The 57671-nt window shown below is 40.0% G+C and carries 59 protein-coding genes and 2 riboswitches (1 of these 61 running past the window's edge); of the genes, 14 read left to right on the top strand and 45 right to left on the bottom strand.

What is annotated here, in order from left to right; all coding sequences use genetic code 11:
* Nucleotides 1-1910, bottom strand: the 5' portion of a protein-coding gene (locus ACTWQL_RS16610) for an FtsX-like permease family protein (RefSeq protein ID WP_443143548.1). Its footprint begins 22 nt before the window's first position; only the first 1910 of its 1932 coding nucleotides appear in the window; the start codon lies at nt 1908-1910; the stop codon falls past the left edge of the window.
* Nucleotides 1897-2664: an ABC transporter ATP-binding protein gene (locus ACTWQL_RS16605; protein ID WP_443143547.1), complete on the bottom strand. Its 768-nt coding sequence runs from the start codon at nt 2662-2664 to the stop codon at nt 1897-1899. The genes ACTWQL_RS16610 and ACTWQL_RS16605 overlap by 14 nt, the downstream gene beginning before the upstream one ends.
* Before the next feature lie 184 nt (nt 2665-2848).
* Here ACTWQL_RS16605 and ACTWQL_RS16600 point away from each other — a divergent pair, with 184 nt between their 5' ends.
* Together ACTWQL_RS16600 and ACTWQL_RS16595 are read left to right on the top strand one after the other, a co-directional pair.
* Entirely contained in the window at nt 2849-3520 is a 672-nt protein-coding gene (locus ACTWQL_RS16600; protein ID WP_443143546.1) for a response regulator transcription factor, read from the top strand.
* Nucleotides 3517-4539, top strand: coding sequence for a sensor histidine kinase (locus ACTWQL_RS16595; protein WP_443143545.1), 1023 nt, complete (start codon nt 3517-3519; stop codon nt 4537-4539). Before ACTWQL_RS16600 ends, ACTWQL_RS16595 begins: the two co-directional genes overlap by 4 nt.
* Before the next feature lie 261 nt (nt 4540-4800).
* On the opposite strand, the gene ACTWQL_RS16590 is transcribed toward ACTWQL_RS16595, so the two are convergent.
* From ACTWQL_RS16590 to blaOXA, 4 genes are all read right to left on the bottom strand, one after another.
* Nucleotides 4801-5535: a DUF899 family protein gene (locus ACTWQL_RS16590; RefSeq protein ID WP_443143544.1), complete on the bottom strand. Its 735-nt coding sequence runs from the start codon at nt 5533-5535 to the stop codon at nt 4801-4803.
* A gap of 78 nt (nt 5536-5613) precedes the next feature.
* Nucleotides 5614-6054 (bottom strand): YybH family protein, encoded by a 441-nt coding sequence (locus ACTWQL_RS16585; protein ID WP_443143543.1) that lies wholly within the window; start codon nt 6052-6054, stop codon nt 5614-5616.
* Nucleotides 6055-6127: 73 nt separating this feature from the next.
* Entirely contained in the window at nt 6128-6628 is a 501-nt protein-coding gene (locus ACTWQL_RS16580; RefSeq protein WP_443143542.1) for a DinB family protein, read from the bottom strand.
* 298 nt (nt 6629-6926) lie between these two features.
* Nucleotides 6927-7730 carry a class D beta-lactamase gene (gene blaOXA, locus ACTWQL_RS16575; RefSeq protein ID WP_443143541.1) on the bottom strand — a complete coding sequence of 268 codons (804 nt, stop codon included), beginning with the start codon at nt 7728-7730 and terminating at the stop codon, nt 6927-6929.
* 139 nt (nt 7731-7869) lie between these two features.
* On the opposite strand from blaOXA, the gene ACTWQL_RS16570 reads away from it, so the two are divergent.
* Nucleotides 7870-9228 carry an aminotransferase-like domain-containing protein gene (locus tag ACTWQL_RS16570; RefSeq protein ID WP_443143540.1) on the top strand — a complete coding sequence of 453 codons (1359 nt, stop codon included), beginning with the start codon at nt 7870-7872 and terminating at the stop codon, nt 9226-9228.
* A gap of 323 nt (nt 9229-9551) precedes the next feature.
* Here ACTWQL_RS16570 and ACTWQL_RS16565 read toward each other — a convergent pair whose 3' ends face one another.
* From ACTWQL_RS16565 to ACTWQL_RS16555, 3 genes are read right to left on the bottom strand one after another with little or no spacing between them, the layout of a single operon-like run.
* Nucleotides 9552-10013 carry a hypothetical protein gene (locus ACTWQL_RS16565; RefSeq protein ID WP_443143539.1) on the bottom strand — a complete coding sequence of 154 codons (462 nt, stop codon included), beginning with the start codon at nt 10011-10013 and terminating at the stop codon, nt 9552-9554.
* 49 nt (nt 10014-10062) lie between these two features.
* On the bottom strand, nt 10063-10599 hold the full coding sequence (locus ACTWQL_RS16560; RefSeq protein WP_443143538.1) for a GNAT family N-acetyltransferase: 537 nt from the start codon (nt 10597-10599) through the stop codon (nt 10063-10065).
* A 34-nt stretch (nt 10600-10633) separates the two neighbouring features.
* Complete coding sequence (locus tag ACTWQL_RS16555) at nt 10634-12097, bottom strand: serine hydrolase (protein WP_443143537.1); 1464 nt, start codon at nt 12095-12097, stop codon at nt 10634-10636.
* 406 nt (nt 12098-12503) lie between these two features.
* Here ACTWQL_RS16555 and ACTWQL_RS16550 point away from each other — a divergent pair, with 406 nt between their 5' ends.
* A complete protein-coding gene (locus tag ACTWQL_RS16550; protein ID WP_443143536.1) occupies nt 12504-13460 on the top strand; it encodes a phospho-N-acetylmuramoyl-pentapeptide-transferase in 957 nt (318 codons plus the stop codon).
* 489 nt (nt 13461-13949) lie between these two features.
* Here the strand turns inward: ACTWQL_RS16550 and ACTWQL_RS16545 are convergent, their stop codons facing one another.
* From ACTWQL_RS16545 to ACTWQL_RS16530, 4 genes are all read right to left on the bottom strand, one after another.
* On the bottom strand, nt 13950-14405 hold the full coding sequence (locus ACTWQL_RS16545) for a GNAT family N-acetyltransferase (RefSeq protein WP_443143535.1): 456 nt from the start codon (nt 14403-14405) through the stop codon (nt 13950-13952).
* A gap of 575 nt (nt 14406-14980) precedes the next feature.
* Nucleotides 14981-15487, bottom strand: coding sequence for a hypothetical protein (locus ACTWQL_RS16540; protein WP_443143534.1), 507 nt, complete (start codon nt 15485-15487; stop codon nt 14981-14983).
* A gap of 347 nt (nt 15488-15834) precedes the next feature.
* Nucleotides 15835-15999, bottom strand: coding sequence for a hypothetical protein (locus ACTWQL_RS16535; protein ID WP_443143533.1), 165 nt, complete (start codon nt 15997-15999; stop codon nt 15835-15837).
* Between the two features lie 293 nt (nt 16000-16292).
* Nucleotides 16293-17099, bottom strand: a complete 807-nt coding sequence (locus ACTWQL_RS16530; RefSeq protein WP_443143532.1) for a pentapeptide repeat-containing protein — start codon at nt 17097-17099, stop codon at nt 16293-16295.
* A gap of 433 nt (nt 17100-17532) precedes the next feature.
* Here ACTWQL_RS16530 and ACTWQL_RS16525 point away from each other — a divergent pair, with 433 nt between their 5' ends.
* Nucleotides 17533-17802 carry a hypothetical protein gene (locus tag ACTWQL_RS16525; RefSeq protein ID WP_443143531.1) on the top strand — a complete coding sequence of 90 codons (270 nt, stop codon included), beginning with the start codon at nt 17533-17535 and terminating at the stop codon, nt 17800-17802.
* 351 nt (nt 17803-18153) lie between these two features.
* On the opposite strand, the gene qoxD is transcribed toward ACTWQL_RS16525, so the two are convergent.
* The 4 genes from qoxD to qoxA are packed head-to-tail and all read right to left on the bottom strand — an operon-like array spanning nt 18154 to nt 21958.
* A complete protein-coding gene (gene qoxD, locus ACTWQL_RS16520; protein WP_443143530.1) occupies nt 18154-18438 on the bottom strand; it encodes a cytochrome aa3 quinol oxidase subunit IV in 285 nt (94 codons plus the stop codon).
* 1 nt (nt 18439) lies between these two features.
* On the bottom strand, nt 18440-19036 hold the full coding sequence (qoxC, locus tag ACTWQL_RS16515; RefSeq protein WP_443143529.1) for a cytochrome aa3 quinol oxidase subunit III: 597 nt from the start codon (nt 19034-19036) through the stop codon (nt 18440-18442).
* A gap of 2 nt (nt 19037-19038) precedes the next feature.
* Nucleotides 19039-20973, bottom strand: a complete 1935-nt coding sequence (gene qoxB / locus ACTWQL_RS16510; protein ID WP_443143528.1) for a cytochrome aa3 quinol oxidase subunit I — start codon at nt 20971-20973, stop codon at nt 19039-19041.
* Nucleotides 20974-21022: 49 nt separating this feature from the next.
* Nucleotides 21023-21958 carry a cytochrome aa3 quinol oxidase subunit II gene (gene qoxA, locus ACTWQL_RS16505; protein ID WP_443143527.1) on the bottom strand — a complete coding sequence of 312 codons (936 nt, stop codon included), beginning with the start codon at nt 21956-21958 and terminating at the stop codon, nt 21023-21025.
* 719 nt (nt 21959-22677) lie between these two features.
* On the opposite strand from qoxA, the gene ACTWQL_RS16500 reads away from it, so the two are divergent.
* Complete coding sequence (locus tag ACTWQL_RS16500; protein WP_443143526.1) at nt 22678-23202, top strand: DUF4309 domain-containing protein; 525 nt, start codon at nt 22678-22680, stop codon at nt 23200-23202.
* 109 nt (nt 23203-23311) lie between these two features.
* On the opposite strand, the gene ACTWQL_RS16495 is transcribed toward ACTWQL_RS16500, so the two are convergent.
* The 8 genes from ACTWQL_RS16495 to ACTWQL_RS16460 all read right to left on the bottom strand — a co-directional run bounded on the left by ACTWQL_RS16495 (nt 23312) and on the right by ACTWQL_RS16460 (nt 31005).
* Nucleotides 23312-24781 carry an MFS transporter gene (locus tag ACTWQL_RS16495; protein ID WP_443143525.1) on the bottom strand — a complete coding sequence of 490 codons (1470 nt, stop codon included), beginning with the start codon at nt 24779-24781 and terminating at the stop codon, nt 23312-23314.
* A gap of 216 nt (nt 24782-24997) precedes the next feature.
* Nucleotides 24998-25858, bottom strand: coding sequence for an intracellular short-chain-length polyhydroxyalkanoate depolymerase (gene phaZ, locus ACTWQL_RS16490; protein WP_443143524.1), 861 nt, complete (start codon nt 25856-25858; stop codon nt 24998-25000).
* Nucleotides 25859-25878: 20 nt separating this feature from the next.
* Complete coding sequence (locus tag ACTWQL_RS16485; RefSeq protein WP_443143523.1) at nt 25879-26337, bottom strand: DUF1295 domain-containing protein; 459 nt, start codon at nt 26335-26337, stop codon at nt 25879-25881.
* Nucleotides 26338-26594: 257 nt separating this feature from the next.
* On the bottom strand, nt 26595-27197 hold the full coding sequence (locus ACTWQL_RS16480; RefSeq protein ID WP_443143522.1) for a response regulator: 603 nt from the start codon (nt 27195-27197) through the stop codon (nt 26595-26597).
* On the bottom strand, nt 27194-28345 hold the full coding sequence (locus ACTWQL_RS16475) for a histidine kinase (RefSeq protein WP_443143521.1): 1152 nt from the start codon (nt 28343-28345) through the stop codon (nt 27194-27196). Before ACTWQL_RS16475 ends, ACTWQL_RS16480 begins: the two co-directional genes overlap by 4 nt.
* Before the next feature lie 111 nt (nt 28346-28456).
* Complete coding sequence (locus tag ACTWQL_RS16470; RefSeq protein WP_443143520.1) at nt 28457-28837, bottom strand: hypothetical protein; 381 nt, start codon at nt 28835-28837, stop codon at nt 28457-28459.
* Between the two features lie 118 nt (nt 28838-28955).
* Nucleotides 28956-30392: a serine hydrolase domain-containing protein gene (locus ACTWQL_RS16465; RefSeq protein WP_443143519.1), complete on the bottom strand. Its 1437-nt coding sequence runs from the start codon at nt 30390-30392 to the stop codon at nt 28956-28958.
* A 64-nt stretch (nt 30393-30456) separates the two neighbouring features.
* Nucleotides 30457-31005 (bottom strand): TetR/AcrR family transcriptional regulator, encoded by a 549-nt coding sequence (locus tag ACTWQL_RS16460; RefSeq protein ID WP_443143518.1) that lies wholly within the window; start codon nt 31003-31005, stop codon nt 30457-30459.
* Between the two features lie 173 nt (nt 31006-31178).
* Nucleotides 31179-31293, top strand: a riboswitch (SAM riboswitch).
* 56 nt (nt 31294-31349) lie between these two features.
* A riboswitch (cobalamin riboswitch) is annotated at nt 31350-31544 on the top strand.
* 226 nt (nt 31545-31770) lie between these two features.
* Here ACTWQL_RS16460 and metE point away from each other — a divergent pair.
* Nucleotides 31771-34080 carry a 5-methyltetrahydropteroyltriglutamate--homocysteine S-methyltransferase gene (metE, locus tag ACTWQL_RS16455; protein ID WP_443143517.1) on the top strand — a complete coding sequence of 770 codons (2310 nt, stop codon included), beginning with the start codon at nt 31771-31773 and terminating at the stop codon, nt 34078-34080.
* A 219-nt stretch (nt 34081-34299) separates the two neighbouring features.
* Here the strand turns inward: metE and ACTWQL_RS16450 are convergent, their stop codons facing one another.
* A complete protein-coding gene (locus ACTWQL_RS16450) occupies nt 34300-35193 on the bottom strand; it encodes a glycerophosphodiester phosphodiesterase (protein ID WP_443143516.1) in 894 nt (297 codons plus the stop codon).
* Nucleotides 35194-35495: 302 nt separating this feature from the next.
* Here ACTWQL_RS16450 and ACTWQL_RS16445 point away from each other — a divergent pair, with 302 nt between their 5' ends.
* Together ACTWQL_RS16445 and ACTWQL_RS16440 are read left to right on the top strand one after the other, a co-directional pair.
* Nucleotides 35496-36395: an endonuclease/exonuclease/phosphatase family protein gene (locus tag ACTWQL_RS16445; RefSeq protein WP_443143639.1), complete on the top strand. Its 900-nt coding sequence runs from the start codon at nt 35496-35498 to the stop codon at nt 36393-36395.
* Nucleotides 36392-38164, top strand: coding sequence for a glycoside hydrolase family 3 protein (locus ACTWQL_RS16440; RefSeq protein WP_443143515.1), 1773 nt, complete (start codon nt 36392-36394; stop codon nt 38162-38164). The genes ACTWQL_RS16445 and ACTWQL_RS16440 overlap by 4 nt, the downstream gene beginning before the upstream one ends.
* Before the next feature lie 47 nt (nt 38165-38211).
* Here the strand turns inward: ACTWQL_RS16440 and ACTWQL_RS16435 are convergent, their stop codons facing one another.
* The 4 genes from ACTWQL_RS16435 to ACTWQL_RS16420 form a co-directional block, all read right to left on the bottom strand.
* On the bottom strand, nt 38212-38361 hold the full coding sequence (locus ACTWQL_RS16435) for a hypothetical protein (protein WP_443143514.1): 150 nt from the start codon (nt 38359-38361) through the stop codon (nt 38212-38214).
* A 257-nt stretch (nt 38362-38618) separates the two neighbouring features.
* On the bottom strand, nt 38619-38828 hold the full coding sequence (locus ACTWQL_RS16430; protein ID WP_443143513.1) for a hypothetical protein: 210 nt from the start codon (nt 38826-38828) through the stop codon (nt 38619-38621).
* A 346-nt stretch (nt 38829-39174) separates the two neighbouring features.
* The gene (locus ACTWQL_RS16425; RefSeq protein WP_443143512.1) at nt 39175-39372 is read right to left on the bottom strand and encodes a hypothetical protein; all 198 of its coding nucleotides are present in this window, start codon (nt 39370-39372) and stop codon (nt 39175-39177) included.
* Between the two features lie 10 nt (nt 39373-39382).
* Nucleotides 39383-40474: a response regulator aspartate phosphatase gene (locus tag ACTWQL_RS16420; protein ID WP_443143511.1), complete on the bottom strand. Its 1092-nt coding sequence runs from the start codon at nt 40472-40474 to the stop codon at nt 39383-39385.
* 659 nt (nt 40475-41133) lie between these two features.
* On the opposite strand from ACTWQL_RS16420, the gene ACTWQL_RS16415 reads away from it, so the two are divergent.
* Nucleotides 41134-42282, top strand: coding sequence for a S8 family peptidase (locus ACTWQL_RS16415; protein ID WP_443143510.1), 1149 nt, complete (start codon nt 41134-41136; stop codon nt 42280-42282).
* Nucleotides 42283-42545: 263 nt separating this feature from the next.
* Here ACTWQL_RS16415 and ACTWQL_RS16410 read toward each other — a convergent pair whose 3' ends face one another.
* The 4 genes from ACTWQL_RS16410 to ACTWQL_RS16395 all read right to left on the bottom strand — a co-directional run bounded on the left by ACTWQL_RS16410 (nt 42546) and on the right by ACTWQL_RS16395 (nt 44749).
* Complete coding sequence (locus ACTWQL_RS16410; RefSeq protein WP_443143509.1) at nt 42546-42722, bottom strand: hypothetical protein; 177 nt, start codon at nt 42720-42722, stop codon at nt 42546-42548.
* Nucleotides 42723-42757: 35 nt separating this feature from the next.
* Entirely contained in the window at nt 42758-43210 is a 453-nt protein-coding gene (locus ACTWQL_RS16405; RefSeq protein ID WP_443143508.1) for a VOC family protein, read from the bottom strand.
* A 375-nt stretch (nt 43211-43585) separates the two neighbouring features.
* A complete protein-coding gene (locus tag ACTWQL_RS16400; protein ID WP_443143507.1) occupies nt 43586-43720 on the bottom strand; it encodes a hypothetical protein in 135 nt (44 codons plus the stop codon).
* 156 nt (nt 43721-43876) lie between these two features.
* The gene (locus tag ACTWQL_RS16395; protein WP_443143506.1) at nt 43877-44749 is read right to left on the bottom strand and encodes a manganese catalase family protein; all 873 of its coding nucleotides are present in this window, start codon (nt 44747-44749) and stop codon (nt 43877-43879) included.
* 146 nt (nt 44750-44895) lie between these two features.
* On the opposite strand from ACTWQL_RS16395, the gene ACTWQL_RS16390 reads away from it, so the two are divergent.
* The 3 genes from ACTWQL_RS16390 to ACTWQL_RS16380 all read left to right on the top strand — a co-directional run bounded on the left by ACTWQL_RS16390 (nt 44896) and on the right by ACTWQL_RS16380 (nt 47436).
* Nucleotides 44896-45414 carry a DUF3231 family protein gene (locus ACTWQL_RS16390; protein ID WP_443143505.1) on the top strand — a complete coding sequence of 173 codons (519 nt, stop codon included), beginning with the start codon at nt 44896-44898 and terminating at the stop codon, nt 45412-45414.
* A 45-nt stretch (nt 45415-45459) separates the two neighbouring features.
* Nucleotides 45460-45783 (top strand): WGxxGxxG family protein, encoded by a 324-nt coding sequence (locus ACTWQL_RS16385; protein WP_443143504.1) that lies wholly within the window; start codon nt 45460-45462, stop codon nt 45781-45783.
* Between the two features lie 735 nt (nt 45784-46518).
* Complete coding sequence (locus ACTWQL_RS16380; RefSeq protein WP_443143503.1) at nt 46519-47436, top strand: class I SAM-dependent methyltransferase; 918 nt, start codon at nt 46519-46521, stop codon at nt 47434-47436.
* A 311-nt stretch (nt 47437-47747) separates the two neighbouring features.
* Here ACTWQL_RS16380 and ACTWQL_RS16375 read toward each other — a convergent pair whose 3' ends face one another.
* From ACTWQL_RS16375 to ACTWQL_RS16340, 8 genes are all read right to left on the bottom strand, one after another.
* On the bottom strand, nt 47748-48995 hold the full coding sequence (locus tag ACTWQL_RS16375) for an MFS transporter (RefSeq protein WP_443143502.1): 1248 nt from the start codon (nt 48993-48995) through the stop codon (nt 47748-47750).
* A gap of 161 nt (nt 48996-49156) precedes the next feature.
* Nucleotides 49157-50386 carry an aKG-HExxH-type peptide beta-hydroxylase gene (locus tag ACTWQL_RS16370; protein WP_443143501.1) on the bottom strand — a complete coding sequence of 410 codons (1230 nt, stop codon included), beginning with the start codon at nt 50384-50386 and terminating at the stop codon, nt 49157-49159.
* Between the two features lie 2 nt (nt 50387-50388).
* Nucleotides 50389-50937, bottom strand: coding sequence for a hypothetical protein (locus ACTWQL_RS16365; RefSeq protein ID WP_443143500.1), 549 nt, complete (start codon nt 50935-50937; stop codon nt 50389-50391).
* A 15-nt stretch (nt 50938-50952) separates the two neighbouring features.
* Nucleotides 50953-52203, bottom strand: a complete 1251-nt coding sequence (locus tag ACTWQL_RS16360; RefSeq protein ID WP_443143499.1) for a M16 family metallopeptidase — start codon at nt 52201-52203, stop codon at nt 50953-50955.
* 80 nt (nt 52204-52283) lie between these two features.
* On the bottom strand, nt 52284-52448 hold the full coding sequence (locus tag ACTWQL_RS16355) for a hypothetical protein (RefSeq protein WP_443143498.1): 165 nt from the start codon (nt 52446-52448) through the stop codon (nt 52284-52286).
* 25 nt (nt 52449-52473) lie between these two features.
* The gene (locus tag ACTWQL_RS16350; RefSeq protein WP_443143497.1) at nt 52474-54390 is read right to left on the bottom strand and encodes a RiPP maturation radical SAM C-methyltransferase; all 1917 of its coding nucleotides are present in this window, start codon (nt 54388-54390) and stop codon (nt 52474-52476) included.
* Between the two features lie 293 nt (nt 54391-54683).
* On the bottom strand, nt 54684-54848 hold the full coding sequence (locus ACTWQL_RS16345) for a hypothetical protein (protein ID WP_443143496.1): 165 nt from the start codon (nt 54846-54848) through the stop codon (nt 54684-54686).
* Nucleotides 54849-54961: 113 nt separating this feature from the next.
* Nucleotides 54962-55111 carry a hypothetical protein gene (locus ACTWQL_RS16340; RefSeq protein WP_443143495.1) on the bottom strand — a complete coding sequence of 50 codons (150 nt, stop codon included), beginning with the start codon at nt 55109-55111 and terminating at the stop codon, nt 54962-54964.
* Between the two features lie 181 nt (nt 55112-55292).
* Here ACTWQL_RS16340 and ACTWQL_RS16335 point away from each other — a divergent pair, with 181 nt between their 5' ends.
* Nucleotides 55293-56195 carry a helix-turn-helix domain-containing protein gene (locus ACTWQL_RS16335; RefSeq protein ID WP_443143494.1) on the top strand — a complete coding sequence of 301 codons (903 nt, stop codon included), beginning with the start codon at nt 55293-55295 and terminating at the stop codon, nt 56193-56195.
* A 20-nt stretch (nt 56196-56215) separates the two neighbouring features.
* Here ACTWQL_RS16335 and ACTWQL_RS16330 read toward each other — a convergent pair whose 3' ends face one another.
* The 3 genes from ACTWQL_RS16330 to ACTWQL_RS16320 all read right to left on the bottom strand — a co-directional run.
* A complete protein-coding gene (locus ACTWQL_RS16330; RefSeq protein ID WP_443143493.1) occupies nt 56216-56635 on the bottom strand; it encodes a hypothetical protein in 420 nt (139 codons plus the stop codon).
* A 60-nt stretch (nt 56636-56695) separates the two neighbouring features.
* A complete protein-coding gene (locus tag ACTWQL_RS16325; protein WP_443143492.1) occupies nt 56696-57286 on the bottom strand; it encodes a hypothetical protein in 591 nt (196 codons plus the stop codon).
* 288 nt (nt 57287-57574) lie between these two features.
* A partial coding sequence (locus ACTWQL_RS16320) for an IS3 family transposase (protein WP_201714309.1) occupies nt 57575-57671 on the bottom strand: 97 nt, incomplete at its 5' end.

The following is a 57671-nucleotide window of genomic DNA, read 5'->3' as shown; positions in this document are numbered from 1 at the left end:
ATGTTGTTGTACGTAGATACGGTTAAGAAATAATATCCGATAAAAATCACAACAAACGCAACCATTGCGGTAATGATTGGTATGATGAGACTAGCTCCAATCAGATTGGACAAGAAATTGCTGATGAAATTCATGATGACACTGCTATGGATGATACCGATTGTAAGCGGCAGTCCAAATACAAATAACATCTGCTTACGAATCGTTTTCAGAATGTCCTTTCGGCTCACCCCGATCTTTCTTAAGATCTCGTAGTTGCCTTTGGTTTCATTCGCATCCGTCAGCTGTCTGAAGTAAATGGTACTCCCTGTCGCTGCCAAAAAGACAAGTCCCAGGAATCCAAAGATGAATAAGTTCAGTGCACTGCCTTCCTTCCCCTCTTTATATTCTGTATAGAAAGAAGCATTTACTTGAAAATCATCCTTAATCATCGTATTCAGTTTATTGGACGTTGCTTTTGCAGTGATTTCATCTTCTACCTCATAAGCTTTATAAAACTTCGGGGATTGTTTTTCAGCGATCCCACTGAATAATTCATCGCTGATAATCACAAAGAAATCCGGATAATCAAATGGCAGGATGCTCCCCTCTACCATATCGACCAGTTCTAATTTGGTTATATCTTGAAGCTGCAAGGATATGTTTTTTCCTTTAAAGTCAGATGAGGTATACTTGGTCAGCCGCGGCTTGATGACCACCGCCTCATTCTTTGTCAATTGTATGTTTTCATCACGATCCAATGCTTGTGCAGCTGTATTGTATGTCGTTTCAGAAATCAGTTTGATCGGATTCAATTCATAATCCATCGAAAACGCCGTCTCTCCGGTGGCTTGTATCACCGGTATATCGATTTGTGCCTGTATCGTGTGCGCTTGATCTGAAGCTATGATCTGTTTGATCTCAGCATCCACTTTCTCTCCTATTGACTCGTGGGTGAAGCTGAATGGGACATCCTCCCTCGTACTTTTTTCATTCCCATAATACCCGCTGTATGTGGCAGCGAAAAAACTGATGGTCGCAGCGCTCAACAAAGCAATGGTCGTAAATGTACGTGCATTCCCTTTGATCCGGAACAGCAGTTGGGAAACATGAATCAGATTCGTCCCTCTGAAATATCTTCTTCGATTTTTTTGAGAGAGCTTCAGCAAGTAGATGGTGACCGAACGGAAAAACAGATGCGTGCCGATCACAAGTGCAATGAAAGCTACCCCGTAATTTTTCAACAGATAACTGCCTGTCAATTCTGAAGGAAATCCCCTCAGGATCAGCCCATAACTTAATACAAGCAGGATCACCCCGATGATGGCTGGAACAAAAGAACTTTCCGGCGCCTGTTCCCCTTTTTTCTCAGCATGGAACAACTCAATCAGTTTGAAGCGATATATTAGGCGATATCCTTGGATGGACGTAAATAAGATGAGGACGATGAACACCATACACGTTTGCAGTATCGCTGGAAGTGAGATGCTGAAGTCGATCTCCACGGTTGATCCCATGAGCCTGATCAAAATCATTGAAAACAATTTGGAAAGAAAGGTGCCTAGGATTATACCAATGACGAGCGCAAGCAGACCCAACATGAGATTTTCATAAAACAACATTCTTCCAATTGTTTGTTTTCTCAATCCGAGCATCGAGTAGAGGCCGACTTCCCTTTTCCTTCTTCTCATAAAGAACGCATTGGAATATAAAACAAAAATGGCAACAAACAAAATCAGGATTGCAGAGGAAACCATGAACATAAAATCCATTGCTTCCGACAGTTCTATACTGCCCTGGATCTTCTCACTGTACTGCAAAGACACGAACGTATAATAGATGATGATACTGAAGATCAAAGAAACAAAGTAAATCAAATAATTGTTCAGATTTCCTTTTATATTTTTCTTAGCGAGACTAAATAATGTCATTCGACCCACCTCCAAGTGCGGATAAGACATCCAGCACTTTGTCAAAGAACTCTTTGCGGGTCGACTGGCCTTTAACAAGCTCTGTAAACAGTTTACCATCCTGGATGAAGAGTACGCGCTGGCTGTAACTTGCGGCATACGCATCATGCGTCACCATCAGAATTGTCGCTTTATCTTGTTCACTTAATGATTTCAGGGTTTCCAGTAAATCGGTCGCTGATTTCGAATCGAGCGCCCCTGTTGGTTCATCGGCAAGGATCAAACTTGGCTTTGTCACAATCGCCCGTGAGGCTGCGGTACGTTGCTTCTGTCCTCCGGAGATTTGATACGGATATTTCTCTAAAATCGGACGAATTCCAAACGTATCCGCTACCTTTTCCACCCTGCTTTCAAGTTCCTTTATATCCATTTTCGCCAGCGCTAACGGAAGAATGATGTTTTCCTTTACAGTCAAAGTATCCAGCAAGTTGTAATCTTGAAAAATAAACCCCAGTTTATCCCTTCTGAAAGCGGCCAACTGCGCCTCTCCCATATTCGTGATTTTCTCTCCATCTATGTTGATCTCCCCAGACGTAGGTTGATCGATGGTCGCAAGAACATTCAGTAAAGTTGACTTCCCCGCGCCTGAAGGTCCCATAATACTGACAAATTCCCCTTGCCGGACCTTTAGATCGATATTGTCCAGCGCAGTGAATACATTGCCTTTCCCGCCATATATTTTTTTGATCTGATTGGCCTCTAAAATTTTTTCCATTTATTTCGCCTCCATTACAGTTGAGCATTCTCTGTTATGGCTACATTGTACAATAAGGTGTGATGATTCAAACTTACAATTAAGACCGTAAACCTTACATTTTTGTCACCATGATGCAGCCCTCTAAATTTTCAGATAAGATATAATCAACAAGTCTCAGTTTTAGACAGTTTGGAGGTACGAGATGAAAATCATGATTGTGGAGGATGAACCGACGATACGATGTCTATTATCCGAATCGATTCGGAAATGGAACTTCGAAGTCGTAATGCTAGATACATTCAATCATGTATTGGAGGATTATCTTAAAGAACGACCCCATATCATCCTATTGGACATTAACCTGCCAACCTTTGATGGTTTTTATTGGTGCAGTAAAATCAGGGAAGTTTCCAAGGTACCGATCATCTTCATTTCATCAAGGCATTCACCGATGGATATGGTGATGTCCATGAATATGGGTGGGGATGATTTCATCCAGAAACCATTTGATTTCGATGTCCTGATGGCGAAAATCAATGCCCTCCTTCGCCGTTCCTATTCCTATCTTGAGACAGAACCGAATGTGATTGAACATGATGGTGTCGTTTTGAACCTGAATGATTGGGATGTCTATTATTCTGAACGAAAAGCAGAATTGACCAAGACAGAATTTACGATCCTGAAGCAATTAATGCAGCATAAAGGGACGGTCGTCAACAGAACGAAGATCATGCGCAATCTATGGAAAGACGAGAGTTTCGTCGACAATAATACCTTGACGGTGAACATCACCCGTCTACGTAAGAAGCTCGCGAACCTCGGGAAGGATGATTTTATTATGACAAAAAAAGGAGAAGGTTACATCATCCAATGAGCTTCCTCGACTATTTGAAAGATAAACGTTACTTCTTTTGTTTTTATTTGCTCATCATGGCATTTGTCACGTTAATGATGTATCTCAGCCAACAAAAAGGGGAATGGACGAACATCATCTATACAAACGTCAGCTGCCTCCTATTTCTAGTGCTCTATATCGTGATCGGTTATTTTTACCGGAGAAAATTTTACACTGGAATGAAGCAGAACTATGAAACTGATCAAATGGAACTTTTGTTGATACCGGATCCACAGAATAACACACAGAAGATGTTCCTTGACCTTTTGGACCAACTGCATAAAGATTACTATCGACAGCTTCAAGGATTGTATGACGAAAAGCGGGACCAGCAGGAATTCATCCTTTCCTGGATACATGAAATCAAACTTCCAATCGCCGCTTCCCGTCTCCTCATCGAAAACAGTGACGATATGGCGAAGTACGCACTCGTGGATCGGTTTGAGGATGAACTGGACAAGATTGATGATGATGTGGAACAAGCGCTCTATTATTCAAGAATCGATTCGTTCTCCAAAGACTACTTCATTACCGAAATCGAAGTGAATAGTGTCGTGAAAAACAGCATTAAAAAATATGCAAAACCATTCATCAATAAAAATATTGAATTTCAAATGGATGAACAACCATTGTGTGTTCATAGCGATAGCAAATGGCTCGGATTCGTCATTGACCAAATTATTGTGAATGCACTGAAATACACGGAAGAAGGCGGGATGATCTCTGTCTCATTTGAAGAAGACCAACAGGAAAAAAGACTTTCGATTGAAGATAATGGGATGGGAATCAAGACGGAGGACCTCCATCGGGTCTTTGAAAAGGGATTTACCGGGACGACTGGAAGAGACCATACGAAATCGACGGGAATGGGATTATATCTTGCAGAACAACTGGCGAAAAAGCTTGGCCATTCCTTGTCCATTGACTCGGAAGAGGGACAATTCACCAAGTTGATCATCCATTTCCCTAAAATTCGAAACTATTACCATTTTCCTTGAATAAGTCCGTTAAGATTTCGTCCTGTGACACTTATAATGTCATTTTAAAGGTTATGCACCCTAAAACGGAACCCTTTACTTTTATATACCCTCATCGCAATATTCCGTTAAATGGCACGTAAATGAATATGAGCGCTATCCTTATTCCAGGATAGCGCCTGATGATTGAATAACGTAAAAGCTAACTATCATCACTCTACGCCCTATTTTAGAGACCCTCCTGAGTTATAGCTTGTTTTGGCAACAGTGTAGGAAGATGGCCTAGGTGCCGAGATCGTCGGAGCGTCCGGCTTCCAGGCGGGACCATTGGGCGGTAGGGCGGCCGTCCAGCTGGAACTGACCACCTTTGGAACCCCAACGCTGTGGCCAGCCCTCGGGCGAATCCTCCCAGAACTCTTGCCGGCCGTAGATAGTCAGGTCCAACAGGCCGTATGATGGTGCCATCCGTTCGTTGCCGCGTCCGGTGGTCCAGTAGGTCTCGTAGACCTTGTCACCGTCTCGGAGATAACTGACCAGGATACCGAAGTGCCGGTCTGCGATCAACCGCTCTACGGCATCCTGGGGCACCGAGTACCAGGGAACCGTCCAGCCCATGAAGTCGCGATAACGCGAGCTCTCTTCGTACGGACCCTGGCAGAAAGTCGCGTAGCTCACGTCCCGCGAATTTAGATAGGACAGCTCGTTGATGTGGCTCGTGGAAAAGGTGCAGCCCTCGCACTGCTCCGCGGCGGGTCTGCCGGTGTGCCACATGTGAAAGTACACGACAAGCTGGTGGCGGTCCTCGAACGTCTCCAACAGTGTTACCGGGCCATCCGGGCCAATCAGCGGGGTAGTTGAGTCCACCTCGACCATCGGCAGCCGACGACGGGCTGCCGCAATTGCGTCACCTTCGCGAGTATGCGCCTTCTCTCGGATCCGCAACTCATCCAGTTTAGCCTGCCAGGTGGACCGGTCGACCACTCTAGGCAGCGCAGAAAAGTTGTTATTTTCATTCATGGAATTATCCCCTCTCGTTATAGTTTACTTACACACCTATACTTTCATATCACGATATTCCTACTGCCTGTAACTCTATTATTTTAAGTTGAATATCCCTTTTCCAGTTTCCATATTTATCGGTAATGATGAATGTTGGTGTGTTATGAGCCAAGACTCATTTACTTTTTTTAAGCCAAATGTAAAACGGTTTGTCATTTGACGAAGTTTCTCTCCTGATTTTTCTCTATACGCAGCGAACGTAACAGCACAATGAACAAATGCAACATTCGTATTTTCCTCAATAGTTAAATCATTAAAATCTACTTTTAGTAAATCTCCGTCTTCCCTCAATCCATTAAACCAATTAACAACGTTTTCTCTCCATGAAGAAATACCCTTAGATTCCCAGTCTCCCCAGCAATCATAAATATGTACATCAGGAGCAAATATGGATAGGAATTGATCAACATCCTTTTCATAAACTCCATATTTGTATTTTTCAAGAACGTCCAGAACCGTACTAATATTAATTGTCATAAATTCATCTCCTTTATAAGAAAAGTTAAGTTAGTTTTTAGTTCACTATTAAACGCTTTTTTCCTTTATCAGTTTATAACCCGAGTTTTTGATCCAGTTCATACTTCTGACGCAGATGATGACGGAAGTGCATCCCGACAAGAGCAAACCACTCCTGGGCATTCAGCCAGCCAAAGCCCCCATGTTCATCTTTGTAGTTTGGATTTATTTCATCTACTTTCATTTCCAATTCCTTCATTCTTTCCATTAGTTGATCGAGCTCAAGCATAATGTCCTCTTTACTTTTTGTATTGTCAGGTGGGGTATCAAGTTCCTCCGGCAATTTAATTTTAATTGGCGGGAATCCACCAATATTAAATAAATATTCGCCAAACTCCGTCTTTCCCTGCTTTTGCTCTCCAACAGGTGTCGCACAAACTTCAACACTATCAAGATACTCGTGAGCTACGACAATTAAATGGTCATACATTTGACCGATCGACCAAACCCCTTGCTCAGGTATATGTCTTAGTTGCTCCAGTGAATAATTATGTAAAAAGCTTCTATATGTTTCAATCAATCTCAGATCACTCATGTTAAAGCACTCCATTCCCTTAAATTTAGAAATCCATTATTTCTAATCGTTAGTTTACAGGGTGAGTTATCTTTATTCCTCCCTTTTAAAAATTACTTAGCTACAGGCATGTAGAACAAATCATTCCCATTTCCGTCTCTAGTTGAAATACAAAACAGAACAAATGTTCAGAACAAATGTTCCTGTCCTAATTAGATTTTATAACTATAGTTTGAAAATATTAAAAATATTCTGTTAATTAATTATTAAATGAAACTCTGGGGACGGCTTAATGAAAACACGTCCCCATTTTTGATGTTTAGTGTTCTTCATTAATAATGTCCATCTGCTTTAAGGTCGCCAGGACAATATTTTTAGCTTTGGTCCCGGTTCCGTCGAGATTTACCGCAAATACCCAGGTGTCTTTTTTTGTGGTGATAAAACCGACATACCATCCTAAACCAAAATCTGAAAGTCTTGTCCCCGTTTTCCCATGAAGTGTGTACTCATCTTGTTCATCCTCTATCATCATCCGTTTAACCGTTTTCTGATGTTTCTCTTCAAAGGGCAGTTGTTCTCTTACTAATTTTTCAGTAAAGTCCATTTGTTCTCTAGCCGTAATTTCAAGGCTGCTGTCCAGCCAAAACGTATCGATTCCGCCAGAGATATCCTGATTTCCATAGTTTATGAGATTTACATACTGTTCCATTCGTTCTTCCCCGATATCACGGGCCATATCTTGATAATACCAGATCACAGAATGCCTCATACCTGAACCAAGGGTATGATCCCGATTCCAGGCTTCAAATTCCCTGGTTATGCCATCCCATCGTTTAACATCATATTCATCTCTGACTGCCGATGTTTGGAGCCCGATCAATGCGTTCGGTACTTTGAACGTCGATTCAGGAGTGAATCTTTCTGTACTTCTCTCCTGGTTGAATACAAAAACGTTATCATTTTTAATGTTTTTCAATACCATCGTCCCATCTTTTCCGTTAAACAACGCCTCGATGTCCAACTCTTTTTCATGCGTTCCTTTGGCACTCGTGTCTGTTGACATCCCTGTCCAGACGAGCATGAGTGAAAGTAATAAAAACAACCCTATACGAAAAATCTTCATCTTCTTCCTCCTAAATTGGTAGTTTTACATGATAGTCACTTTCTGGTTGATAACTTATACTATACTCATTAAGTTCGAGCGCAGAAAGCAATGTTTTAGTCATCTGTACCCTTACAGATTCGTGTGGGAGGAAGCAAAAATGGAAAAGAAGTACGAAGGAACGATCAAAGAAATCGAGGATAGAATTAACGAAGGACGCCTGAAACCAGGTGAACGTCTTCCTTCAGTCCGAAGATTATCCAAAGAACTCCAATGCAGTATCAATACAATTATTAAGGCTTACGCCGAGTTGGAGAAAAAACATCGAATTTACTCGGTGCCGAAGAGCGGGTATTTTCTTGTGGGGAGTCATCAGTCAAGTAACTCATCACCTAAAGAGCTGATTGATTTTTCTTCTGCTGGTCCTGACCGAAGCCGAATGCCTTACCGTGATTACCAGCATTGTATGAACCAGGCAATTGAATTCTATAAAGAGGAAATGTTTCATTACTCAGAACCCCTGGGACTGGAGCAATTACGACAACAGCTTTCAAAACAATTACAGGATGTACAGGTTTTTGCTCCACCTGAGCGGATCTGTGTTGTATCCGGTTCGCAACAGGCTCTTGATCTTCTCATCTCCCTTTCTTTTCCAAATGGGAAAGACGAAATCTGTACTGAACAGCCAACGCACCCTAGCTTCATACAATCCCTTACCTCCCGTAATCTGAAAGTCAGTGGAATTGAGATCACGAACCAGGGCATTGATTTCACCCGCTTGGAACAAATATTTAAAGAAAGAGAAATCAAATTGTTCTACACAGTATCAAGATTTCAGAATCCTACTGGCTATAGCTACTCCAATCATGAAAGAAAGAAAATCGTCGAACTGGCACAGAAATACGACGTTTACATCATTGAGGACGATTATATGGGGGATCTGGATACAAAAAGAAAGGCGGATCCTATGTTTGCCTATGATCCGTCCGGCAGAGTCATATATACGAAGAGTTTCTCTAAAGTTCTTTTGCCTGGATTGAGGCTTGGCGTTGCCGTCTTACCTGAAGCTTTACTTGACAGCTTTACCAGAGCTAAATTTGCAGCAGATGTCCACACGCCCGTCATCACACAAGGCGCTCTGGAAATCTATTTGCAAAGCGGGATGTACAAGGCGCACATTCAGAAGCTCAGACGATATTACAAGAAGAAAGGTACCCTCCTCAAAAAGGCTTATCTTGAACACCTGCCTCCAGAAGCTGGATTTACTGGTGGAGAATCAGGATTTTATTCTACCGTAGAACTTCCTGAAAGAATGAAAGGGAAACACCTGGCTGATCACCTCATACATAAAAATGTACTTGTACAGGATGCAACAGCTATGTATCTCCCAAAATATCGAAAGGAAAACCGGATCCGCCTGAGTGTGTCACAGGTCAAAGACAAGAACATCACGTTAGGCATTGAAAAAATTGGCGAAGGAATCCGCGAGTTGTTAGCTAAAGGGTCGTCACTAGTTTAATAAGCTTAATTGAATAGAAACATATTTTTATAGTTTTAATTTTTCTGAGTTTGAGGTATATACCGAAAGATGACTTTCTTTTCAATCATTCTACAACCGTTTAGTTGAAAGATACGCTGCATAGGAATATTTCGATGTCCGGTTGCCCCGATGTAGTATGTGGCACCTATACTTTTTAGAAATTGCAAGGAAAGTTTGTGGAGAGTTATCCCCCATTTATTACCTCGATATGCAGGAACCAATCCAAAATAAAATAGTCTGCCTTCATCAATAGTACCCGGTTCAATATGTGGAATTGTAATCCCGATCGGATCTTTGTCATGTTAAGCGATCAAACAGTTTTTTATGTAATTAGAACCCAGTTCAGCTTTCATGCCTTCAAACTCCTTCTCAATGGGAAGTGACGAAGGAGCGTTTAGAGACCCGGTTACAACTTCTTTCCAAACATTTTTAAATAAGTAATCGGTCGTTTGTTCAATAGATTTTAGTTCAATGGATGTTACCTGTTCGGTGTTCTCTAAAGAATTCAGGTCCTGTTTATAAAAATATTGTGTATCGTGCTTCAAAAAGTCGTAATCATCCAGTAAATGAAGAAAATCATTGTTCGAAGCTTCTTTTTCGTTTAAAACAATTTTGACAGATTGAATATCCTTCAATTGGACATAGTCGTATATGTCCTGCAGAAGTTTTTCAAATTGGTTCATAGATGATACCTGCCCGATATCCTCTATTACAAAATAGCTTGGTGATCCATCAAGAATTTTAGTTCCTAATCCTTTAAACACTCTTAGCCTCCGATAAACCATGGCGATTTTTTACTAAGGATTAAAAATCCTACTGAAGTTCGAGACGCATGATAACCCGTCGTTTGGTAGGTCTGGTCACCTCTGGAAAACCTGCGGCAATGAAGGCGTTGGGACCACCAACATGAAGCTCCCCCCATGGGATATCTTGTCCAGGCACCGTAATCATTGGGTACCCTTCGATGGCACAGGCACCTCTCATCCGGGCAAATTCCACAGCAGCTTTCGTTAAGGCGTAAGTGATCCCACGCCGACGATAGCCCTTACGAACAATGAAACAAGCAATGGACCAAACACCTTGGTCGTTCTTATTTTCGACCCTTTTCGCCCATGGAACCGGACTGTTCCGAAGCTTTTTGTAAGCGATTCTAGGCTCTACCGCGCACCATCCGACAGGTTCGTCATCTAGGTAAGCGACAATCCCGCTGGTAGTGCGCGACTCCGGATTCCCACAATCCGTCTGGACTCGAAGAAGGAAGGCACGTTCATTATCGTCTGTTTGGCGCCACTGGGAATTAGGGAGCTTGAACCGTTGACAATAGCACTTAGCTCCGTGACACCTGGACATACCGAGCACCTTTTCCAAGTATTCCCATGAGGCTTTATTGGCCGGCACAACCGAAATTACGTAACCTTGCTCGATAATAGACTCTCAAAATTGTAAGAATCAATCCAATGATGAAAATGATTGCCAATAAAATCATCGCAGCTGGGAAAAGACCAAACGCATCAATTATCGTTGAACTATTATCCTGTAGCGTCGGCACAACAAAGAATAACCATCCAATACCCAGGATAGGCAAAAATTGCGGGAGTAATCGCAGATAAAATCTCCAAGCTGGATGTTGTTTACGTTTATAAGACCATTTTTTACTTTGGAGAATTCCTCTGATCCCTAAAATCAAGTAAATCAAAGTGATGGCACCTAGTGATAAATCAATTATTTTAGGTACTGAAGTTTTGATCACGGGTTCTTGTCCCTCTGTCAGTTGGATAATTCCTGAACTAATCTCATATGCATTTTCTAATGTAGGGGTGAAGCTATTGAGTAAAACGGCCACTCCATAACCACTACTTGGCACGATGTCTTGTTGTGTTTGATAAGTAGATAATGCACCACTATGTGAAATGCGAGCTGGTTTTACGTTTGGAGAACTTAAGGACCAGCCTAGCCCGTATTTTTCACTTCCAGGTTGTGATGAATAAGACTTTTCCAACAATTCTTTTGATAATAATTGTTCTCCTGATTCATTTTTTCCTTCGTTCGTGTGCATAGAGAGCCATTTCCCCATATCTGATGCTGTTGTTACGACGCTTCCAGCCCCCATATTCATCGCTTCAAGCTCTGTCCAAGGTATCGCAGTTCCATAGGCTGTTACATATCCTTTAGGTAGTCCTTGTACAGGATCTACAGAGTTTACAGTCGTGAGTGATTCATTCATGTCTAGTGGAGAGAATACCTTTTGTTTAAGATAATCAGAAAACGCGATTCCACTCACTTTTTCAACTAAAAAAGCTAAAATCCAGTAATTCGGATTGCTGTAAGTGTGTTTCTTTCCGGGTTGGGATTGTAATTTCCAGTCACTAATACGTTCCACACCATCTTTTAAGGTATTCGCTGGAGCAACAATTATTGGATTCGGCACCCCAGATGTGTGACTCAATAGTTGACGTATCGTCACCTTCCTCCATCTGCTATCATTTAGTTTAATCTCAGGTAAATATTTGACTACTGGCTCATCCAATTGAATCTTTCCTTCTTCAACCAATTGTAAAATGGCGAAGGCCGTAAATGTTTTGGATACCGAACCGATTCTCAAACGTGAATGTTCTGTTAGGGGGTTCCCATTAGAATCATGACCATAACCCTTTTCGTACAGTATTTTGCCTTCTTTTACAATTACAATGGATGCACCAGGCAATCCGTTTCGTTCGAGATAATTCGTAACAAATTCATCAACATCTGCTGTATCGAACGGCTCAGCAGCATGAGCTGATAAAGGTGGGAGCCATAATTGCACGAAAACAATAATCGTAAATAGAAAAATAATACCTAATCTTTGCATATCTTAAACTCCCATCTAAAAGCTATATCTATTCTTTCTGCTCCCCAATCACAAACAATCGATAATCACCAGAAGTCTCATTCATTTTATCACGTCACTTTTTTGTCTTTACTCTATCACAATCGGTTCTACAGCCTATAGTTATCTTTGTCATACCGTATACATGACATTTGTCACTTCTATCATGATGAAAAATTAAGGCTAACTTCATTTTCTTTGCTTAACCTAACTTGATCATTCTATCCCTAATGATATAGGGCTTGCCCTATTATGAATAAGCCCCTTTTATTGAATACTATCTTTTACTGATTAAAATTTGATTTTTATATTTTGTATGAGTTAGAGGAAATCAATAGTCTTCTTAGAACTTATTATAGATAATAAAGAGAAAAGGAGAAAATGAAAAGTGAGTGATCAAATAATTCCAGCTTTCATAGCTTTTATATTAGTTTCTGTTTTATCCCCACTGTTCATTTCGATCTTAAGAAAATTAAAGCTCCTTCAACCGATAAGGAAAGAACTTCCTTCCAATCATCAATTAAAAAAAGGTACTCCGTTAATGTTTGGGATGATTCTTTTTGTGGGAATTATCGTAGCCAACCTTTTTTCACCTACGCCATTAATGTATTTCTTGTCTATTACGTACATTTTATTTAGTTTTATTGGTTTTTTGGATGATTTTTGGAAAGCTTCACGCCAAGATCCTTTAGGGGTATCAGGTAAGACCAAGCTTGTTTTACAATTTCTTTTTACTGGTGCTTTGCTTTTCTATGTGATTAACGGACTAGGTGTAGACACCGTGATTCGTATTCATAAAAATTTCTCCTTTGATCTTCCAATGGTGGTATATATCATTATCATCACCTTATTTGTTGTTGGTTCTGCCAATGCTATTAATTTTACGGATGGCTTGGACGGTCTTTTGGGAGTTGTTGCAATCCCTACATATTTTTTCTTTTTTATGATTTCAGACAAATCAGAGGTGCAACTTTTTTGTTTAATTATGATTGGATGCCTACTCGGTTTTCTCATTTACAATTTATATCCTGCCAAAGCATTTATGGGGGATACAGGATCATTAGCGATAGGGGGATCCCTTTCGTTTCTTGCCATTATTGAGAAAGTGGAAATTCTCATTCCCATTTTATTCTTTATCTATTTAGCTGAAAAACTTTCGGTTATCTTACAAGTTACTTCATATAAACTTACACGTAGACGTATTTTCAAAATGACACCGATTCACTTTCACTATGGCATAAAATATGGGTGGTCTGAAAATACAATTGTCACTGTTTTTGGATTTATTTCTTGGTTTTGTGCTTTTATCTGTTTAGCTTATTGGAAATATATTCTCCATCCATAAATAAAGAGAGAACGTTATCCTTCTTAGATTGACGCCCCCGATTGAGGAAGAATGACTCATTCATAAAACCTAACGGACACAGGAGACCTTATTTGCTCCAAAATCATCAAAAACAATATATTTTTTAAAGAATAGCGTCTCTGGTGTCCGTTAGCATCCCGAAATTAGTGTTTTTGTCACAGATAACGGCTCTCCTGTCCGTTAATGCCAAAAATCCCAGCTGCAACCCTTATTCCACAATCCTGCCCAATTCTTCTGTAATAGGATCAGCTGCTTTATGCCATAATTGCCCCCATTTCTGGAGCAACACATTTAAAACTTTGAGCTTTATAATTCACATCAACAATTTGCCATAAATCTTCTTGATATGAAAAGCGAATTTCAAACTGAAGAATAAAGATCAACCATGAATTGGTTGATCTTTTTAATACGATATTATCCTCTAAGTTGATTTTTAAAAAACTTTTTTACAACTCTATCGATGGTTTATCATTCGGTAATATATTTAATTACTGCCATTTCCTTACCGAACCTATCACCATTATCAATAAATCCTAAACTTGAGTATAAATTGTGTGCTCCAATATTTTCCGGATGATATCCTACAACAATTTTTTTCGCATTAGGCAATTTAGCCATCTCTGAAATCATTAAAACAGTTGCTGCTTGACCTATACCCTTGCCTTGGAATTCCTTATCCACCATTATTCTATATACCCAATAACCGTCAAGTTCTTCTTGAACAGAATTGAACATCAAAAAGCCAACTACTTTTTCTTCAGCGTATATAGCATATGGTTTTAATGTAGGTTCAAACTTTGACTGAGCTATTGATATAGCATTGGACTCAATGTAATCCTTTTGTTCTAATGAAACCTCTAATTCACAACATTCATACCAATTTTCTGCATTTAATTCTACAATTCTAACATTTTTCGTATTCATATTTTCCCCTTCCGTATTTCGGGGAAACGCTAAACAAAAATTAACTAGGCGTTATCCCCTTGTAGTCATTAATAATAAAAATTCTTTTATTTTTCATAATGATCGCCTCCTCTATTTTCTATTGCCTACAAATCGAATAAATTTTCAGACACTTAAATCATACTATTATTTTCTGTCTCAAACCAATATAAATAACCAAATTTTAGTTAAAAAATTCATTCCATTACAGGGGTCCTTTTGTGGATTACATCTTTTATTCCAGATAACTGCCCTTCGTATTATAAGGTCTGCCAGTCATTTCTAGTTGACCTAATTTTTTAGGTTATTCTTTAGGTAGCCGGGGGAGGACGTAACTGCCCTTGGTTTTCTTATTTCAGTACGGGTATAATTTTGGTGTAATATGGATATTATTTTTACACACAAAAGCACCAAAACAACGGGATCGTTGATTCGCTTTCAGTTTGTTTTTTGTCCACACCGACCTGGTTCAATTTATATGATATTTCCTGTTCATATTCGAAGTGGTTATGTAAGATACAGGTACTCGACTAGATATGAAATTCACGCATTCATCTTTATGTCATTAAAAATCGAATCAGTCCTAATATTGCAAAACAAAATAGAACCGTGCCTGCTCCAATACCTGTTATTGCGCTGTTAGCAACGTTCAATTTTTTAGAAAACGGTAATGAGATTAGGGCCACTCCTATAAGCAGAACCCCTAAAATATATAAGCTGAAATCATTAAAAATATTTTTTAACCAGAAGAAATGAATGCCTACAACAAAAGCAATCCATGGAGCAATATAATCTTTCTTTTTAAATTTAATTAATAAGAAAGCACCTATAGCTGATAAAAGAAATTCAATCGATACAAAAATCAAGTAATTATTGAATGCAGCGCTATCAGTTAATGTAGTTCGCTCATTCCAATTTAAGACGCTTAAGTAGACACCTATTAAACATAGTACTAGTGCTACTGCAGAGGCAATACCTATATATTTACGCCAGCTTTTTTTAGGATTCTCTTGGGCCCATCCAAACCAAATAAAACTAAACATCCCGAAAATAGCAATGTACATCGTATAATCCCTTAAATAATCTATGATAAACCTCCTCGTAATACAGCTTCCTATAGGAATTTACATCCTTAACCTATCGGATCGCTTAATTTCTAAAAAGGATTTGATCCAATTCAGGAAGACTTTCTTAAGAAGTGCAACTATATCGAAAGACTTAAAACAAGATATTTAAATCGAATGTTCACACATTCACCTTATTAGTTGGGATTAGATACCTCCTTCGTTGATGTTACCAAAAATTTCATGATACAAGTAGATGACAAATGTCATAAGATAAATGTCTTAACATAAAGAAACCGAGTACCACCTGAAAATATAGGTAGTACTCGGAATATTTCAATTCACTATCATGCAATGTCTTCATCTTTCGGGACATTGCTGTTATCCGTTTTTACGTAGTATTTACCTCTCGATGCGATCGCAAGGACGATCGTCAATACGAATGATAGGATTGCCGCAAAGAAGGCTGCTGTGTTTTGTAAAAAGGTTCCCATCACCCCGAATGCTGCCATCGTTCCTATTGTACTCGCGACGATTAATGAAGCGACACCGACCGGGTTCCACTTATACAGTTTTTCCTGTTCAATTCGAAGTCCATTGGACCGATTCTCAAAGCGCGTTTCACGATGAATGCATCCGCAATGATTGTTGCGGCCCAGGCGAATAAGAAGACATTTTCTGAATTTCTCTGTATTTCACCTTTTCCGTTTACCACAATGAGGGAAGAAGTTTTCATATCCCACTAAATGCTATTTTCTTTTTTATGAATAGAAAAAGAAGCAGCGTCTCCACTGCTTCTCCTGATTTATTTCAACCAGTGACCTGGTCTCTCTAGATAGTTTGGTATTTTAGTATGTTGATCGCCATTTGCTGAATTGATTTGCGATTGTGTAAGGAAAAGAGCACCTTTAAGGTTAGCCCCTTCCAGGTTCGCTTCTCTAAAATCAGCCCCGATAAAGTCAGCTTTCCGTAAATCACACATTCTTAAATCAGCTGCGATCATCAGTTTTCCGCGAAAATCCGCTCCTTTCAAGTCTAACCCTTTTAAATCGGCGCCGATATATTCTGATTTATTTACCTTATTCTTTTTCCGGCTATTAATATCTTTTCTATACAGTTCACTTGTTTTGATTAATAGAGCGTTAACCTTGCTTCGATGCTCTGCCACATCTATTTTTAAGATTTCTTCTGGGTGTTTTTCCGTTAATCCAACCGTTTCATCGTATACCTTTTGAAGGCTCGCTTGAAAAGACTCTGTTTCCTTTAATGTCAACGCCTGGATGAGATACCAGAGCATTTCATAAAGTTGTTGTACAAGAGGAAACACGGCAAACATTTCTTCAGCATGTCGGTGATCGCCACGCCAGTCTTTTCCCCCAAAAATGTTTTGGGAAACATGCTGACCTGCTCCGAAACAGTCATATGATACGCAGCCCTGAAACCCTCTCTCCCTTAATTGGTCATGGATTGAACATAGATTATTTGAACATAAATTTCGGCAAGGGGTACCACTATCTTTGTCAAAAGGAAAGTCTGCTGATTTTCCATAAGGCAACGCCACACAGCAGAACGCAAAGCAATTTTCACAATCTGCCTTTAATTCATTCAACATTTTGAACACTTCCTGTACGATCTTTGTTTTTCGAAATCATACACCCTCAGAGACCTCTTCTGAGTGCTTGATCTTTGTTTTTTCTGCCTCATCACACCCGTAGAGAGATTTTCTAGTCTTCACTGTCTATCGATTTCCCTCAACAAAAAAACGAGGGGACTTCTACCTAAAGTTTTTAGCAGTTCCAACAAGTCATCTATACTAGAAGTACGTTTTTTCCATTTTGTTTTATCCCAATTATTTCAAAATAAAGAATTCATCACAATAAGTAATTTCACATAAATTTACATAAATCAAGAAAACTACTCTTACTCTTATTGAAAGAATGCTATCTTCGCATGATTAAGAAGCAAAAAAAAGTGTGTACAAAAGGTGAAAAGTATTTGACAAATTTGTGAAGGAGGATGAATAATAGAGGAAAGGGGTTGAGAACATGCAATCACGAACAAAACTATTGAACGCTACCAAATTTGTTGGTGGATCAGTACTTTCCATAGGTATCATGATGTTTTTGGTCGGTTTTCTTGTAAACGGTTCCAATCTTTTGATTTCGATTGGCATCGGAACCATCACGGGTTCAGTTTTTATCTTCCTGATCGGGTTGTTTTTTGCAGCAACGGAGGAAATGCTTGCGAAAAGTGATAAAGGAATTCCTTCAAATCCACTTCAAACAAAGGAAAACACGCCTTTTGGCAAGATTTAAGCCGATTAAAATGCTTACATATGAACGATAAATTTGCAGCTTAACAACAGGCTGCAAATTTTTTTATTTCTAGAATAAAAGATTCTTAACGGACACAGGAGACCTTATTTTCCAAAATCTCGGTCATTTGTAAATCCTAACGGACACCAGCGCTCTTATTTCGTTAAAATCATAGTAAATCAGCTCATTTGTTCACAAATAACGGCCCTGGTGTCCGCTAAATTTTGAAATCCCGCCTAAAGTGACCAAATAAAGGCTCTGGTGTCCGTTACGCCTTCAGGAAAAATCCATGAATACAAAAAAGACCGACCCAAACGTTTAAGTTTGAGTCAGCCCCTTGCTTTTATAAACTTATCCCATATCCCAGACCAATGCGAGCAGTGTACCAAAGATCGTAAGGAGAGCGATGATGACGCCATAGTATACGTTGGTATAAATGGCACCTTTGTCTTCGGTTTCACCTGCGTGCATGAAGACGACGAGCTGTAGACCTGCTTGAATGAAAGCAGTGACTAGAAGGACTGTCATCCCTACCCCAAACGACATGTCAAAGTAATATACTCCTAAAGCAACTGCAGTCAGGACCAGGGAAAAGACAAATCCCATGACCTGTTTGAGAGGAAATAGTTCGCTCATATTACATCATTCCTTTCAGATAGATGAAGCTGAAAATAAAGATCCAAACGACATCTAAGAAATGCCAGTAAAGTGAGAAAATAAAGGATTTATTGCCCGTTTCAGGAGTCAAGCCGTCCCTTTTCACTTGAATAAGGATGTAAAGACCCCAGAAAAGTCCAAGCGTCACGTGTGCCCCGTGTGTTCCCAATGTAGTTAACAGGATCGAGGTGAACGCACTCGTTTGTATTCCTGCTCCTTCATGCACATATGTGACGAATTCAAAGATTTCAACGCCTAAAAATGCTAGCCCCAGCAATAATGTGACGATGAAGAACCCCATCATCGCTTTTTGTCTGCCAAGACGCATCGCATGGATACCTAGTCCAATCGTAAAACTACTTGTTAAAAGTAAGATTGTCTCGAATAACACCGGCGTAATGTGGAAGATCTCTGCTCCGGTCGGGCCGCTTCCAGTACGGTCATAGAGTGTAAAATAGGATGCGAAAAGCGTCGCAAAAAGCATGATTTCCGCACCTAGGAAAATCCAAAACCCCAAAATTTTCAAACGATTTTCTTCTGTGCTATATTCTAACGGCAGCGAGTGATCAATCTTCATTTTTACGCACCTCGCATTTCTGATTCTGTGTCTTCAATCTCTTTCACAGAAATATAATGTCCGTGATCTTTCTCAAAAGAACGCAATGTCATACAGATAAAGATTCCGATTGTGGTGATAACCGCCGGAATCCATAAGCTGAATATGAGCGAGAAGCCCCATGCAAAGAAAATACAGCTCATGATAAACGGGACACCACTGTTGTTCGGCATGTGGATTTCTTCATAATCCCCTTTGAACAACACATGACCCTTTTTCTTGACGTCCCAGTACGCCTCACTTGATGCCACTTCCGGTGTGATCGCAAAGTTATATTCAGGTACTGGTGTGTGGGTAGCCCACTCTAACGTACGTGCATTCCATGGGTCTGCACTGATGTCTCTTGAAGCATAGCGGACACTGTAGTAGATGTTGTACACGATCAGTACGAATCCGACTGCCATGACAGCCGCTCCAATAAATGAAACCATATTCAACGGTCCGAAGCCTGTTGATTCAGAATACGTGTACATACGGCGTGCTTGGCCGTCCAATCCAGTCACATACATCGGCATGAATGCTAAAAGGAAACCGATCGAAAGCAACCACGCAGTCCACTTTCCAATTTTCTCGTTCAACATGAAACCGAACATTTTCGGCCAGTAGAACGTCAGACCAGCAAGCATCGCAAACACGACACCTGGGATAATCACATTGTGGAAGTGAGCGACCAGGAACATCGTATTATGATATTGATAGTCTGCAGCTGACATCGCCAGCATGACGCCTGTCACCCCACCCAGTGTGAAGAGTGGAATGAAAAGGATTGAATAGAGCATCGGTGTTGTGAACTCGATTTTTCCTTTCCATAATGTCAGCAGCCAGTTGAATATCTTGACTCCAGTTGGAACCGCAATCGCCATCGTCGTGATGGAGAAAATGCTGTTCGCAAATGCTCCTTGCCCCATCGTAAAGAAATGGTGGGCCCATACGACGAATGATAAAAGCGAGATCAATACCATGGAACCGACCATGGATTTATAGCCATATAGATTACGGCGAGCAAAGGTTGAAATGATCTCACTGTAGATTCCGAATGCCGGCAGAATCAAGATATACACTTCCGGATGTCCCCAAACCCAGAACAGGTTTGCCCAGAGCATCGCCATTCCACCATTATCTATCGTAAAGAACTGTGTTCCGAATAAGAGGTCCATCGTCCCCATCGCAAGTGCAACGGTCAATACAGGGAACGCGAACACGATGATCACGCTCGTAATGAGAGCAGCCCATGTGAACATCGGCATCTTCATCAATGTCATGCCTGGCGCTCTCATTCTGAGAATCGTTGTAATGAAGTTGATTCCTGTCATCAACGTTCCGATACCAGCGATTTGAATCGCAATCATATAATAGTGCGAACCTACAGATTCTCCATCTGCAAGCGGGAAGTACGATGTCCACCCTGCATCAGGCGACCCGCCGACCATGAATGAGATGTTGAAAAGCATCGCACCCATGAAAAACAGCCAGAAACTGAGTGCATTCAAGCGTGGAAATGCAACATCACGTGCTCCGATTTGCAGTGGTACAACAAAGTTCATAAAGAATATGATAAACGGCATTGCCATGAACAGGATCATGACGACCCCGTGCGTTGTAAAAATTTCATTATAGTGTTGTGAATCCAAAAGTGTATTGTCTGGCACAGCAAGCTGAGCGCGCATCATGATGGCATCTACGCCACCACGGAAAAGCATCAATAACGCAGAGATAAGGTACATGATCCCAATGCGTTTATGGTCAACGGTTGTGATCCATTCCCGCCAGAGATAGCCCCATTTTTTAAAATAGGTCAAGCCGGCGACAATCGCGATCAGCGTAAGACCGGCTGCCACCATGGATGCATATATCGCAAAACTCGGATGTGGTATGGCAAATCGTTCAAAGAATTCCATACGATTTGACTCCTTTCGAGAATATCGTTAATCGGTAAAATTCGTCCATTTATTCGTTATGGTTCTTGTGTTTTTGCTCAGAGCTTTCCTTATCGGAAGCTGAGTGATGTTCATCAGAATGCTTATGTTCATCTTTTTCTTTATACTTGTCACCTTCGTGATGATGTTCTGGAGCGGGTGAGAACTCTAAGTGTGTTCCGGTGAACGTCATCCTGCCAAGATGACCTGGTTCTAGCAGTTTCTCAAACTTTTCTTCGGTGATCGGTTCAGCTGTTGTTTTTACTTCTTTCACCCAATCATCAAATTCTTTCTGGGACATAGCAGTCACGTCAAACTTATTCTCAGCAAATCCTTCACCACTGAAGTTCGCATTTCGTCCCATGTAATCTCCTTCAACATCAGCTGCCAGATGAAGCTTCGTTACATGGGCATTCATTGCGTATTTCTGCCCACCGAGCTGAGGAATCCAGAAACTCGTGATCGGTCCGTGTGAGTAAAGTCTGAATTCAAGTGGCCGATCAGTTGGAATGTATAAATAGTTGACCGTCTCGATCCCTTCTTCCGGATAACTGAAATGCCATTTCCAGTCCGAGGATGAGGCATAGACGACCAAAGGTTCTTTCTCTTCATATCCTTGCGGGGCTGATTCCACGATATAGTTACTTTGAACAGAAACGATAGATAGGATCGCAACAATCAAGACCGGAATCCCGACCAATATTCCTTCTACCCACGGATTTCCTTCAATATGAGGTGGTTCATAGTCTGCAGGTTGTTTGGATGCACGGTATTTCACCAACATGATCACAAGCCATACGAATACTGCAATCACAATTCCCGCCATCATCAACATCGTCAACATGATGTCACTGGCTAACCTTTCAGCTTGAGGTCCTTTCGGATCCAATACGGTTAATTGCTCACAACCTGTCAGTACTGTGAGAATAGACATCATGACAGCAAACAACGCCAACTTGAGCTTCATACATGTTCCCCTCTTTTCTAGATAAATCTATGAAAATAAGTATTTTTTCATCTTTCTTGGCTCCATTTTATCAGGATTTTCGCGATACTTTGTGAAGTTATGAACGTTGTCACTAATTTGCTAAAAACCTTTGACAAACCTTTGTCGATTATCTGAATATTGTCACATTAAACAAAATAAAAACGAGCCCTGGATGAATCAGGACTCGCTATTTGTGGAGAAATTCCTTGCTTGGATTACTTTTTAGGATTAACGGACATCACAGTCGTTATTTGTGAGAAAAAGTGATGATGTCAGTTATTAGCGGACACCACAGCCGTTATTTGTCTCAAAATACTATGATTGTGATCGGATTTTCCAAAATAAGGGCTCTGGTGTCCGTTAGTTCGCTTAAAATGAAGATTTTGGGGTAAATAAGGGCCCTGGTGTCCGTTAAAAGTCCAGATACGGTTTGTGATTCATTCGCATTAATTCCACTCCGCACAAAATGAAAAAGAATGGGTTCATTTTACCCGGATGACCTTGAACTTTTTTCCTGTTTTCCACATAGTCACCCTTGTCCGTTTCGAATCAAATTTAGTGGAACACCAGGGATTTTCGTAAGAGGACATACCTTTTTACCTAAATAGGTCCCTGCTCTTTTTATTGATACAATTTCATATTTACATCGTCTAACTGGATGAAAAAGGATAATACTATTTTGGAAAGGATGTTTAATGATGAAACTAGTTAGACGGAGCTTCACGGTTTTGACCATCACATTTCTTTTGTTGATGGGAACAGCACTAGGTACTGCTGCTTCAGGATCCCCACAAAGTTCACCTGACCTTTTGATCAGACAAATCATGGGGTTAGCCTATGAATCCCAACAAACGATCAATAGTGTTCCTTTTGGTGTTGGTGATTCTTTAAGAAAAGTCAAAAAAGCCTGGGGTGAACCGGATGAATTAAGCTCGGCTGCAGCAATTTATTGGGACCACCATATCCTATTCCTCTATGACAACTCGACAGGTAGAAAGACAATCACTGCGATTGAAGATTTCGATCCAACCTTGGAAACAATTCACTTATCAGAACTGAAAAATCTGATTGGTGAACCAGAAAGTGAAGAAGAAAAAGAAGGGATGTATTATGTCACATATACTGATCATGAAAATTATGAAATAGAGTTTGTTTTTGAAAGTGCGTGGGTTGATCCGAATCCTAAACTAAACCGGTACATCGTCACAGAATCAGAAGATTGATCATTATTACAAAGGGGAAATTGCCCCGGTCGGGGATTCTTCAAGATTGCCCATAAATAAAGATAGGGCCACCATTAACAATTCTGGTGGCCCATCGTAGATAATATGCCTATAGTGTTTTATTTTTATTTCCTGGTAATAGGAATAGTAATAATCCTGTTCCAATCGAAAGGAAAAGAACACAAACGAGAGAAATTATAAATGAGTGGCTTGCGGTGGTTTGAAAGGGTTGATCTACTTTCATTAACGTGAAGTAGAGTGTTCCGATAAGGCTTACCCCTGCGCCTTGAGCTACTACCGTTACTGTACTTAAAACCCCGGAAGCTGATCCTGTATCCTTATGGTTAATTCGTGAGAGTACTGTCCGGATTAGAGGAGTTGCAACCAATCCCTGACCAATACCGGATACAAATGTTGCAGGAATCAAATCTTGCCATGACAGATCGACCAATAATATGTAGAATGTTGCTATCATCATACTAACACCGAGAACCATCAGCCCGGTTCCGATACGAAGTACGTTCACCCCAAAACGATCCATTAATTTCGGTACAAGGATCGACCCGAAAAGAAAACCCATCCCTAAAGGCGTATAGGCAAATGCAGCTTCCAAAGGGTTGAATTGTAAAAATTTCTGAAGATGAAAAGCCATGATGAAAAAGGTTGCCGCGTTGCCAGAAAAGAATGCAAATACAATCAAAAGTCCGGCTGCAAACGCTCGTTCTTCTAATAATTGAAGATTAACCAGGGGCATTCCGCCTCGTACGATCAGTTTTTGTTCATGGTGTAGGAACAGAAAGAAAAATACGATCGAACCTGCACCACAAATTAACATCCATAGAGGCCATCCCAGCTCATGACCCATCACAACAGGAAAAATAAACACTGAAAGGCTGAGACCAAGTAAAAGTACACCGTTTAGATCCATTCGTCCCCTCGTTGTTGCTTTGTTGATCTGAATAATAGGCAATGCTGCGAGCAATGCAATGATTCCAATCGGGATATTGATCAAAAAAATCGACCTCCACCCGAGCTCGAAAAAATCAAGCTTCAGCAGTAATCCACCAGCAATTTGACCGATAATGGTCGCTACACCAATTACTGCACCATAGATGGACAAAGCAATATTCCTCTCCTGGTCATGAAATGTGTAATGGATATAGGAAATGACCTGAGGTACCATCAAAGCTGCCGTGATCCCTTGAAGAATGCGACTGATGATAAGAAACATAGTATTAGGTGCAATGCCACATAAGAATGATGCTAATGTAAAGCCAGCCATTCCTCCAACAAACAACATCTTCACCCCAAAAATGTCTCCCAGCCTTCCGCCAGTAATCAGTAAAACTCCGTAGGCAATGATGTAACCGACAATAATAAATTGAATTTCAGCTGCAGTTGTATTCAGATCGTTTTGAATGGAAGGCACAGCCACATTCACGATAAATGAATCAAGCATGGTCATAAAGGTGGCTGTACAAACTATTGCAAGCCCGAACCATCTTTTCGAGGAAGGACTTATGTAAGATTCCGATGCATGATAAGGTTTTGTTCCGTGATTCCCAGTCAAAAATTTCACCTACCTTTTTATTCCTCCCTTTACTTTAGTGTAAATAAGTAATAATGGAATCAATCTATTGAATGCCTTTTTCTACAACTTTAGAATGAATTAAGGTATATTAAAATGCCCCAAAGGAGAACAACTCCCTTTAGAGCATTTTATAGAATTACATTTGAGCTGAAGTGAAGGATTGGTTCAATATCTAGGGATGAAATAACAGCTTTGAAACGATAATTACGAATTTAAAAACTGCTCGATCGCCTTAAGTACGCCTTCCAATTCATCGATTAACATTGAATGACCAGCAGGCAAGATTGAAGAGGTGACGCTGACACCGTGATCTTTCATGTCGTTGATGATTTCGTGTGTCATTTGTTCTGACGTGATGAGATCTTCTTTTCCCCATAATACAAGTGTTGGAGCTTTGATTCGGCCTATGTCACCTGTACCATCGACCACACCATTTGAGACTCTGCTGATATTGAAACGATTGGCAGCATCGGCTACGTCCAGGATGTTCCGTTGTTCCATTGCATTCTCCAAGTATTTTTCATAACGCTTTTCCTCTGGTTGGTTACGTGAATAGAGCAATTGATCCATGGCTATCTTAAAGAATTGATGATCATTCCTTTTTTGTGCGTCCAACATCATGTTTAAGCCGGCATCTATTGCAATCTGTTCTTTTGTTTGGACTCTTTCACCTTCCGGATTATAGATTGGATACCCCCTTGTGGACATCGATGCTAACAATATCAACTTTTCTACGTGTTCTGGGTAATCAGCTGCAAATTGCATCGCTACTCCACCCCCATTCGACCAGCCCATCAAATGGAAGGACTTCAACCCCAGTTCATCTGTAAACAGCTTTAAATCTTTCGAAAAATCCCTTATTGATTGAATCGGTGTGTGGTACGTAGACTTGCCATATCCTCTCAAATCAACAGCATACACTGTATATCTTGGATCCAGATGTTCCATCAGAAGATCCCACTGATCTGAAGATGCCATATTTCCATGCAGCAATACTAAGTTACAAGTTCCACCTGGTCTTACTTTATACGCGAGCGTTTCCCCGTTATCCAATGTGATTTTCATGTGTTTTTCCCTCCTCATTTTCAATACACAAAAGGAATCAGTTTCTTCGTCTTCTTTTCATACGCTACAAATGCTTTTCCATAGCGTTCTCTTAAATATCGATCATGCTCAGGTATATTGAAATAGACGAACATGATGAATAAACCGAATGGTACCACCACTGACCATAAATTCCTAGTGAGCAAAGCAAACCCGACTACCCAAACGACATCTCCGAAATAATTGATGTGGATCGCATATTTGAATAATCCGCCTGTATAAAGCCTGCCTTTGTTCTGAGAATCCTTTTTCCACTGATTTCTCAATACTTCAGATAACGTATTGATCACAGATCCTGCCAAAAAAATAAAGATGGCGATCCCGTCAATCCAATCTAGTGGCTTGTCTATGATTCCGCCCAGTATGGAAAACCCAAGATAATAGATCATAAATGCAAAGACGACTCCCCATGTTTCTTCCCATGTAATTCCACGCTTCAACAAATAAACCACCATGAAACTCATTCTCACAAATATAATCAGACAAAAGATAAACAACATCACTTTTCGTCCAAAGTCGCCGTCGGATAAATGGAAAACGTTGCTCCCTTCCAAAAATAAAAACCAATACACAAACAAAAGGAAAATACATTCACTTGCTAGAATGGTTATTCGTTGCGGCAAAGACTTGTCTGCTGAACCGTACATGCCCACTCTTCCTTTCCTGATCTGCGTCAATAAAACTTCTATGTAAGCTGTCAGATCCACCCCTTCTTCTCGGCAGTTTTTATCGCTTCGATCCTGTTTTTAGTTTCTAGTTTATGAATGATTTCTGAAATATAATTGCGGACAGTTCCATGAGAAAGGAAGAGTTCCTTTGTGATTTCCTTCGTCGTCATGCCTGAAGCAGCGAGCTGAAGAATCTCTTGCTCACGTTCCGTCAACGGATTTTCTTCGGTGATGGTGGTCATCATCAACTCAGGACTGAAGACACGTTGTCCCGAAACGACTTTCCGGATGGAATCAGAAAGGTCCTCAATCGAGCCATCTTTCAGCAAATACCCATGGACCCCAGTTTTAACAGCACGTTCGAAATAACCTGGACGGGCGAATGTAGTTAGTATGATGATTTTGCATGGATGTGAAATTCCAGCCAACTTCCCAGCTACGTCAAGACCACTGCAGCCCGGCATTTCAATATCCATGAGACACACATCCGGCTGAAGGTTAACAATCCCTTCAAACGCCTCTTGACCATTCATCGTCTGGCTGATGACCTCCATATCTTCTTCCATATCAAGTAGAGAACTGAGTGCCCCAAGAAGCATCCTCTGGTCTTCCGCTACCAAAATCTTTATCATAAGCCAGCACCTGCTTTCTCTGATTTTCGCACCAGTGGAACCTTCATTTCTACTATTGTTCCATTTTGTTCTGTAATGGTTAGACTTCCGTCAATCAGCTCTAGCCTCTCTTTCATACCCTTTAATCCGTTCCCATCTGAATTTTCTTCCTTCATCCCGATTCCATCATCTTTCACAGTAACTGTCAGTTCAGTCGTTGAATGTTTTATTGTGATTAGGCAATGGGCTGCTCCGCTATGCTTGATTACATTGGTCGTAGCTTCCTTCAAGCACATACTGAGAATATTCTGAGTCAACGGTGGGATGTCTTCAACACCGTCATGATGGATCATGTCAAAATCGATTCCGGCTGCTTGAAGGATCCGTCGTATTTCAACCAACTCATCACTCAGTTTCAATGTCCTCATGTCGGACACCAGCTCCCGTACTTGCTTCAGTGCTGCCCGAGATGTATTTTCTATTTCCATGGCTTCTGACCTGGCTCTTTCTGGATCAATCGAAGCCATTCGACCGACCAACTGGCTTTTCAATGTAATAAGAGATAACGTATGACCAAGCGTATCATGCAAATCCCGCGCAATCCTCATCCGTTCTTCCCTTGCTGCATATTCATTGATCTTGGCATTGGCTTGTTGAAGTTGCTGCTCCAGGTCAATCCGTTTGCGTATCGATCTGAAACCAAATGGTGATAGCAGTAAAATGATAATGGATGGAAAAATATAACCCAGATTGTAGGTTTTTGATTCTTGGAAAGTATGATACAGGACAGGAACCACTTGGATGATGAATAACATAGCCAGGCCTGTGTAGAACGGTTTCTTCTTCGGATACCAACCGATAAAGATAGCTGGGTAAAACCCGAGAAACAAATAATCCGGCTCGTAGAAAAGACTGAATATGAAAATGATGGACAATTGGACAGACAACCAGGATGTAAAGGAACGGCTATTTTTATAGATCGAATAAAAAAGCTGGCGATAAGAAATAAGGAATAAAGCGATCATCGCATAACCCAAGATCGCTTTTATCCCAGCCTCCGACCGCATCATAAGGACTGGTATCAACATATACACGAGAAAAATATAAGGGAACATTCCGAACTGCTTTGGAAACAATCCGAATTCACCCCAATCGAATAGACGTTTCATTTTTTATCACGTCGCTTATTATTTTCTACTTCACTACTTATCGTAACATGCAAAAATGGAAATTAGCGGAGAAAATGGAGCTCATTATTTATAGGGATACTCTTTCTTCCTTCAACTAGGTTTCCGAGTACGTTTATTTACCCAGACTGGAATCCAAGCAATTGAAAGCGAAGCTACAAGCGCATGAATCGGATTTGCGACACCTGCGATTCCAGGTTCAGGCGGATAGGCCCAATCCATCCATGAAAGGAATAATGCAACTCCAATTGTGATCATTGCATAATACATTCTCGGGCTGGACGTCTTCTTTTTAAGAGACGAGTAGATCATCGCTCCAATCATATTCACGATGACCGAAGCAATCATGATGGATACAGGATTCAATTGTTCGAAGGTCACTCCTAAAAGATAGCACAATACCTCATACAATAAGATAGCGGCAATTCCCGAAACGATTCCTATTCCCAGGCCCGTCATCAAGATGGTCTTCATACATTCACCTTCTTTCTTAAGGAACTACCACTACACTATCACGTTGAGATCTCCGCACATCAGTAAGCAGTGTCATAACATTCAGATGACATTTGTCACTCAGTAGATTTTCTGTAACTTATGCTGATTGGGACAGAGTATTCCCCTTCTTCCTTTTCCATCCTAAGATCGCTAAAGACGAAATGCCATTGACCATTAGAACACCGATCATTACGTGGATTAATATGGCCATTTCTGAACCATAAGCAACGAATATATGCCAGGGTGCATCAAATATAGCAGCCAGAATTGGAATGAGCAGAATCGCGAAAACCATCGATGCTGTTGCTAAGCCAGCCCACACCTTTTTATGCAATACCTTTTTCTTGATTAAGTGAACGACCATCCAAATGGAAAGGCTTGTGATCAAAACTGTTGCTAATAGCGTGAGCCGTTGCATTTTGTAGCTCATTTCCGGTAACGGCATCACTTCTTGCTTTTCAATGATTGATCTGATTCCTTCTTTCATGTGGATCGTCTGCATGACTTCTGAAAAATTATTCTTATTTGTAAGTAATACAAAGGCATAATCTTTAGATTGGCTGATGAATAATTCTGCCCTTGTATCCGGCGTTTCTCCGCCATGGAAAATGAAAGGATCCTTGTCATTGGTGTTCATTCTCCAGCCTAAACCATAGTAGTAATCCTCTTTCCTATGGACCTCCGGGGAAAAATACATCGTTCCATAAGGTTCAGATAACAAACTCTCTCGATCTGCCAATCTTGTAATGAACGTTGTCATATCATTTATTGTAGAGGCCATATACCCATAAGGAGCGCCGCTGTCATCAAACCAAAGATCGCTTTTGACCGGCTTTCCGAACCACGATTGGTAACCAGGTTGGTAGCCTGATTTTTCCGCCTCTGAATATGTAGCAAAAGTTCGATCCATTCCCAAGCTTGCAAACACTTCCTTTTGCATATATTCTGCAAAAGAAATCCCTGACACTTCTTCAATAATCTTTCCAAGCAGCAAGTAGTTGGCAGCGCTATATTGATGGATATCCCCAGGCTCAGCATTGAGTTCGACTGGTTCCAGTACTGCCACAGCTTCTGCAATCGCTTCTTTCCCTCTCAAATTGTGATCGGCTACTTGAAGGCCTTCATATGTACCGATTCCGCTTGTGTGAGACAGCAGTTGCCTGATGGTTATTTCGTATCGACTATCCGATTGTCCATAATCAAAGGAAATATAAGTATCGATCGGCACATCCAGATTGATCTCTCCTTTTTCTGCCAGCTTCATGATACCGAGGCTTGTAAGCGGCTTACTCACGGACCCTATCGTAAAAAGTGTTTGATTTGTCACAGGCTCCCCATTTCCCTGTTCTCCAAAAGATTGTTTGAAGGTCACCTCTCCGTTCTGGACAACACCTAAAGATGCTCCAGGAATCTTGTATTCTTCCATCGCTTCTTCCATAAAATTCTCAAGCAACTCTTTTTGGGACTTTTCTTCTTCTGCTAGTGCCACATTTGGAGCAAACAAAATCAACAAAACTACTACTATTCGTAACAACCTATTCACCCACCATTTTTATTTGGTCAACCAACCAATATTGTGTAAAAATAGAAACCTATTTTTAAAAATAGATTTCGAGCATTTCTGCTAGACTTTGATAAGCACCCTCGAGATCGAAATCCTTATAGACCATTTTTTGTAGGGCAAGTCCATCGAAACATGCCAGCAGGATGGCAGCCAGCTGATCTTCTTTCCCATTCATTTCTGTATGCTGTTTCATGGGCATAGATAAGCTTTTTCTTCCATTTTCGAGGATTGAAGCCAGTTCTTCCTGAAGTTTTTCGTCTTTCAAACCAAGTGAAAATAATTCATATCGCCATCGATACCAGTCAGGATCATTTTCAACACGTGATTTGATTTCCTCTAACGTTTCTTGCAAGTTAAGCTCGTGCGTTTCCTTCCCAGCATATTGCTGCTGGTAGCTTTTTTGAATGCTATTCTGGACAGAGATCAGCAATTCTTCCTTACTTTTAAAATAGTAATGGACTAGACCAGGTGTAATTTCCGCTTCTCTTGCAATATCTTTAATGGATGCATTGTTGAAACCCTTACGAGCAAACACTTTATACGCAGCATCAATCAGTCGTTGTCTTTTGTCATCCTTTTTCATCATCTCACTCCAATAATTTGGTCAACCAACCAAATTATATTCCGATTTAGATTGATTGTCAATTTACCCCGAAGCCATTCGATTGTTGTCATTTTACAGTTGATTTTTATTGATCCGGTCGTTGACAGGTCAATTATTCAATGCTAGTATGCTCTTAATCAATCAAATCGTATCTCTTATTCAGAGTGGTGGAGGGACTGGCCCGATGAAACCCGGCAACCTATCAGCATATATATGTGTTGATTGTGGTGCCAATTCCAGCAAAGCATATGCTTTGAGAAATAAGAGAGGTGTGTATGTAAACCTCTCTTATAGAGGTTTTTTTCATATACACGGAAACTGAATATTGTAGATCACTCAGGTGTTGAATACGTTTACTGAGCTTATTCAACTTAAAAGGGAAGTCCGGTGAAAATCCGGCACGGTCCCGCCACTGTAATTGGGAGCAGCCTGCCAGATGTCACTATCTTATAAAGATGGGAAGGCGCAGGTATGTGAAGATCATAAGTCAGGAGACCTGCCTGTTGTTGATTGCACTAGAACCTACGAGGAATAGGGAGGTGTTGAGCGTTTTAACGGTATCAGTCTGTCATCACAGGCTGAGTTTGATCATGCTGTCAAAACAGGAGCTGTTCCATGTGAACAGTGTCAGACCTCCAAACCAACATTTAAATCAAAAATTTGTTGGTAGTTACGGAGAGGTTCAGACACTTACATGGGAGAGCTCTTTTTTATTGTCCAAACTATGAAATGGGAGGAATGAACATGTCGAAAGCAGCAAGTTCATCAATCGGTTATCCAAGAATAGGCGAAAAACGAGAATGGAAGGAAGTACTGGAAAAGTTTTGGAAGGGTAATATATCTGAAAATGAACTATCAACTAAATTAGAGAACCTTCGAATCCATAATCTCAAAAAGCAAAAAGAGATCGGGATCGACCTGATTCCTGTCGGTGACTTAAGTCTATATGATCATGTCCTTGATACAGCTGTGATGTTCGGCTTTGTCCCCGACCGTTTTCATCATCAACAAGGGAATGTCCTTTTAGCAACCTATTTTGATATCGCCCGTGGGAATAAGGAAGCCGTTGCATCAGAAATGACCAAATGGTTCAACACCAATTACCATTATATCGTGCCTGAAATCGGACCTGACGCAAAGCCAGAGCTTACAGAAAACCGCTTACTCCCCTATTTTCTGGAGGCTAAAGATCTTGGGATTAACGGAAAGCCGGTCATCCTCGGCCCTATTACATTCTTAAAATTAGCAAAAGGGTTTGACGAAAAAAATTTCAACCAATTACTCGATAAACTTGTTCCCCTTTACATACAAGTGCTGCAAGAACTTGAGAGCGCTGGTGCTGAGTGGGTACAAATCGACGAGCCGATCCTTGCAACTACGTTAACAGCTGAAGAAATCAACACTTTCAAACACGTCTATGAAACCATTGACAACAAACTAACGAGCATAAAAATCCTGCTTCAGACCTATTATGAGGCTGTATCTCATTATGAAGAGGTCGTCTCCCTTCCCGTTTCTGGAATTGGTCTTGATTTCGTCCATGATGGAGGAGCGAATTTAGCAGCACTGAAAAAACACGGCTTTCCACGCGATAAAACCCTTGCAGCAGGCGTGATCAATGGTCGCAATATTTGGCGGAACGATCTGGATAAAACAATAGGAGTGCTCGAAACCGTCCTTTCAGAAGTCGGTAAAGAGCGTTTAATTATCCAACCTTCTTGCAGCCTTTTGCACGTTCCAGTCACGGTCACAACTGAACAGGAATTGGATCCTGCCCTGAAAAACGCCCTATCATTCGCTGATGAGAAACTTGAAGAGGTAGTTGTTTTGACAGAGGGATTGAATTATGGAAGAGATGCGATTAAAGAAAAAATAAAAGAGCAATTACGCTGTCGAGAAGAACTGCTGAAATCACCTGCCATTAATAGTCAAGACGTCCAACAAGAAATGGAGCGTTGGAAAGGTGTAGAACCCAAAAGAGGAACACACTTTTCTATACGTCAAAAAATCCATGAAGGCTTTTTCAAGCTTCCGTTATTGCCGACAACCACGATTGGCAGTCTCCCGCAAACAACAGAAATCCGACAAGCGCGACAGAAATGGCGTAGAGGTGAATGGTCCGATCAAGAGTATAACGCTTTTATTGAAGATAATATAAATGAATGGATCCATCGTCAGGAGGAGCTTGGTCTTGACGTATTGGTACACGGAGAATTTGAACGCAACGATATGGTTGAGTTCTTTGGGGAAAAATTGAATGGCTTTGCCTTTACTAGATTCGCCTGGGTTCAATCTTATGGCTCCCGTTGCGTGAAACCGCCGATCATTTACGGAGATGTAGCGTTGACAGAACCGATGACCGTAAAAGAAATCAGCTACGCTCAATCGTTGACAGATAAACCGGTAAAAGGAATGCTGACTGGACCTATAACCATCTTGAATTGGTCCTTTGTCCGGGAAGATATAAGCAGGTTTGATGTCACGAAACAAATCGCACTGGCATTGCAAAAAGAAATCAGCTTTTTAGAAGAACAGGCGATCCATATGATCCAGGTTGATGAACCTGCATTACGTGAGGGGTTACCATTGAAAACCGAGAAGCAAAAACAATATTTGGAGGATGCCGTTTATGCATTCAAGCTTGCTACCAGTACTGTAAAAGATGAGACACAGATCCATACCCATATGTGTTATTCCGAGTTCGGGGAAATCATGGACACCATCGACCAATTGGATGCAGATGTCATTTCGATTGAAACAGCTCGAAGCCATGGAGAATTGATTGTAGACTTTGAGAAACAGTTTTATGAAAAGGGGATCGGGCTGGGCGTATATGACATTCACAGTCCACGCATTCCCGAGGTCGATGAAATCGAAAGAAACATCTTACGGGCATTGAAAGTCCTCCATCCCCGCCAATTCTGGGTTAACCCGGACTGTGGATTGAAAACACGGGGAATCAGTGAAACAACTGCAGCTCTTACGAACATGATCCAAGCAGCCAGACAAATTCGGGAGAAAGAAACTCAAAAGATTTTAGTCAATGAAAGATAAAGCATAAAAAAGCTGACCCGAAACATCCAAATTCATAGGTGTTTGGGTCAGCCTTTTTTGGTTATATGGGTTTTCGTGAAGTCGTAGCGGGCCACCAGAGACTTTATGCAATTCTCTTTCTCTGGCCCAATTAAAGCTGTTTCGAGACAGCAGATAGAGAATTTCGCGGTTCTCTGTCCCGAATTGAGCTGTTTCGAGACGCCTAAAACCTTATATTCGTTATCTGCCTTCCAATACTTCGTGGAGACGGTCCGGGTAATTCGTGAACATCCCGGTCACGCCCCAGTCGAGGAGTTTTTCCATGTCTGCTTTTTCGTTTACAGTATACGGATGGATCAGCAAGTCGTGTTCCCTGACCTTTAGTACATAAGCTTCATCAATCTGATCGTGGTTCATCCCGACACCGACAGCGTATTGTTTGTATTGTTCGAGTTCCGCGTCTGTAATTGTCGCTGTATGTGTATACCAGAGCAATTGGACAAGCGGAATTTTCGGATTAAGTTCATGGACTTTTTTCAAGCTTTCAGGGCTAAAAGACTGGATGATCACCTGGCTGGAAGGATTGTTCGGTCCTGTCAAACCATGTTCCTCTAGCGTTTCAAGGAGTTTTTCTTCCATTCCCGGATAGACTTCCGGGGATTTTGTCTCGATGTAGTAGTTGGCACTTTTCCCAAATTTCTCGATCACTTCATCAAGAGTCGGAACTTGTACCCCTTCATATTCTTCCTTCGCCATTTCAGGATACTTTTCGTTGAACCATGAACCAGCATCGAGTTGTTTGATTTCTTCAAGCGAATGATCCTTCACCAGACCAGTGCCATTAGTGGTACGATCGAGCGTTTCATCGTGCATCGCGATCAGCTCACCGTCTTTTGTCATTTGAAGATCGACTTCCACATAATCGCCCTTCATCTTTTCCCCTAACTCATAAGACGGAAGGGTATGTTCAGGCGCATGACCTGAAGCTCCGCGGTGTGCAACATTCAAAATCTGATTCGGATTCAAACCTGTTTTTTCGGTACTTTGATCAGCAGCTGTCGCCGGGGATACTAACGTCGTTCCCATACCTACAAGTGCTGCAGCCAAAACGCCATTTCTCAATAATTTTTTCATAGTTGTTCCATCCTTTCTATATGTAAATCCATTAAAAAGGATAGACCGAAACTATGAAGCTACTATTCTTGTTTTATAAAGAGTTGATTAACTATTGTTAACCTATCCTCATCAAATCCCTTTTCAATCACTTCATTACTCACATTTTCCCTCTCCTTTCCTCTTAATTCATCCCTGAGTCCCATGGTTCAACATATTATATTTGGATATTAAGGAGCATAGTCGTATAGACATCTATACCAGCTGTTGCTAGACTTTTCCATGTAAGCGATTACATAGCAAAGGAGAGGACAAATTTGAATGTGTTCAAGTTGTTGGTACGTATTGCTGTGTTAGGAATGATTTTGTTTGGGATGGTCGGCGGAACTGGAACGACATTCGCCGAAGATGCTTCCAACGGTACAGAAATGGATGTCCGTGTAATGACGTACAATATCCATGCTGGTGCAGGTTCGGACGGCGCTTATGACATCGATCGGATTGCCAATGTCATTGAGGAGTCCGGAGCCGAGATCATCGGTTTGCAGGAGGTTGATGTCCATTGGGGAGCCCGAAGCAACAATGACAACATCATCGAGGATCTTGCCGAGCAGCTGGACATGCATTACTTTTTCGCCCCAATCTATGATTTTGACCCCGTTTCTGAAGATGCCCCTAGAAGACAATTTGGCGTAGCTGTACTCAGTAAATATCCAATTGTCCAAGCCACCAATCAAGAGATTACAAGACTATCAACACAAGATGCTGAGCCGGAACCGAAGCTTTCGCCAGGCTTTGCTGAAGCGATCATCAATGTAAAAGGCGCTCTTGTCCCATTTTATGTCACCCATCTCGACTATCGAGGCGATCCAACGATCAGAACGATGCAAGTGGATGATATGTTGAATATTTTCGAGGGACAAGCTGGAGATAAGATCCTTGTCGGCGATATGAACGCCACACCGGAAGCTCCAGAACTCGCACCATTATTCGATATGTTCACAGACGCATGGGCTGTTGCAGGAGATGATTCGCCAGGATTTACATACTCTGCCCTTTCACCTACAAAGCGGATCGACTATATTTTCACGTCTGATAACATGACCGTTCAGCATAGTGAAATATCATCCACCCTAGCCTCAGATCATTTGCCTGTCATTGCGGATATCACGTTGACCCGAGGCGATAATGGACCTATTTTGAAAGGAGATGACGAATCTTGAAAAAGTTCTGCACAACCACGTTGATCCTGATCATTTCGCTCTTTCTCTTAGTCCCTGGGATGACAAATGCATCCTGGGATGATCCGACAAAGCCGGGCTGGGATGATGAGGAAGCACGGAGAGGATGGATCCAGAACAAGATCCAGCACATGACACTCGAGGAAAAAGTCGGGCAATTGTTCATGATCCATGTCTATGGCCAGACGCCGACCGACCCGAATTATGAAGACACAAATCTCAATCAAAACAGAGGGGCGAAGAACTTCAAGGAAGCGATTGAAAAGTATCATATCGGAGGTGTGATCTACTTCAACTGGACCGGCAACATTGGTACACCGATTGATTTCGAACAAGTGAATGCCCTTTCGAATGGTTTACAGGATATCGCGATGGATCAGCGGATGCCAATCCCATTGATGATTGCGACAGACCAGGAAGGTGGTGTCGTCGCACGTGTGACAGAGCCTGCAACCGTCTTTCCAGGGAATATGGCCCTCGGCGCGACCCGTTCTACCGACTATGCCCGCCAATCTTCTGAAATCATGGGAATGGAACTGAAAAGCCTTGGTATCAACATGGACCTTGCACCAGTATTGGATGTGAACATGAATCCGGAAAACCCTGTAATCGGGGTCCGCTCTTTCTCTGAAAATCCGGATCTTGTGGCAGCGATGGGCGCCGCTCAAGTGACGGGCTATCAAAACGAAGACGTCATGGCGACCGCGAAACATTTTCCGGGACATGGCGATACGAATGTCGATTCCCATTACGGTCTTCCAATCATCAATCATGATCTAGAGACGTTGCACGAGGTAGATTTGAAACCGTTCAAGGCAGCAATTGAAGCAGGAATCGATGCGATCATGCCTGCGCATATTGTCGTTCCTGCTTTAGATGATTCAGGTCTCCCTGCCACCCTATCCAAACCGATCTTGACCGATTTGCTGCGTGAGGAAATGGACTTTGACGGGGTCATCATCACCGATAGTCTTGGTATGTCAGGAGCCAATGTCGTCCCTCCTGACCGTGTGCCGGTTGAGGCATTTAAAGCTGGAGCAGACATTTTACTAAACCCTCCGAATGTACCGCTTGCTTACAATGCTATGTTAGATGCCGTCAACAGCGGCGAAATTTCAAAGAAACGATTGAACCAGTCTGTCTTCCGTATTCTCGAACTGAAGTTCAAGCGCGGGCTGTTCCATGAACCGAACGTACCTGAGGATGCGATTGAAGACATCGGCTTAGAAGAGAACCTTGCGCTTGCAGATCAAATGACAGAAGAAAGCGTTACACTTGTTAAAAACGACGATGTGCTTCCGCTTGATTCTGACCGTGAACTCTTCGTCACTGGGCCTTCGATCGGAAATACCGGATTACTGGCTGATCAGTTGACGGAGAAAGGCTATTCGGCAGAAGCGTATGCTACCAATACTAGTCCGACCGCAGCTCAAATTTCGAACTCTGTTGAACAGGCATCGGATGCAGAGACGGTGATTGTCACCGCATACAGCGCAAACTTGAATGACGCCCAACAGCAGCTGGTGAACGAGTTGATGGAAACCGGCAAGGAAGTCGTTGTCGCATCGATGCGGAATCCATATGACATCATGGCCTTCCCTGATGTCGACGCTAATGTTCTGACATACGGATATCGTGATATTTCGGTCAAAGCGCTCGCGAAAGTCATCACAGGAGAAGTGAACCCGACAGGAAAACTCCCTGTCACGATACCTGATCTCTACGAATACGGACACGGATTATCTTATTAAACTTGAAAACAAAAACAGGCGCGAACCTTTTCAAAGGTTTGCGCCTTTTATATATTATGCCGATTCTTTCTTGTCAGCAGACCCGTTAGGTAGATGATTTGATGAAACACTTCCAATCGTTTCTCTTCTGGAAGATCTTTTTGAAAGTTCTTGATCAATCCCCTGATTTCGTTGATCAATTCTTTTTCCTTATCCATCATTCCTCCTTAAACGGTTGTGTACCCCTATTTTATCACTCATTCCCATTCGAGTGGATATGTATACCAATAAACACGCAGATAGACCTAAAAATGGGAACGAGGATATAGAGGATATAGGAGAAGAAATTTGTCATAAAGAAAACTTGGCAAGCCAAGCCGTGAGCCTTAGTTCCTCGAAAAAGCAATCGCTTTTCCTTCGTGCGGTGAATTGCTTCCGAAGCCACCAGCTTGTGCGCTTATATTGAAGAAAGTACTTATACTTTCTTTAAATGTAAAGGCTCTTTTCTAAAAGATTGTTGCTTTTGAGTAATTTTAAAAAAGCCACCTTGTGCAAGTTGATTGGCGAGCAAGGTGCGAGACTCCTCGAAAATGAAAATCTCATTTTCTCCGTGCGATGTAACGCTGGGAAGCTTTCCTTGTCCTGTGGGGTCAGCGTGCCTACTACCTGAATAATCTCCTCGCAAGGCATGCGACGAGGAAGCTCGCTTCGACAGGACTTACTTGTAGACGCAGGAGCACAAATGCTTCCTTGATAAGGAGACTCCTGAGGTCGCGCAAGGCGCGAGTGGGCTCACCGCACGCCCCGCGGAAAGCGAGCATCCTGGAGCGGAAATCAACGACTTTTAAAGAAAACTTGGCGAGACCAAGCCTTTTGTAGGTCGAGCATTAGTTGCCCTTATACTGAAGAAAGTATTTTATACTTCCTTTAAGTGCAAGAGCAACAAAGTTTGCGTTAACAGCCTAAAAGAAAAAAGTGCCGGACACGGCACTTGAGGAATCATGTTTTTTCGTATTTATTAGTAATGTTTATTATGTGTGGTATGTGGGGGAATCTTTGATGATTCCATCGTGAGCAATTAGTGTGATCGAGTCTTTGATGATTCCGTCATGTGCAGCTTTTGGAGGTGAATCTTTAATAATTCCATCATGAGCTTGAGTCGTGTTGAAGAACATTGGTGTTATGACCATCGATAAAGACAATAACAACATGACAATGACTTTCTTCATACAAATCCTCCTAGCTTAATTTGTTTTTGGCGTGGATGACCAGTTTGTAATACTTCATGGCATCCCTAATATTTCTCTCTTTTTCATAATATTTCGCCAAATCATGACTGAATTCCTCTAAATTTCCCCAATATTTTTTGTCGAGAAAGAAAGAAATTTCATCCTTAAGCACGTTCATGTAATCTGAAAGCTCCATTGTATGTTTGCTCTTAAGAATCTTTAGCTTGCTAAGATATTCAGAATCCTGATTGTGTCGACATATGTCAGTGCATCGGTCTACCCAGTACAAGGCATCTGAAATTTCATCGAGGTTGAAATACTGCTTGGCCATTATGTACATGGTTTTGATCTGATAGTGATATTGTTTCTCCTCCTCCATCCACTCCAGGCTTTTTGTCAAATACTCGATTGCTTCATTCGGATTTCCCATTCTGGAGTACATCCATCCCAAGTTTTGTAGAGAAATGGATTCCGTCTCTCGACATTGGACATGCTGAGCGTACTCCAAAGCTTTGTTCAAATGATAATTCGCCTGTTCGTAATTCCCAAGGAGGATATGATTTGTTCCGAGCAAATTCTTACAATCTGCTGTTCGTAACCGGTAATGCTCATTCTGTTGAAAAATCTCTAAAGCTTTGTAAGTATGCTGGATGGATTGAAGTATTTTCATATGTTGTGAGTAAACTGAGGCTAGTTTATAGTGGAATTCCGCTGTTTCGATAGGGTCAGGAATGGAATTAAGGTTTTTCTCAGCGAAATGGAAGGACGATAACGCTTCTTCATATCGTTTTTGTTTGTACTGATGGATGCCTTTGAAGAAATGGTAGTAATAATCAATCATATCATCCATCTCATTTTTATCTTGATCAAATTGGGAAACCATTGCGTCCAGCTCTTCCAGATCATCCGACCTTGTCATCTGGTACCGGAACGTCAATAACGAATAATAGAGCAGCAGATTTTGATTTTCTTCCATATTATTGATCTTCTCGTCTATCTCCTCTTTCAAGCTTGTTGCTTTTTCTACATTGCGATCCCGAATCTCCACGTACCAAGAATTCAAAAGGTCTGTCATTTCATTGGAACTTACCATAACGTCCATCTTTAAAATCCTCTCCTTTTCATTTATCCGAATGACGATTAACTACACAGTTTTTCGACTTTTTTCAATAAGAAACCTTTAAAATTCAGATAGTTAGTTCATTTACACTAGAAGTTTCTAAAACTGGCAATAAAGCCCTAAATGGATGAACAACTCTTTCTTAAGTCCATAGAACCATCCATGTATGTAAAAAGACACCATCCATTTAGGAGAGTGTCTCATAGTTTTTTAAGTTTTCATCTAATATCATCCAAATCTTCCCCTATGATCTTACTTACTATTCAATGGTTTGTGGTGTAATTTGATTATTCACATTTTCATGGGTTTTTTAGATCTTCTGTCTGAACTTTCCAAGGTAATTTTGTCTCCTTTTCTAACTTGATTATTTCTTTCTCAAACCATAAACCTTGTTTAATTGAACTAAAACTTTTATTATAACACTATTTTCAGAGCATGTTGATTGGGAAAATAATGTGTTTTTTTAGCTCTTTAACCTCTATTCGAGACCATATATTTCCCAATATTGTTAACTTTAGGTTCATGGTACTATTAAATTAATAATAGTCTAACTTTTCTGACATACATATGCGGGCCCGGGACCTTAGCACCACGATAGTTTGATTATTATATTTTATAAAATCATGATTGGAGGAAAAGGAATGAAAGCTACATTAAGAACATTAAGTGCTGTATTCAGCCTAGTTCTAGTTCTATCATTATTGGTTGGAAACTTACATTTCTCTGCACCGTCTGCATCTGCCGCATCGGTGGACAAAGGACCGAAAGACTTCCTCGTTGGTTTTAAATCAGATATACAAACAGCTCAGATTAATAACATAAAAAAATTAGGAGGCCAGGTTAAGCATCAGTATAAATTTATGGATACTATGCTTGTTTCCTTGCCTGAAAAAGCGGCTGAAGCTCTTAAGAAGAACCCTAATGTGTCTTATGTAGAAGAAGACCAAATGGCTTATGCAATTGGACAAACAACGCCATGGGGCATTCCCCACATAAAAGCAGATCAAGTTCATGCGACTGGAAACACTGGCTCTGGTGTTAAAGTTGCTGTTTTAGATACAGGAATCGATGCTAGCCACGAAGATCTTAACGTGAGCGGTGGAGCGAGCTTCGTTTCTGGTGAGCCTGATGCCTTTTCAGACGGCAATGGCCATGGTACGCACGTTGCAGGAACAGTTGCTGGACTAAATAATACCGTTGGCGTCATAGGTGTTGCGCATTCAGCTAGTCTATATGCCGTAAAAGTATTAGACAGCTCTGGCAGCGGAACTTACAGCGGAATTATTCAAGGAATTGAGTGGGCAGTGGACAACAACATGGATGTAATCAATATGAGTTTAGGAGGCAGTTCTGGTTCAACTGCACTTAAAGATGCTAATGACAACGCCTACAACTCAGGTGTGTTAGTCATTGCGGCAGCTGGAAATTCTGGAACAAGAGGCAAACGGAACACCATCGGCTATCCGGCAAAATATGCTTCTGTAATGGCAGTAGGTGCAGTAGATTCCAGCAACAATCGTGCATCATTCTCAAGCGTAGGATCTGAGCTGGAAGTAATGGCTCCAGGTGTTAATATATTAAGCTCCGTACCTGGTAATAGCTATGACAGCTATAATGGAACGTCTATGGCTTCTCCTCACGTGGCTGGAGCAGCTGCTCTTATCATTGCAGGTAACCCTGGGTTATCAAATGTAGATGTTCGTCAAAAACTTAATGATACCGCCATACCACTTGGAGATTCTTTCTATTATGGTAACGGCGTAATCGATGTGTACGCAGCGACAAAATAATAAGTAAGTAAAAAGGGGCTTTCCAAAAAGTGTCTGACTCTCTCCGAATTTAACAACATTGTGCGAAAAATCGTGGTTTTGATTCAAAATGTTGTGTTGGAGGTGTCTGACACTTTTCTTTTAGGACAGTCCCATTTTTATTATCTCATTCACACCCAAGATTCAACTCACTACCTTTTTTCCGCTAATCGAATTGAATATTCTCAATGGTCATTAAAATTCTTTTAAACTAAAGCCCCTTTTTGTTTTTAAAAAGACTTCAGTTACTGGTCGATACTTTTTTGTTTAAACAAACGTATAATTTCAGAAATTCCTCCACCTAAAAAGTAAAGTATCCCATTACCTGCAATGACTAATCCGAAGAAAGAAGCAGCAAAAGCACCGCCTACACCGTACCCACCTGAACTTTTGTCACTTTCCACTAACCACGACCCAATCATGAATGCTAGGATAACTCCAAGAACTCCCCACTTACTTATCTGTTACCGAGTTGCTCCGCCAAACCGATTAGAAGTCCTTCGGGTCCACGAATGTAGCAGAGCCGATACGAGTCCTCATACTGAACCACTTCGCCAACGAGCTGAGCACCATACTTAGTGAGTCTGGATACCATTTCGTCAAGGTCTTCAACTGTGAACATGACGCGAAGATAACCGAGGGCGTTCACAGGAGCAGTCCGGTGATCTGATATAGTAGGAGGTGCGAGAAATCGCGAAAGTTCAAGTCGGCTGTGGCCATCTGCGGTAACCATCATAGCAATCTCTACGCACTGAGAACCCAATCCGGTTACGCGACCAGCCCATTCACCTTCGACAGTGGCTCGCCCTTCGAGGTTCAAGCCAATCTCCTCGAAGAAAGAGATTGCGTCATCAAGGGATTCTACAACGATGCCGACATTGTCCATTCTTAGTAATTTGTTTTTTGCCATAGTTTTATCTCCTAATGTGTTAAAAATTATTATCTGATCATCTTCATAATTATTCTATTAAAAAGTTACAAATTCCTTCCAAACAAAAAACACCTTGTCACAGTTCATGATAACAATGAGAAGTCACAGTAATCTTTAAAACATCACCCTAACTGTACATATTCCAACTAACCTTGATCCTCTCATTTTGAACAAGGGACCTTATGCAAAAAACGCCCCCTGATAACAGAACAAGGACGCACTCCAATATTCAATAATTGCAATTATTGAATAACTTAATTTATTTTGGTACTGAAGATATCATTATTACTGTGATGTTATGCTACTCTGTTTGGTAAATATATTAAATCAGCTGATTACTCCAATTTTTCATATTCATTTTGTCGTTCTATGAAATCTCCTAACCATGATTTCAGTTACTTTTATGTCTTCTTTCAATTCTTCTAGTTCTGGAATTTCAGCAGGACGTTCATCCGGTTGTGAATGTTCATAAACCGAAAATTTAGTCATTACTTCGTCAAGGTAATTACAATCTTCAACTTTAATTAGGGCTAATGAATGCATTTTTTGTTTGTATAGACCTACGATATCTTTTTACAACCTCATTTAGCAAATTCAATGATATATTCTGTAATTAACCCACTCAAATCACGAGCGGGTTATTTATTAGTGTTTTTTGTCTTGCGTATAGGTTGCGGCATCTGTGTATGGTGCGGGTTGACCGGGAATAGGTGTGTTATGAATATAAGCTGGTGCTTGATTCAATTTAGGAACTTGCCCCATTGCTTCCGGATTGGCAATATAGTCGAAGTTCGATTGTTTATCCATGGTTTCTCCGCTTGCCCATCTACCTTGTGCGCTTTCTTCACCCTGTGAAAAATTCATAAAAGAGTAGGAAACTTCTTGTTTCTCCAGTTCCTGAGGGAAAGTACTTGGAACTATCGGCTTTTGGTTTTGTTCAATTTCCTCGATCGCTGCCATCCATTGATTTTGATGCATTGTATCTCTGGCAATCAGGAAAGATAGCATATCCCTCACCCCTGGATCATCAGTCGATTCATATAACCTTACTACCTGCAAACGACCTTGTGATTCGGCATTGAGATTCGCACGAAAATCTGCAAGTAGGTTCCCACTAGCGATTGTGTAGCGTGAATTCCACGGGTAACCTACACTATCAGTTGGAGTCGCTCCTAGACCAGAAACGATGATATGTTGAGGATTGATTCCTCCTAAAACAGCCTCGATAACAGGATCTTTCGCAGCTTCATCTTGGTCTTTAGCGGGAGCTCCATCCAATAATTGCGCAATCATCGTAGCAATCATTTCTACGTGGGCAATTTCTTCTGTTCCGATATCGAGAAGCATATCCTTATATTTTTGCTCTCCCCGGAAATTCCATCCCTGAAAAAGGTACTGCATAAACACAGTGATTTCTCCGAATTGCCCCCCTAATATTTCTTGAAGCTTTTTTGCATAAACAGGATCCGGGCGATCTGGTTTTGCATTATATTGAAGTTCTTTAATATGGAAAAACATAATTTTACCTCCTATTGATAATCCAAACGTAACAGGTTTAGATTCAACCTAAAAAACATATTTTATTCGACCTCAAAGAATGGAATAGGATCAGGGACATTTGCTAAATATAAAAATTGAAAAAAAAAATCAATTAGGAGGATTTTATGGGAATTTTAAGTGGAAATCCACAAAAAGAACCTTTACATTATGGTGAAGTTTATGGTCTCTTTACCTACCTTGTAACAACGAATGGAATGGTGGCAGGGTACCAGACTTACATCAACCATGCTGGTGACAGTGATCTTAAGGAATTTCTTAGGGACAGCATCCAAGCCATGAAACAGGAAGGGAAACAAGTTGAAGAATTGTTGAAAGTAAATGGTATTGGATTACCTCCCGCTCCACCGGAGCGGCCAAATGCTTCTTTAGAAGACATTCCTGTTGGTGCTAAATTCAATGATCCTGAAATAGCAGCATCAGCGTCAAAGGATATTGCTGCTGGTCTTGTTACTTGCAGTACTGCGATTGGACAATCGATAAGGGAAGATCTTGCAATGATGTTTGGTCAATTCCATACAACAAAAGCACAATTCGGAGCTAGAATTTTGCGCATGAATAAGGAAAAAGGATGGCTAATACCACCTCCTTTACATGTGAAGACACCTGAGGATAAGGCTGTATAACAATAAAATTTTTACAGACTTTCAGAAGAGTATATGGAGGTAAATATGAACAAGAAAATCGTTCTATCGATGGTTTTCACAGTCACACTATTGTTTTCCTCATTTTCAATTTCAGCCTTTGCTGAAGGCAATAGTGGAAATGGGCAAATGAATATGAATCAAGAAGATGATGGCAATTATGGGGAAGGTCCAATGAACATCAATGAAGATGATGGACCATTGAGAGTTAATGATGAAAATAAAGATAATAATCGAGCAAATGTAAATGCAACTGGCGCTGAAAAGGAAAACAACTGGGAATGGTTAGGATTATTAGGTTTAGCAGGTCTATTGGGGTTGCGCAAAAGAAATAATGAAGCAGTAAGATAATATAAACTTTTTAAAGCCTCTCAAATCGAGAGGCTTTTTCAACCCTTCAAGCAACTTTTCTACCATGCCTGGAAAAAATTTCTGTGAATTTGTCTTGAAATAGTTTTTTGCGCTTTCCTGGAAGTCTCATTCACTCCATCAATCACCATCGCATATGCATATTTTGCATTAGCCATTTCGTTTAGATTATTGTTAAGGTTGAGCGATGTCAAAAACGGAAAATCACAGTATCATTAAACAAACTTACGGCTTATCAACTGTGATAGTAAAATGCAATACAAAAAAAGCAGTGACCCATAAGTGCCTGAGCCACTCCTTCTTTATTACCTTTAGAATCAATTGTATTATGCGGGGAAGCGTCAGGAAAATGCGAATATACAACCTTAAGATAACTAGTGAAAAAATCCTCAAAAGGGTATTATACAAATCTAGTCAATATAAACGATGTTATCGGTAAAAAGATCTTTCTGCTGAAAGATCCTTTTAGCTGCTTGATCCATTAAAGCGCCCTTTTGTTGAGTAATATCCTTTATTACTTAAAATAGAATTTCTACCATAATATATATAATAATATCTTAGTTTACTATAAGAGAATTTATTAGTTATTTAAACCAAAGCGTTTTTATTGACAAAAAATTTTGTTTATGCTATAATTTACAGCTAAAATATTTTTGTGTATAATAAGTTTCTCCTGGCCAGGGGAATCTTATTTTTGTTATATGGGGGAATTAATGTATGAAGAAAAATGAATCAAGTTTAACTTCCTTAATATCAGCCTTTGGTCGAGCATACCACAGTAAATATGATACACCCCAAATTTTTGATGATTTTATTGCACGAGAATTAATTACCCAAAAAGAATTTTCAGATATTCGTGAGAACATGATTAAAGGAATTCAATTCTTTAATAAAGAAATTGCAGAGACGTTTAAAGATCATCCAGATGAAATTTTAAAATGGATTACACAAGTCCAACTTTCTCCAACTCCTTTAGCACGTGCTTCCTATTGCGAAAATGTATTATTTCATGAAATGTTGCTAGGTGTGGAACAGTATGTCATTCTAGGAGCTGGATTAGATACCTTTTGTTTCCGACATCCAGAATTAAACGACAGCTTAGAAATATTTGAAGTTGATTATCCAGCCACACAAGACTTTAAAAAAATAAGGTTAGCAAATGCTAATTATCAAATTCCAGATAATCTTCATTTTGTTTCAATGGATTTCACCAAAGAATTTACTGTTCAACATCTTGTTGAAGAATGTTTTATGCCTAACAGAAAAACTTTCTTTAGTTTTTTAGGTGTTTCTTATTATTTAACAAAAAAGGAAAATGCCAACTTGATTAATAAATTATTTACCAAAGTTCCATCAGGAAGTTCTATCGTTTTTGATTATGCAGACGACAAACTTTTTGAAGAAAAAGGAATGTCTAACCGAGTTCAAAATATGGTTCAAATGGCTTCAGCTAGTGGTGAGCCTATGAAATCATGTTTTACTTATGATGAAATCGAGAAAATGTTAGAAAACGCAGGTTTACTCATTTATGAACATTTATCACCTCTTACTATTAATAATCAATTCTTTCGTAATCGTACAGACTATTTGTCTGCATTCGAAACGATTCATTACATCCATGCTGTAAAAAAATAATATTTCGGTTAATAACAGACTTACCTCTCAATCTTCCCTATGATTGGGAGGTTGTACTTATTTTTATCTAAGGTTTATATATTTTAATTTTCCTTACTAAAAGTTAATCCACAAAATGGCCCTTTTGTGGATTAAATACAGGAAGCTCTTATTCCAGATAACTGCCCTTTAATGGAACAATTAACTTAATAATATCCTTATTTTACCACATCAATGTCCGGAGAGACAGCTGATGTGATTCACTATATTTCCTTCTTTAAAAATCAAAAAGCCCTATATTGATACATAGGACTTTGAAAATACTCTTATATTTATTCCGCTTTTCTGATCACTGGGTTTAAAACCATCATGAGTACGACGATTCCACCGAATATTGCAATGCCCATGAAGAATGAACTGATGCTGAAATGCACCAATAACGCACCTGTAAGAAGGAGTGAGATCGGTTTACTTGATTCCAATAGCACTCTCATCGTACTTTGCGATCTTCCCAGTACTTCCCTTGGTACCTTCACCATGAACAATGATTGTAAGGCAATGCTTGCTAAAGGACTACCTATCCCTGCAATTGCTACGAGAATTGTCGTCAAGCTGAAGTTGTTCGAAAACGCTAAAGATCCGAACGCACCTAGCATAAGGAATAAACCTGTTACCATTGGGACGATTTTAGGGAATTTATTCATGAAGTTGATTGAAATCGATCCTACGAGAATACCGATGAAAAATGCGATTTCCACAATCGCAAGTTGTGATACATTGTCTACGAATAACGGAAATAAAATGGCAACCGGTGCCAACATGAAATTGATCAGCACTAAGTATATGATCATTCCTCTTAAGATTGGCACTTTGACGATCGTTTTGAAACCAGTTTTCAAATCTTTCCCGAATATTTTTAGATTCAATTTTTCGGTAGCCTTTTCCGATAATGCTCTTTCTTTGATGAATAAAATAAAAAGGAACGATATGAAGAACGTCGCTGCATTGAAAAGGAATGCAGTAGAAAGGCTGTATAACAATAAGACCCCAGCAAGAGCAGGTGCTGCCAGGCCGACGACGGTCTGGATGGTAGCTGAAATACTTTGAGCACGAGTCATTAAGTGATCGGGCACAATGGTTTTGATTGCGACTGTCTTAGCAGGCAGGAAGAATGCATCGAAAGTGGAGACAAGTACGGCTGCAACAATAAGCATCCAAGGCTGTAACATATTGAACCAAAACAGGAGGACCAGCCCTACTACCACGATCCCACGGAAAATATCTGCAAGAAGCATATACATCTTTTGGTTCCCTCTATCTACAAGCACCCCGGAAATGATACCAAACAATATGGTTGGAACGACTTCAGCCGCCAATACAAGTGACATGTACAAGGCTGACCCAGTCAGTAATTTCATAGCCCAGATCAGGGACAGGGCATACACCCCATCCCCCAATGCGGATACAAACTGACCCGCAATCAGCAAACGATAATCCTTGATAGCGATAAGGTTCTTGAAAGTATCCTTTTTTTCTTCACTCTCTGTAATGATTTTAGCTTCAGCCGAGGTATCAGTCATGTTTCCCCTCCAAGTCGTAAATTTTCATGCAGCTACTCAATCCCCTTGTAAAATCATTAACCAAATGACCACTACAGCTTACTTTGTAAGCTGTATATGACGTAAACCCAATCTTTTCCATATTATAATATGTCCTATGATTATATTCACGTATTTAGATCTTAAACGTTTACAACTGGTTTGACGACAGAAGATATCTCTTTAAAAAGATGTTCACCTATCGGGCTCAATCTTCCGTGTTGCTCTATCACTGTTACCGCTTCACTCAATTGTTTCTTCACAACCTCTAGCCTTTCAGAAACTTCATCAACAGGGTAGTGGTCATGCAGCTTTTCCAACCAAATCGCTACTCTTGCAAAAGCATATGCACCGTGTAAGACCCCTTTCATTGGTCGGGGGTCTTCCCGCCAAGGGGATATGAATTTTTCATCATCGTTGTTTAAAATGATCGGATCGATGATAAAGAGTTGATCCAGCCTTGAATGTGCACATTCATGAATGATATTTTCGGTCACCCATAGGAAATCATATGGATTATGCGATAAAAATACCGCATCGGGTAATACTCCAGAAGTAAAGCCCCCAAAAGCATTTGTATCAATAATTGCGATCAGTTTTATATGACCTTCTATTTCCGTATAATATTCTGGCCATATATCCCGGATAGACTTTAAACAAGTGTTATAAAACAAATGATCATTCGTTGAAAAAGAGATGCTGCGAAAGTGATCATCTTTCAATTCACTCTTTCTGATATTAAGGAGTTCTGAATTTTCTGTGAGGTATTGACTGATGAGTGAATCAGTCATTTCGAAATTGATGCGACCGTTGTTGTCACAGATCTTTTGTATCAATTGGAGATTTTTTTCTTCCATTAATACGGATTGATCGTTAAAATCGGTGTTTGTTTTGATAACTCCTATATTCATACCATTAGACAATACTGTCATTTGATTTTTCAAAGTACTAATTGAACATTCGGATGGAACCCGCTCGAGCTTGATTTTATGATTGAAGCCAGGAATATCGATTATTCCATCCTGGTTACACTCGATGGTACTTTGGATTGCCACCCCATGTTCCGCACAAGGAAGTATAAAATAACTCATGAACTTTTTGTTCAAGCTTGAGTCGCTTAGTTGCTCGATGAACTCTTCGGTCGAATAGTTTTTCAATAAACTAGTGAAATAATTTAACCCTGGGTTATAAAGATCTTTTAAAAATTGAGGATCCTTCAATGCATTTTTTATTTTTGCTGTGATATCTTCAGGGATACTTCCATATTGTTCAAACCTATCAATCACTGTATCGAGCTTTTTCGAAAAATATCTTAAACTAAGCTTATAAATCTGGTCATTTTCTATACTTGAAGGTTGAAGGAATGACAACATTATTAATTCACTCCGTCCTTTTTGATATCTGGGAACAAGGATACTGCAAAGGTATAAGGATCATCATCACTTTCCTGGTTGGAGTCAATGTCATCTTTCAGTTCATTCAGTTGTTGGATATATTCCTTTAATTTATCTTTCGGGATCCTGGCTTTCACAAGAGAAAATTCAGCTGGTGCTTTCCCTGATACAGCATTAAGCATTCCATTTCTCACTTCGTCGATCATATACGAGATCAATCTTATTTTTTCCACTTCATTGGAATTTTGATTACTTAGTTTGATCCCAAAGGAATTTACATCCGCTTTATAAGAACACTCCACAAAATCCTCTTTATATCGTTTGCTTCCAACATAAACAAGTTTGTTCTTTTCCAAAATCTTAAGGATATAGTTTACTTTTGCTAAAGGAACTTTGACCTGTCTTGAAACTTCTGTTGCTGTAAGGGAAGAAACTGATAGAAGGCTTAATACTTCCATCCCACCCTCATGTAAGATCGTATCCAGGAAATCGCTATCAGCATTAGCTATGTATTCAGCTGGTTTTGTCATATTACCACCTCTTTTTTAAAGTAGAGTTACCAGTGACTCAGAATCTGTGCCAAGTGCAGACAAAGCCATATTAGACTGATCACACATTTCTTTAGCAATCTCTCGAACTTCTTCCTTAGTTACGCTCATCAAATCAAAAACTTCAGTATCAACGAAAAAATCTTTGTTATACAATGCATAGCGACCGGTAGTATTTAAATGACGGACTGCATCATTAGGAATTTGTAATGTTGAAGTAATACGAGAAGCACGTGCACGTTCTATTTCTTCATCTGTAACACCGTTGTGTTGTATGTCATCAATGATGTCCATCACTACCTTGAAACTTTCCTCCAACGACTCTTTAGAACAATTGAAATCAATTGCCATATATCCCCCAAGGCCGTAACTTAATGCATAGGAATAGACAGAATACACTAATTCCCGTTTTTCCCTGAGTTCTACAAATAACCGTGACTTCAAACCTTCTCCCAAAATGTCGGAAAGCAGTGTCATAGCATGTCTTTTACGAGACCTGAATGATGGTCCAATAAATGTAGCTGTTACATTGACCCGATTCGCATTCCCTATTCCCAGCACACTTGGTGACACTTCCAGTAATGGGGACGGGTTACTGACTGTTTCACTCTTCCAAAAATCAAACTCTCCAGCGATCTGCCCGATCGTTTCGTCGGGATCGACATCACCCTGGATGACAATTAAGGTATTACTAGGTGAATAGAATTGCCTGAAACGGTTTTCTATTTCTTCTTTCGTAAAACGAGCAATATTTTCTTGATTACCGATGACAAATAGACCTAGTGACCTTTCACCCCAAAGTGCCCTTTCCGCAAGCTCTGTTTTGACTTTTGAAGAAGCAAAATAGGTTTCCGCCTCCTGAAGTATGATGGCTCTTTCATGTTGTACCCTTTCTTCAGGTATATTTTGAAGCTTCACGATTTCTGATAACGTTTTTATGATGTCCGAAAGGTAATTTCTCTGTGAAGTAATACAGCACCGTGTCATTTCTTTTCCAGTGAATGCTTCGTATAATGCTCCGCTATCCAACAAGTTCCCTACCATCTGTTTAGCAGTGGGATTCATATTCTCATGGCTGAATGCCATATGCTCAATGAAATGGGAAATTCCATTATTCTCGTTATTTTCATCTTTCGAACCATGATTTACATACATCCCAACGGACAAGTTCCGTGACTGTTTTGTCCTTCTCACGATTACCTTCATACAGTTTTCAAGCATCGCTTTAGAAATATATTCGTAATACAAAGTATCCCTCCTCTATGATGCTTGATTAATTGCATTCAGGGAGCCCATCCAAGCCCCCCTGAATAATAGATAGATGATTCTTATACACTGACGGAAACTGACACTTTGATCCCTTGTTCCCCAGCAGCCATCTCATCGGTTGCTTTTTCAATCTGATCAACCAATTGAGAATCGCTGATAACCACTTCGCCGTTATCATTGACCTTGAACACATCTGGCGTTAAGCTCACTTTCTTCTCTGACAAAATAATTCACCTCCTTTCAAGTCGTTCAAGCGTATACCACAGCTTCTTCATTTTGCTTCTTATTCCATTCAGAAAGACGGATAAGAGCTGCTTTTTTCGGGCTGTAAATCGAACTGTTAAGAGCCAAACTTATGAATCTACCATTTTCCTCTAACACTACTGCTTTCTGTATAAAGCCTTGTACAATTGACTCAGCTTGCTCCAAAGTTATTTCAAAGCCAGCATTTTGTACTTCTTTATGGGCATTTGATAAACTTTTGGCAGCATCCAGGGCTAAGAACAATAAACGTTCCTCATCTTTCAGAACAGTGATTTCGATGTCATCTTCTGATCTCATATCAACAATGATCAAGCCATTCACTTTATCTACAAAGAATAAATCACTGCTTGCATGACACTCGCGCCATGAAGAAACGGCTTTGCGTAATGCAACCGTATATGCTTGTGGATTACGTGGTTCTGCATAATCATAATCAAAATGATAAGCTATCCTATTAAGCGAATCCTCATTTATTGCACTGTATATGTACTTATATGGCCACATCGCTCTTACAGAAGTAAGCCCGTTTTCCTTATGATTATTGAAATATGGACTGAAGCGATCAAGACGGATTTGTGCAACGCTACCCGGTGGCGTCAAATGAGTTAATTTCTTGATCAGTTCAGGCAATTGTTGATATTCTTCGGGATCTTCTTTCGGGAATCCATATAAAATGTTCCAAATGGGTAAAACGCCATATTCTTTAGACCATTTCAACAGCTGTATATTTTGAATCATGGTTACACCTTTATTCATTAGCTTCAAGACAGAAGTTTGAAGACTTTCAATACCTGGCTGGATTGTCCTGAAATTGGCATCTCTAAAAAGTTCGATTTGACTTTTTTTCAGATTTGCTTTCGTTTCATAAAACATATCCAAGTCCAAGCCTTTTTTCTTCAATTCTGGCAAGAGACTCTTGAAATAAGCCATATCAATAATGTTATCCACTGCAGAAGCTTTGGTGGTGTAGTCTTTATATTTGTTACTCAAGTACATAAGTTCTTCCATTGCTCGGGCAGCAGTCTTGCTCCGGAAATTCATGTTTGTCCCGTTAAGACCGCAAAATACACAGTGATGTTTTTGTCCCCACCAGCACCCTCTAGAAGACTCAAAAAGAAAGCGTGTATCTTCAACTTGATCTCTGTAACTGTAACCGACGAATTGTTCGAAATAATCTGAATAATCAGGGTATGGCAGGTCATCAAGTTTTACTACTGAACGGGATCTTGGAGCTTCGTGAATTTTTACTCCTTCAAATCTATCCTGCAATACTATCCCTTCCACCTTTGGAATTTCCTTTGTGGCCTTCCATTCAGATATGAAATTTACAAATGAATCATCTCCTTCTCCAGAACAAATAGCATCAATGAATGAGAATTGTCGGAGAAGTTCTATTCCCATCGTTTCCTCACAATTCGCTCCGCCGAATAGAATGAATTTTTCAGGGTATTTTTCTTTAAGTCTCTTAGCAAGACTTATAGATGCGACATTCTGTTCAAAAACGCTTGTAAACCCGATGATTGAATATTCATCCCAATTAATATCCATCAAGCAAGCATCTAAGAAAGATTCTGCATGTGAACGGATTTCACGAATGATCTCAAAATCTTCACTTGTGTTGCCTAACTTTTCTTTTGCCTCTTCAATATAAGCATCTAACGTGTCTTTTCCGAATAATGATTTTGAGAAAACCATTTCTCCTGCCAATGCATTACTCGAAAAAATATTTCCTTCCGAAATGGTATTATATAAATCTGGTGAAACTAGTTCTGCAAATTTCAAATTCAAATAATGGATATCACAATCAATCTCATTTTTTTGTAATCCTGCTTTAAGTAAACTTAAACCTATTGATGGCCTGTATAACGAACCGAACGGCATGTTGATCAAGGCTACTTTCAAAATATAATCCCCTTTCCTATTTAGTTCTCTGATCTCTTAAAAATGATTATACAAGGATTTGGAAATAATTAGATTTTGGGTATAAAGTTCTAAATAGAGATATTATCTACTTATATTCTGTTTAACTTCAGTAATTGAGTATGGTTATAATTATAAGAATATTTTTAGTAGGAGATTATTGTTGAGAAAATATTAGAAAAGCAAAAACCTCGGAACAATTCCGAGGCTTCATATAGAGATTTATATTGTATATAAACAACACCGCAAAAAAAGTACAGCCACAAAAATTACCTCTATGGTTTTATAGAAAGATCCGGGGCAATTCCTTGTTGCCCGACACTCACTTCATCAATCTCTTTTTTTATCAAGTCAACTAGTTGAGCATCGTTCACTACTACTTCACCATTTTCTTTAATCTTAAATGCATCTGGAGTCAAAGCTATTTTCTTTTCCGCCAACGTTTTTCACCTCCTTTTAAGATATAGCCAATTAATAAATTCTTAGATCATCGCCTTATGTATTGCGCTTTAAAACCAACTATCATGAGCCAATACAGGCGAACTTTAGATATTTAGTGTTCTGATGGTAACTCTTCATCTGCAAAGATAATAATCTCTTCTACGAGTGATGTATCAATTTTTTCAATTTCTTCTAGCTGACCAACAGCACAGCCAACAAAAAATAACATTATCGTTACTTTTTTCATAAGATTTTTGAACACGAAAACACCCCCCAACAAAAAGACCTAGTTTAAATTCTATTAGTTGAATTATACAGGTAATAGGTAATAGGTACATTATATGAGAGAGCTGTTTTTGGTTCTATTTTCCTTATTTCTTATATTTTTCCTCTATGTTTTGTTACAATATATAATTATATGAATATTGTTGGAGGGAACCTTGATGCAATTTATCATGGTAGGTGAAGAGGTTAGAAAACTGCGGAAAATCATGGGGATATCGCAAAAAGAGCTATGCAAAGGAATTTGCACACAAGCTGAAATCAGTAAAATTGAAAACAACCAGACCGCTCCACTAGCAAATACTTTATATCATATAGCAAAGAGGCTGGGTGTAAAAATCGATTACTTTTTTGAAAGCAGTGAAAGCATCAATTATGAATATATAGACGAATTTTTCTACTTTTTAAGAGAAGCAGTAAGGAAAAAAGACTATCATACATTACAAAGGATGATTAAAAGTGAAAAGAACAGTCCGTTATTCCAAAATAATCTGGCGATGAAACAATTGTTGAAATGGCATGAAGGTATTTGCTTGTACCATGTGAAAAATGATGCAACTACAGCTATTAATCTACTACATGAGTCTCTTAAATTGACGAATCATAGCAAAGATAGGTTCATTGAACGTGAATTAGAAATTTTGAATAGCATTGGTGTCATATACATGGACACAGAACAGTTTGATTCTGCGCGTGATACATTCCAGATGGCAATTAATCAATATAAACGCCTTCCTTATAAAAATGAGAAAAAAGTGTTCCCTCGCCTTTGCTATAATTATTCTAAAATTTTAACAAAGTTAGAAATGCATAATGAATCAATCAAAATTGCAAAAGAAGGGATCCAATCTTGTTTAGAAAATGAAAGTTTCTATTTAATCGGGGAGCTTTATTTCCAAGTGGGCCGGAATTATCATAAATTGAATGATATTCACCTTTCAAAGGAAGCCTTCCATAAAGCGATTCAAATATTCAGTCTTCTAAATAAGGAACAGTACATCCAAATCATTAAAGATCATTACCTGTTCTTATATGAAGATACTAAACAGTTATCAAACAACTAAACCACCCTATGTGAGGTGGTTTAGTTGTTGATGAGCTGTCGATCCAATTCCCGGACTCGATCATAGGATTCCAATAGATGTTCGGGTACTACCGTTCGTCCAAGCTCCCAGGAACTAGCTTCTATTTTCGCACGCAGCACTTCTTTTTCTTTATCGTCACCATACATCAATATCCTTAAATCACGGAAGGTATTTCTAAAATCTAAATAGTAACCCACCATATGGTACAAAATGATTTTAACAAAATTTTCTTCTGTCTCTTTGACTTTTATTTTACTTTTATAACCGTTGACTTGAATATAATTGAACTTTATCGTATTTGTGGATACGTTATAGCTCATAGGTACATTCAGCTTATTATCAAACTCACAATCTATATCTAATTTGAGCTCACGCAATTCATTTTCAATGATCCTTTCGATATCCCATATATAAAGCATCTATGATTCACTACCTTTCCCGAGTTGTTCATTTATATATCTAATTCCCATGACATCGTATCATAAACGATCCTTGGTCACCCATACATTTAGTGGACCTAGTGGTACCCATCCACAGGATCGTGCATCTGTGAGATCATCACCGTTTTCATATCCTACCATTGGTAAGTCAGAAAATACAGTTGAAACGACGTGAACGATATCTGACCACAGATCCCCTTCTGTATTTCCATTTGAAAACACATTGGATATTCCAACTGTACCGGCACCTAAATTAGCTATAAATCCCGATATTCCATCATTGTTTTCATGAATAAAAATTTTCACATCATTCCGCTCTATGAGAGTATGCTTTATTACCTGTTCTGATCCGTGAGCTGAGATCCACTTTTTAAAGTCTTCTTCTTTTTCTATGACCCTCCAGGAAGCATCAACAGGTTTAGGAGTAGGAACAGGAGGATGATAAATCCACTCTGCCTGAAAAAGTCGTTTAAATCCCTCTGGTTGCAATTCTAAATTAGCAAAACTATCTTTGATAGAAAGAATATCCCTATCCCCCATGTAATCAACTACTTCTCTAGTCGTTACTTTGTTAGTTGATGTAATAATATCCGGATAAAACGGAGGTGCTTCAGAGAGTAATCTCCACACTTGTCCATTTGAAGTGTATTCTTTATGATGAGTTTCACATACAATTTCACACCAGGCTATATTATTTAAAACAGCTTTTTTAAACTAGTCTTCACTTTTTTCATCACACCACATTTCTAGTTACTTGTACTGTATTTATTATTGATTTACACCTATAGTTCAACATAAAATTCCAGTATCCTTTGTTTTAAACAGGATCGATGAGGATTAGCATAGCCCCATAGTAATAAAAAACGCACGTGTTCTCATATTTGAAACGGTGGTTACCCCTAAAAGTTAGAGTTTTTATTATGCAGCTGATTGGATGGATTGAGTTCGGTATTCGACTGGACTCAGTCCATCCAATTTTTCTTTTGAACGTTCATGATTGTACCAGTGGATATAT

This window comes from Pseudalkalibacillus sp. R45 (assembly GCF_052246725.1).
GTDB lineage: Bacteria > Bacillota > Bacilli > Bacillales > Fictibacillaceae > Pseudalkalibacillus.
The sequence above is the reverse complement of the archived record's forward strand: the minus strand, read 5'-3'. Positions and strand labels throughout refer to the sequence as shown.

Excerpts from the sequence above, each read along its gene's own strand:
- ACTWQL_RS16605 (WP_443143547.1), bottom strand. The coding sequence starts at position 2,664 with ATGGAAAAAATTTTAGAGGCCAATCAGATCAAAAAAATATATGGCGGG.
- ACTWQL_RS16600 (WP_443143546.1), top strand. The coding sequence starts at position 2,849 with ATGAAAATCATGATTGTGGAGGATGAACCGACGATACGATGTCTATTA.
- ACTWQL_RS16595 (WP_443143545.1), top strand. The coding sequence starts at position 3,517 with ATGAGCTTCCTCGACTATTTGAAAGATAAACGTTACTTCTTTTGTTTT.
- ACTWQL_RS16590 (WP_443143544.1), bottom strand. The coding sequence starts at position 5,535 with ATGAATGAAAATAACAACTTTTCTGCGCTGCCTAGAGTGGTCGACCGG.
- ACTWQL_RS16585 (WP_443143543.1), bottom strand. The coding sequence starts at position 6,054 with ATGACAATTAATATTAGTACGGTTCTGGACGTTCTTGAAAAATACAAA.
- ACTWQL_RS16580 (WP_443143542.1), bottom strand. The coding sequence starts at position 6,628 with ATGAGTGATCTGAGATTGATTGAAACATATAGAAGCTTTTTACATAAT.
- blaOXA (WP_443143541.1), bottom strand. The coding sequence starts at position 7,730 with ATGAAGATTTTTCGTATAGGGTTGTTTTTATTACTTTCACTCATGCTC.
- ACTWQL_RS16570 (WP_443143540.1), top strand. The coding sequence starts at position 7,870 with ATGGAAAAGAAGTACGAAGGAACGATCAAAGAAATCGAGGATAGAATT.
- ACTWQL_RS16560 (WP_443143538.1), bottom strand. The coding sequence starts at position 10,599 with ATGTCCAGGTGTCACGGAGCTAAGTGCTATTGTCAACGGTTCAAGCTC.
- ACTWQL_RS16555 (WP_443143537.1), bottom strand. The coding sequence starts at position 12,097 with ATGCAAAGATTAGGTATTATTTTTCTATTTACGATTATTGTTTTCGTG.
- ACTWQL_RS16545 (WP_443143535.1), bottom strand. The coding sequence starts at position 14,405 with ATGAATACGAAAAATGTTAGAATTGTAGAATTAAATGCAGAAAATTGG.
- ACTWQL_RS16540 (WP_443143534.1), bottom strand. The coding sequence starts at position 15,487 with ATGTACATTGCTATTTTCGGGATGTTTAGTTTTATTTGGTTTGGATGG.
- ACTWQL_RS16535 (WP_443143533.1), bottom strand. The coding sequence starts at position 15,999 with ATGGCAGCATTCGGGGTGATGGGAACCTTTTTACAAAACACAGCAGCC.
- ACTWQL_RS16530 (WP_443143532.1), bottom strand. The coding sequence starts at position 17,099 with ATGTTGAATGAATTAAAGGCAGATTGTGAAAATTGCTTTGCGTTCTGC.
- ACTWQL_RS16525 (WP_443143531.1), top strand. The coding sequence starts at position 17,533 with ATGCAATCACGAACAAAACTATTGAACGCTACCAAATTTGTTGGTGGA.
- qoxD (WP_443143530.1), bottom strand. The coding sequence starts at position 18,438 with ATGAGCGAACTATTTCCTCTCAAACAGGTCATGGGATTTGTCTTTTCC.
- qoxC (WP_443143529.1), bottom strand. The coding sequence starts at position 19,036 with ATGAAGATTGATCACTCGCTGCCGTTAGAATATAGCACAGAAGAAAAT.
- qoxB (WP_443143528.1), bottom strand. The coding sequence starts at position 20,973 with ATGGAATTCTTTGAACGATTTGCCATACCACATCCGAGTTTTGCGATA.
- qoxA (WP_443143527.1), bottom strand. The coding sequence starts at position 21,958 with ATGAAGCTCAAGTTGGCGTTGTTTGCTGTCATGATGTCTATTCTCACA.
- ACTWQL_RS16500 (WP_443143526.1), top strand. The coding sequence starts at position 22,678 with ATGAAACTAGTTAGACGGAGCTTCACGGTTTTGACCATCACATTTCTT.
- phaZ (WP_443143524.1), bottom strand. The coding sequence starts at position 25,858 with ATGAAAATCACATTGGATAACGGGGAAACGCTCGCGTATAAAGTAAGA.
- ACTWQL_RS16480 (WP_443143522.1), bottom strand. The coding sequence starts at position 27,197 with ATGATAAAGATTTTGGTAGCGGAAGACCAGAGGATGCTTCTTGGGGCA.
- ACTWQL_RS16475 (WP_443143521.1), bottom strand. The coding sequence starts at position 28,345 with ATGAAACGTCTATTCGATTGGGGTGAATTCGGATTGTTTCCAAAGCAG.
- ACTWQL_RS16470 (WP_443143520.1), bottom strand. The coding sequence starts at position 28,837 with ATGAAGACCATCTTGATGACGGGCCTGGGAATAGGAATCGTTTCGGGA.
- ACTWQL_RS16460 (WP_443143518.1), bottom strand. The coding sequence starts at position 31,005 with ATGAAAAAGGATGACAAAAGACAACGACTGATTGATGCTGCGTATAAA.
- metE (WP_443143517.1), top strand. The coding sequence starts at position 31,771 with ATGTCGAAAGCAGCAAGTTCATCAATCGGTTATCCAAGAATAGGCGAA.
- ACTWQL_RS16450 (WP_443143516.1), bottom strand. The coding sequence starts at position 35,193 with ATGAAAAAATTATTGAGAAATGGCGTTTTGGCTGCAGCACTTGTAGGT.
- ACTWQL_RS16435 (WP_443143514.1), bottom strand. The coding sequence starts at position 38,361 with ATGGATAAGGAAAAAGAATTGATCAACGAAATCAGGGGATTGATCAAG.
- ACTWQL_RS16425 (WP_443143512.1), bottom strand. The coding sequence starts at position 39,372 with ATGAAGAAAGTCATTGTCATGTTGTTATTGTCTTTATCGATGGTCATA.
- ACTWQL_RS16420 (WP_443143511.1), bottom strand. The coding sequence starts at position 40,474 with ATGGACGTTATGGTAAGTTCCAATGAAATGACAGACCTTTTGAATTCT.
- ACTWQL_RS16415 (WP_443143510.1), top strand. The coding sequence starts at position 41,134 with ATGAAAGCTACATTAAGAACATTAAGTGCTGTATTCAGCCTAGTTCTA.
- ACTWQL_RS16410 (WP_443143509.1), bottom strand. The coding sequence starts at position 42,722 with ATGATTGGGTCGTGGTTAGTGGAAAGTGACAAAAGTTCAGGTGGGTAC.
- ACTWQL_RS16405 (WP_443143508.1), bottom strand. The coding sequence starts at position 43,210 with ATGGCAAAAAACAAATTACTAAGAATGGACAATGTCGGCATCGTTGTA.
- ACTWQL_RS16400 (WP_443143507.1), bottom strand. The coding sequence starts at position 43,720 with ATGACTAAATTTTCGGTTTATGAACATTCACAACCGGATGAACGTCCT.
- ACTWQL_RS16395 (WP_443143506.1), bottom strand. The coding sequence starts at position 44,749 with ATGTTTTTCCATATTAAAGAACTTCAATATAATGCAAAACCAGATCGC.
- ACTWQL_RS16390 (WP_443143505.1), top strand. The coding sequence starts at position 44,896 with ATGGGAATTTTAAGTGGAAATCCACAAAAAGAACCTTTACATTATGGT.
- ACTWQL_RS16385 (WP_443143504.1), top strand. The coding sequence starts at position 45,460 with ATGAACAAGAAAATCGTTCTATCGATGGTTTTCACAGTCACACTATTG.
- ACTWQL_RS16380 (WP_443143503.1), top strand. The coding sequence starts at position 46,519 with ATGAAGAAAAATGAATCAAGTTTAACTTCCTTAATATCAGCCTTTGGT.
- ACTWQL_RS16375 (WP_443143502.1), bottom strand. The coding sequence starts at position 48,995 with ATGACTGATACCTCGGCTGAAGCTAAAATCATTACAGAGAGTGAAGAA.
- ACTWQL_RS16370 (WP_443143501.1), bottom strand. The coding sequence starts at position 50,386 with ATGTTGTCATTCCTTCAACCTTCAAGTATAGAAAATGACCAGATTTAT.
- ACTWQL_RS16365 (WP_443143500.1), bottom strand. The coding sequence starts at position 50,937 with ATGACAAAACCAGCTGAATACATAGCTAATGCTGATAGCGATTTCCTG.
- ACTWQL_RS16335 (WP_443143494.1), top strand. The coding sequence starts at position 55,293 with ATGCAATTTATCATGGTAGGTGAAGAGGTTAGAAAACTGCGGAAAATC.
- ACTWQL_RS16330 (WP_443143493.1), bottom strand. The coding sequence starts at position 56,635 with ATGCTTTATATATGGGATATCGAAAGGATCATTGAAAATGAATTGCGT.